Origin of the sequence: Ensifer oleiphilus (assembly GCF_013371465.1) — a bacterium.
GTDB classification, from domain to species: Bacteria; Pseudomonadota; Alphaproteobacteria; order Rhizobiales; family Rhizobiaceae; genus Ensifer; species Ensifer oleiphilus.
Genome location: NZ_JABWDU010000002.1, coordinates 427,898 through 475,570, shown reverse-complemented (window position 1 = coordinate 475,570; position 47,673 = coordinate 427,898). Strand labels below are relative to the sequence as shown.

58 protein-coding genes and 1 pseudogene are annotated in these 47,673 nt (G+C 62.4%); 31 read left to right on the top strand and 28 right to left on the bottom strand.

Going from position 1 to position 47,673, the window contains the following annotated elements:
- Positions 1–328 precede the first annotated feature (328 nt).
- Entirely contained in the window at positions 329–679 is a 351-nt protein-coding gene (locus tag HT585_RS09025) for a hypothetical protein (protein WP_176352591.1), read from the bottom strand.
- 285 nt (positions 680–964) lie between these two features.
- On the opposite strand from HT585_RS09025, the gene HT585_RS09020 reads away from it, so the two are divergent.
- From HT585_RS09020 to HT585_RS09000, 5 genes are all read left to right on the top strand, one after another.
- Complete coding sequence (locus HT585_RS09020) at positions 965–1,285, top strand: hypothetical protein (protein WP_176352590.1); 321 nt, start codon at positions 965–967, stop codon at positions 1,283–1,285.
- Between the two features lie 362 nt (positions 1,286–1,647).
- Positions 1,648–2,127, top strand: a complete 480-nt coding sequence (locus HT585_RS09015) for a BA14K family protein (RefSeq protein WP_176352589.1) — start codon at positions 1,648–1,650, stop codon at positions 2,125–2,127.
- 531 nt (positions 2,128–2,658) lie between these two features.
- Positions 2,659–3,051, top strand: a complete 393-nt coding sequence (locus tag HT585_RS09010; protein ID WP_176352588.1) for an MAPEG family protein — start codon at positions 2,659–2,661, stop codon at positions 3,049–3,051.
- Between the two features lie 51 nt (positions 3,052–3,102).
- Positions 3,103–3,606, top strand: coding sequence for a YciI family protein (locus HT585_RS09005; protein ID WP_246707609.1), 504 nt, complete (start codon positions 3,103–3,105; stop codon positions 3,604–3,606).
- A 25-nt stretch (positions 3,607–3,631) separates the two neighbouring features.
- Positions 3,632–4,864, top strand: a complete 1,233-nt coding sequence (locus tag HT585_RS09000) for an RNA polymerase sigma factor (RefSeq protein ID WP_176352587.1) — start codon at positions 3,632–3,634, stop codon at positions 4,862–4,864.
- 79 nt (positions 4,865–4,943) lie between these two features.
- On the opposite strand, the gene HT585_RS08995 is transcribed toward HT585_RS09000, so the two are convergent.
- The 3 genes from HT585_RS08995 to HT585_RS08985 all read right to left on the bottom strand — a co-directional run bounded on the left by HT585_RS08995 (position 4,944) and on the right by HT585_RS08985 (position 6,289).
- Positions 4,944–5,225: a hypothetical protein gene (locus HT585_RS08995; protein WP_176352586.1), complete on the bottom strand. Its 282-nt coding sequence runs from the start codon at positions 5,223–5,225 to the stop codon at positions 4,944–4,946.
- Positions 5,226–5,239: 14 nt separating this feature from the next.
- On the bottom strand, positions 5,240–5,470 hold the full coding sequence (locus HT585_RS08990) for a hypothetical protein (protein ID WP_176352585.1): 231 nt from the start codon (positions 5,468–5,470) through the stop codon (positions 5,240–5,242).
- Between the two features lie 156 nt (positions 5,471–5,626).
- A complete protein-coding gene (locus tag HT585_RS08985; RefSeq protein ID WP_176352584.1) occupies positions 5,627–6,289 on the bottom strand; it encodes a hypothetical protein in 663 nt (220 codons plus the stop codon).
- Positions 6,290–6,491: 202 nt separating this feature from the next.
- Here HT585_RS08985 and HT585_RS08980 point away from each other — a divergent pair, with 202 nt between their 5' ends.
- Together HT585_RS08980 and HT585_RS08975 are read left to right on the top strand one after the other, a co-directional pair.
- Complete coding sequence (locus HT585_RS08980) at positions 6,492–6,665, top strand: DUF1328 domain-containing protein (protein WP_173420391.1); 174 nt, start codon at positions 6,492–6,494, stop codon at positions 6,663–6,665.
- Positions 6,666–6,809: 144 nt separating this feature from the next.
- On the top strand, positions 6,810–7,211 hold the full coding sequence (locus HT585_RS08975) for a hypothetical protein (RefSeq protein WP_176352583.1): 402 nt from the start codon (positions 6,810–6,812) through the stop codon (positions 7,209–7,211).
- 297 nt (positions 7,212–7,508) lie between these two features.
- Here the strand turns inward: HT585_RS08975 and HT585_RS08970 are convergent, their stop codons facing one another.
- The 7 genes from HT585_RS08970 to HT585_RS08940 form a co-directional block, all read right to left on the bottom strand.
- Positions 7,509–8,162 (bottom strand): hypothetical protein, encoded by a 654-nt coding sequence (locus tag HT585_RS08970; RefSeq protein ID WP_176352582.1) that lies wholly within the window; start codon positions 8,160–8,162, stop codon positions 7,509–7,511.
- Between the two features lie 185 nt (positions 8,163–8,347).
- Entirely contained in the window at positions 8,348–8,752 is a 405-nt protein-coding gene (locus HT585_RS08965; RefSeq protein ID WP_176352581.1) for a heme-copper oxidase family protein, read from the bottom strand.
- 202 nt (positions 8,753–8,954) lie between these two features.
- Positions 8,955–9,575, bottom strand: coding sequence for a C39 family peptidase (locus tag HT585_RS08960; RefSeq protein WP_176352580.1), 621 nt, complete (start codon positions 9,573–9,575; stop codon positions 8,955–8,957).
- A gap of 35 nt (positions 9,576–9,610) precedes the next feature.
- The gene (locus HT585_RS08955; protein WP_176352579.1) at positions 9,611–10,144 is read right to left on the bottom strand and encodes a putative immunity protein; all 534 of its coding nucleotides are present in this window, start codon (positions 10,142–10,144) and stop codon (positions 9,611–9,613) included.
- Positions 10,145–10,313: 169 nt separating this feature from the next.
- Positions 10,314–10,745 carry a GNAT family N-acetyltransferase gene (locus tag HT585_RS08950; RefSeq protein WP_176352578.1) on the bottom strand — a complete coding sequence of 144 codons (432 nt, stop codon included), beginning with the start codon at positions 10,743–10,745 and terminating at the stop codon, positions 10,314–10,316.
- A gap of 286 nt (positions 10,746–11,031) precedes the next feature.
- Entirely contained in the window at positions 11,032–11,268 is a 237-nt protein-coding gene (locus HT585_RS08945) for a hypothetical protein (protein ID WP_176352577.1), read from the bottom strand.
- A gap of 6 nt (positions 11,269–11,274) precedes the next feature.
- Entirely contained in the window at positions 11,275–11,706 is a 432-nt protein-coding gene (locus HT585_RS08940) for a hypothetical protein (RefSeq protein ID WP_176352576.1), read from the bottom strand.
- Positions 11,707–11,942: 236 nt separating this feature from the next.
- Between HT585_RS08940 and HT585_RS08935 the strand changes: the two genes are divergently transcribed.
- The gene (locus HT585_RS08935; protein ID WP_077504998.1) at positions 11,943–12,191 is read left to right on the top strand and encodes a hypothetical protein; all 249 of its coding nucleotides are present in this window, start codon (positions 11,943–11,945) and stop codon (positions 12,189–12,191) included.
- 431 nt (positions 12,192–12,622) lie between these two features.
- On the opposite strand, the gene HT585_RS08930 is transcribed toward HT585_RS08935, so the two are convergent.
- Positions 12,623–13,276 carry a S24 family peptidase gene (locus HT585_RS08930; RefSeq protein WP_176352575.1) on the bottom strand — a complete coding sequence of 218 codons (654 nt, stop codon included), beginning with the start codon at positions 13,274–13,276 and terminating at the stop codon, positions 12,623–12,625.
- Positions 13,277–13,526: 250 nt separating this feature from the next.
- Between HT585_RS08930 and HT585_RS08925 the strand changes: the two genes are divergently transcribed.
- From HT585_RS08925 to HT585_RS08910, 4 genes are all read left to right on the top strand, one after another.
- Positions 13,527–13,667, top strand: coding sequence for a hypothetical protein (locus tag HT585_RS08925; protein WP_176352574.1), 141 nt, complete (start codon positions 13,527–13,529; stop codon positions 13,665–13,667).
- Positions 13,657–14,268: a helix-turn-helix domain-containing protein gene (locus HT585_RS08920; RefSeq protein WP_246707608.1), complete on the top strand. Its 612-nt coding sequence runs from the start codon at positions 13,657–13,659 to the stop codon at positions 14,266–14,268. Before HT585_RS08925 ends, HT585_RS08920 begins: the two co-directional genes overlap by 11 nt.
- Positions 14,269–14,578: 310 nt before the next feature.
- Positions 14,579–15,184, top strand: coding sequence for a hypothetical protein (locus tag HT585_RS08915; protein WP_176352573.1), 606 nt, complete (start codon positions 14,579–14,581; stop codon positions 15,182–15,184).
- Between the two features lie 347 nt (positions 15,185–15,531).
- A complete protein-coding gene (locus tag HT585_RS08910; protein WP_176353243.1) occupies positions 15,532–16,935 on the top strand; it encodes a metal-dependent hydrolase family protein in 1,404 nt (467 codons plus the stop codon).
- Positions 16,936–17,176: 241 nt separating this feature from the next.
- Here the strand turns inward: HT585_RS08910 and HT585_RS08905 are convergent, their stop codons facing one another.
- Positions 17,177–17,599, bottom strand: coding sequence for a YciI family protein (locus HT585_RS08905; RefSeq protein WP_176352572.1), 423 nt, complete (start codon positions 17,597–17,599; stop codon positions 17,177–17,179).
- Between the two features lie 412 nt (positions 17,600–18,011).
- On the opposite strand from HT585_RS08905, the gene HT585_RS08900 reads away from it, so the two are divergent.
- Positions 18,012–18,593: a BA14K family protein gene (locus HT585_RS08900; protein WP_176352571.1), complete on the top strand. Its 582-nt coding sequence runs from the start codon at positions 18,012–18,014 to the stop codon at positions 18,591–18,593.
- 238 nt (positions 18,594–18,831) lie between these two features.
- Here the strand turns inward: HT585_RS08900 and HT585_RS08895 are convergent, their stop codons facing one another.
- Positions 18,832–19,032, bottom strand: coding sequence for a hypothetical protein (locus tag HT585_RS08895; RefSeq protein WP_176352570.1), 201 nt, complete (start codon positions 19,030–19,032; stop codon positions 18,832–18,834).
- Positions 19,033–19,408: 376 nt separating this feature from the next.
- Between HT585_RS08895 and HT585_RS08890 the strand changes: the two genes are divergently transcribed.
- Positions 19,409–19,813, top strand: coding sequence for a nuclear transport factor 2 family protein (locus tag HT585_RS08890; protein WP_176352569.1), 405 nt, complete (start codon positions 19,409–19,411; stop codon positions 19,811–19,813).
- Positions 19,814–19,926: 113 nt separating this feature from the next.
- Here HT585_RS08890 and HT585_RS08885 read toward each other — a convergent pair whose 3' ends face one another.
- The 4 genes from HT585_RS08885 to HT585_RS08875 form a co-directional block, all read right to left on the bottom strand.
- Positions 19,927–20,187 carry a hypothetical protein gene (locus tag HT585_RS08885; RefSeq protein ID WP_176352568.1) on the bottom strand — a complete coding sequence of 87 codons (261 nt, stop codon included), beginning with the start codon at positions 20,185–20,187 and terminating at the stop codon, positions 19,927–19,929.
- Between the two features lie 198 nt (positions 20,188–20,385).
- Positions 20,386–20,520 (bottom strand): hypothetical protein, encoded by a 135-nt coding sequence (locus HT585_RS32070; RefSeq protein WP_281410671.1) that lies wholly within the window; start codon positions 20,518–20,520, stop codon positions 20,386–20,388.
- A gap of 735 nt (positions 20,521–21,255) precedes the next feature.
- Entirely contained in the window at positions 21,256–21,840 is a 585-nt protein-coding gene (locus tag HT585_RS08880; RefSeq protein ID WP_176352567.1) for a tetratricopeptide repeat protein, read from the bottom strand.
- A 129-nt stretch (positions 21,841–21,969) separates the two neighbouring features.
- Complete coding sequence (locus tag HT585_RS08875) at positions 21,970–22,485, bottom strand: tetratricopeptide repeat protein (RefSeq protein ID WP_176352566.1); 516 nt, start codon at positions 22,483–22,485, stop codon at positions 21,970–21,972.
- 323 nt (positions 22,486–22,808) lie between these two features.
- Between HT585_RS08875 and HT585_RS08870 the strand changes: the two genes are divergently transcribed.
- The 9 genes and pseudogenes from HT585_RS08870 to HT585_RS08830 all read left to right on the top strand — a co-directional run bounded on the left by HT585_RS08870 (position 22,809) and on the right by HT585_RS08830 (position 30,566).
- A complete protein-coding gene (locus tag HT585_RS08870) occupies positions 22,809–23,219 on the top strand; it encodes a hypothetical protein (RefSeq protein WP_176352565.1) in 411 nt (136 codons plus the stop codon).
- Positions 23,104–23,862, top strand: a pseudogene (locus tag HT585_RS08865) (terminase large subunit domain-containing protein); the annotation flags it as partial. The gene HT585_RS08870 and the pseudogene HT585_RS08865, both read left to right, overlap by 116 nt.
- A 90-nt stretch (positions 23,863–23,952) precedes the next feature.
- The gene (locus tag HT585_RS08860) at positions 23,953–25,560 is read left to right on the top strand and encodes a tail fiber domain-containing protein (protein ID WP_176352563.1); all 1,608 of its coding nucleotides are present in this window, start codon (positions 23,953–23,955) and stop codon (positions 25,558–25,560) included.
- Between the two features lie 492 nt (positions 25,561–26,052).
- Positions 26,053–27,567 (top strand): hypothetical protein, encoded by a 1,515-nt coding sequence (locus tag HT585_RS31680; RefSeq protein ID WP_246707607.1) that lies wholly within the window; start codon positions 26,053–26,055, stop codon positions 27,565–27,567.
- A 4-nt stretch (positions 27,568–27,571) separates the two neighbouring features.
- A complete protein-coding gene (locus HT585_RS08850; RefSeq protein WP_176352562.1) occupies positions 27,572–28,006 on the top strand; it encodes a hypothetical protein in 435 nt (144 codons plus the stop codon).
- Between the two features lie 226 nt (positions 28,007–28,232).
- Positions 28,233–28,808, top strand: a complete 576-nt coding sequence (locus HT585_RS08845) for a hypothetical protein (RefSeq protein ID WP_176352561.1) — start codon at positions 28,233–28,235, stop codon at positions 28,806–28,808.
- Positions 28,809–29,176: 368 nt separating this feature from the next.
- Positions 29,177–29,830: a lysozyme gene (locus tag HT585_RS08840; RefSeq protein WP_176353242.1), complete on the top strand. Its 654-nt coding sequence runs from the start codon at positions 29,177–29,179 to the stop codon at positions 29,828–29,830.
- Positions 29,831–29,947: 117 nt separating this feature from the next.
- Positions 29,948–30,205 (top strand): hypothetical protein, encoded by a 258-nt coding sequence (locus tag HT585_RS08835; protein WP_176352560.1) that lies wholly within the window; start codon positions 29,948–29,950, stop codon positions 30,203–30,205.
- The gene (locus HT585_RS08830) at positions 30,192–30,566 is read left to right on the top strand and encodes a DUF1515 family protein (protein WP_176352559.1); all 375 of its coding nucleotides are present in this window, start codon (positions 30,192–30,194) and stop codon (positions 30,564–30,566) included. Before HT585_RS08835 ends, HT585_RS08830 begins: the two co-directional genes overlap by 14 nt.
- Positions 30,567–30,783: 217 nt before the next feature.
- Here the strand turns inward: HT585_RS08830 and HT585_RS08825 are convergent, their stop codons facing one another.
- The 3 genes from HT585_RS08825 to HT585_RS08815 form a co-directional block, all read right to left on the bottom strand.
- Positions 30,784–31,047, bottom strand: coding sequence for a hypothetical protein (locus tag HT585_RS08825; protein WP_077504443.1), 264 nt, complete (start codon positions 31,045–31,047; stop codon positions 30,784–30,786).
- Between the two features lie 271 nt (positions 31,048–31,318).
- Positions 31,319–31,576 (bottom strand): hypothetical protein, encoded by a 258-nt coding sequence (locus HT585_RS08820; RefSeq protein ID WP_176352558.1) that lies wholly within the window; start codon positions 31,574–31,576, stop codon positions 31,319–31,321.
- 885 nt (positions 31,577–32,461) lie between these two features.
- On the bottom strand, positions 32,462–32,758 hold the full coding sequence (locus tag HT585_RS08815) for a hypothetical protein (protein WP_176352557.1): 297 nt from the start codon (positions 32,756–32,758) through the stop codon (positions 32,462–32,464).
- A gap of 333 nt (positions 32,759–33,091) precedes the next feature.
- On the opposite strand from HT585_RS08815, the gene HT585_RS08810 reads away from it, so the two are divergent.
- Both HT585_RS08810 and olsE read left to right on the top strand, forming a co-directional pair.
- Positions 33,092–33,475 carry a cupin domain-containing protein gene (locus HT585_RS08810; protein ID WP_176352556.1) on the top strand — a complete coding sequence of 128 codons (384 nt, stop codon included), beginning with the start codon at positions 33,092–33,094 and terminating at the stop codon, positions 33,473–33,475.
- Between the two features lie 495 nt (positions 33,476–33,970).
- Complete coding sequence (gene olsE, locus HT585_RS08805; protein WP_176352555.1) at positions 33,971–34,900, top strand: ornithine lipid hydroxylase OlsE; 930 nt, start codon at positions 33,971–33,973, stop codon at positions 34,898–34,900.
- A gap of 38 nt (positions 34,901–34,938) precedes the next feature.
- On the opposite strand, the gene HT585_RS08800 is transcribed toward olsE, so the two are convergent.
- Positions 34,939–35,970: a GlxA family transcriptional regulator gene (locus HT585_RS08800; RefSeq protein WP_343213948.1), complete on the bottom strand. Its 1,032-nt coding sequence runs from the start codon at positions 35,968–35,970 to the stop codon at positions 34,939–34,941.
- 118 nt (positions 35,971–36,088) lie between these two features.
- On the opposite strand from HT585_RS08800, the gene HT585_RS08795 reads away from it, so the two are divergent.
- Positions 36,089–37,096 carry an alpha/beta fold hydrolase gene (locus HT585_RS08795; protein ID WP_176352553.1) on the top strand — a complete coding sequence of 336 codons (1,008 nt, stop codon included), beginning with the start codon at positions 36,089–36,091 and terminating at the stop codon, positions 37,094–37,096.
- Between the two features lie 76 nt (positions 37,097–37,172).
- The gene (locus tag HT585_RS08790) at positions 37,173–38,117 is read left to right on the top strand and encodes an MBL fold metallo-hydrolase (protein WP_176352552.1); all 945 of its coding nucleotides are present in this window, start codon (positions 37,173–37,175) and stop codon (positions 38,115–38,117) included.
- Positions 38,118–38,304: 187 nt separating this feature from the next.
- Here the strand turns inward: HT585_RS08790 and HT585_RS08785 are convergent, their stop codons facing one another.
- Positions 38,305–39,417, bottom strand: a complete 1,113-nt coding sequence (locus tag HT585_RS08785; protein WP_176352551.1) for an NADH:flavin oxidoreductase — start codon at positions 39,415–39,417, stop codon at positions 38,305–38,307.
- A gap of 1 nt (position 39,418) precedes the next feature.
- Entirely contained in the window at positions 39,419–39,811 is a 393-nt protein-coding gene (locus HT585_RS08780; protein WP_176352550.1) for a RidA family protein, read from the bottom strand.
- 127 nt (positions 39,812–39,938) lie between these two features.
- Between HT585_RS08780 and HT585_RS08775 the strand changes: the two genes are divergently transcribed.
- Entirely contained in the window at positions 39,939–40,850 is a 912-nt protein-coding gene (locus HT585_RS08775) for a LysR substrate-binding domain-containing protein (RefSeq protein ID WP_176352549.1), read from the top strand.
- A gap of 98 nt (positions 40,851–40,948) precedes the next feature.
- Here the strand turns inward: HT585_RS08775 and HT585_RS08770 are convergent, their stop codons facing one another.
- Positions 40,949–41,245, bottom strand: a complete 297-nt coding sequence (locus tag HT585_RS08770) for a hypothetical protein (protein WP_173420348.1) — start codon at positions 41,243–41,245, stop codon at positions 40,949–40,951.
- 202 nt (positions 41,246–41,447) lie between these two features.
- Entirely contained in the window at positions 41,448–41,906 is a 459-nt protein-coding gene (locus tag HT585_RS08765) for a MarR family winged helix-turn-helix transcriptional regulator (protein ID WP_176352548.1), read from the bottom strand.
- A 152-nt stretch (positions 41,907–42,058) separates the two neighbouring features.
- Here HT585_RS08765 and HT585_RS08760 point away from each other — a divergent pair, with 152 nt between their 5' ends.
- The 3 genes from HT585_RS08760 to HT585_RS08750 all read left to right on the top strand — a co-directional run bounded on the left by HT585_RS08760 (position 42,059) and on the right by HT585_RS08750 (position 45,616).
- On the top strand, positions 42,059–42,823 hold the full coding sequence (locus HT585_RS08760) for an alpha/beta fold hydrolase (RefSeq protein WP_176352547.1): 765 nt from the start codon (positions 42,059–42,061) through the stop codon (positions 42,821–42,823).
- A gap of 390 nt (positions 42,824–43,213) precedes the next feature.
- On the top strand, positions 43,214–44,989 hold the full coding sequence (locus HT585_RS08755; RefSeq protein WP_176352546.1) for an SLC13 family permease: 1,776 nt from the start codon (positions 43,214–43,216) through the stop codon (positions 44,987–44,989).
- A 147-nt stretch (positions 44,990–45,136) separates the two neighbouring features.
- Positions 45,137–45,616 (top strand): SRPBCC family protein, encoded by a 480-nt coding sequence (locus HT585_RS08750; protein WP_176352545.1) that lies wholly within the window; start codon positions 45,137–45,139, stop codon positions 45,614–45,616.
- 169 nt (positions 45,617–45,785) lie between these two features.
- Here HT585_RS08750 and HT585_RS08745 read toward each other — a convergent pair whose 3' ends face one another.
- Complete coding sequence (locus HT585_RS08745; RefSeq protein WP_176352544.1) at positions 45,786–47,465, bottom strand: aspartate-alanine antiporter-like transporter; 1,680 nt, start codon at positions 47,463–47,465, stop codon at positions 45,786–45,788.
- On the bottom strand, positions 47,462–47,673 hold a 212-nt coding region (locus HT585_RS31580; RefSeq protein ID WP_210270359.1), incomplete at its 5' end, for a hypothetical protein. The genes HT585_RS31580 and HT585_RS08745, both read right to left, overlap by 4 nt.

The window sequence follows — 47,673 nt, the reverse complement described above, 5'->3', positions numbered from 1 at the left end:
ATCACCCACCAAAACTTCTTTAAGCCGCTGATTCATTTCCAAAATTACATCTCTGCGGAAATTTGCTCTCTTCAAGAGAGCGCAAGTGTTGGCCTCAGTTCACGTTCTAATCTCGTCCAGAAAATCGCCAGGATAATCTTGCCTGGAAAGCGTGCTCTGCGGACGCCTTTGGGAACCGGTTCCGGATCTTCAGATCAGGGGAAACGGCTGCCTTTTTTCGTTGGCCCAGAAATCGGCGCAACACGATCTTTGCCCCCATTGCCTTGGCCTGCGGAAGGGCCACCGCGTTATCGTTGCGCCGCTGGTGCCGCAGGGATCACCTGCGCATCTACCTCCCGGCAGGCGGCGGGCGGCGCTCCGCATCCTCCACGACCTTGAATGGAAGCGGGCCTTGATGGCTGTTGATTTCGATCATCGTCAGCCGGCCGTCAGCGACCACCTTCGAAAAGCGGCGGCAAACGTCCTCTGCCTCGGCGGTTAGCGTCGAGAGCAGGGCGCCCTCATGTTTGGCTTCCAGCAATTGCGGCATCAGCAGCGGTCGGCAGATCGCCACCCATTCTTCCGCTGCGCCGGGGCGCTTGATGAAGGTTGCGGCGGATTGCTTGAACTCGGCATCCGATGGGGGCGTGCGTGGCGCAAACAGGTAGAGGGCAATCATGCACAGCGATCCGATCGCCATGCTTGTCGCCAGTAGGCGGAGGTTCATTGCGGGCTCAGGTCTGTAAGTTGCTGCCCCTGTAGATAAATCAATCCAGGGGTGTGTTCAAGCCTGTGGGCGGCGCTTCACGCTGTTCTTGCCGCCCGGCGTCAATAGGGAGCGGGGGCATGGTGGCACCAAAATCGCGTTTGCCGTGACAAGCGCGCTACAGTCTCAATCGAAGCGTGTGGGTGCGCGCTGCCAGGGGGGCAAATCTAAGCGTCACCCATCTTGAAAGTTCGCGGCTGTCGGATTACCGGATATCTCATGAAGATCTTCACCGGAATCGCCTTTGCCGTTGCTGCCCTTTTGCTCGTTTCGTCTTGCAGCGAAACCGGCCCGACCGGCGATGGCCGGGCTGGAATAGAAAAAGCGCAGCTGACCGAGAAGGCGAAATCGAAGCCAGCCACCGGCAAGAAGGCCAAGGCTGCAGCCGCGGCCGAGCAAAAAGCGCTGGCTGATGCGCGCAGCCCAAGGCAATGCAAGACCCCGAAAAAGCAGTGCAGCTATGGCGCGGGTCCGGCGGGCGAACCCTGTTCGTGCTGGTCGACCGAAGGTTCTCCCACATTGGGCGTGACAATCAAGTAAGCCGATGGCACCGAAGCTGCGGAACTCTCCGCTTTAAGGCCGGCAACGGCTGACGGGCGAACTGTCGCGCGGCATGGCCCGAGCGGCTGCTGGGGGTGTCTGTCATGACGGCGCAGGCGCCCAAAAAACCTTCAGCGTGCTTGCGCATCCTTCTCTGAGATCGAACCCTCTTCGGCGTCCCGCAAAATGGCGGCCGGAGGCCGGCGCGCCGATGGCGGCGCATGGCGTGCTGCCTCGACCGCGTGGATCCGCGGACCCGTCGCTGCGGCCTGCCGCATAGACGATCCTTCAGGAACCAATGGCAAGCGGTGGCGTTTCGTCTTCATGCTTCATGCGAAACGATGGTTTCAGGAGGAATATCAATGAAGAAGATGATGGTCACATTCGTCGCCGCCGTAACGGCGGTTGCCGGTCTTGTGCCTGCGCAGGCCGCGACACTTGTTATCAGCAAGGACCAGGTCATCAGCCAGGCGGACGTCCAGACCGTGCAGTACCGCCGTGACGACCGCCGCTGGGACAGGAACGACAGGCGACGCGGCTGGCACAATGGCTATCGTGGCTACGAGGATCGTCGTCCGGGCTATCGCCGCGGCGATGACGGCTGGTGGTATCCGCTGGCAGCCTTCGGGGCGGGCGCGATCATCGGTGGGGCGATCGGCAGCCAGCAGCCCCAGTACCGTGAACCCCAGTATCGCGAGCCTCAGTATCGTCCGCAGCCGAGCGAATACAGCTCGGCCCATGTCGACTGGTGCCTGTCGCGCTACCGCAGCTACCGGCCCTATGACAATACCTATGTGCCAAGGGCAGGGGTGAGGGCGCAGTGCATGTCGCCCTACTATTGATGCTTCTTGACCGTGCACCATCAAGCGGTCTGTCTGGCCCCATCAACCGTTTCCGGTTGGTGGGGTCTTTTTATGGGACGCGCGGGCGATGGGAACGGAGGCTGGCGCACCAGGCTGCGGCACCCGGCTTTGACCTGTTGGGTACGACAGGGGCCCCGGCGGCGCCCGCCTCGAGCCCTTGACTTCGGTGGTGCGGTCGGCAATTTTGCGCAGATGACCGCATTCCGTGTGTATGTTCTCTTTAAGCCTTTGATTGTAAAATTTATTTTTTGAATGTCGTTTCTTGCAGCGAGGCTTTTGCAACCAAGCCATTCTTCGGTGCTTCCCGCTCGATAGAAGCAATCCAGTGCATGAACATGTCTGGGAGGTGCCGGCCCCGCACGTGGCACCTGCTCGACAGGGTGCTTTCGTGGGCGGCAGCGTCTTGCGAGACTTTTTCCAATTCTTTCAAAAATATTTCGGTGCCATGTCGAAATCCGACGGCGGCTTGCGTTCTTGGGCCGTTAAGCAAATCAAACCGGTGATAACCCCATGACGCTGACGACGACTTCTCTTTATGCGCTTCTGCTCATCGCAATCTGGTTCGTTCTCTGGATCAGGGTGAGTTCCGCCCGGACGGCTCTCAGCTGCTCGATCGGCGATGGCGGCGATCCCAAGCTGCTGCAGAGGATCCGCCAGCATGGCAACTTTATCGAATGGGTGCCGCTCACGCTTGTCCTGATGCTACTCGCGGAGGCCCAGGGCACCGATGCGCTGTGGCTGCATGCCGCCGGCATCCTTCTGCTCGTGGGGTGGCTTGCCCATCCTTTCGGCCTGCCGAACGACAACGCCGGGCACCCGCTGCGTTACCTCGGCAACGGCACCAACATGCTTGCCGTTGCGGTTCTTTCGATCGCGCTGATCCGAATCCTCACCGGGTTCTAGACCCCTCGCATTTCCTCTGGAAATGCTCTTGCCAACAGTATGGAGCCTCTCATGACCCTGATTTTTCGGGGCGCGTCCGTTCGCCTTCATCGGCGCAGCGCTCTTTTGCTGACCACGCTCATCTTCACCATCGCAGCGACGTTGCCGCTGCAGGCACAAACCGCCATAACCGCAACGGCAGGAGACAAAAAGATGCAATACATGCTGTTGATCTACAACGACCCCAAGGTGGAGCCGCCCTACGGCACGCCGGAGTTCGACACGATGATGAGCGGCTTTTTCGCGCTCAACGAGCGGATGAAGGCGGATCAGGTGCTGGTCTCGGGCGAGGGGCTGCAGGGCGTCGAGACGGCAACGTCGGTGCGCATGCGCGGCGGCAAGGTGGAGACGATGGACGGCCCCTTTGCCGAGACGCGGGAGCATCTGGGCGGCTACTACGTGATCGAGGTTGCCGATCTCGACAGCGCTCTGCGTTACGCCGCCATGGTGCCGTCGGTTGCCTGGGGCACGGTCGAGGTCCGCCCGTTGATGACCTACAATCCCGGCGGTGAGTGACAAGCAATCACAGGGGGTGAGTGACATGCACTCCGCCGCTTCCGGTGCCGTTGCAGCGACCAGGGCTCTCGATGGCCTGGTTCGCAATGACCGGGGGCGGCTGCTATCAGCCCTGATCGCGCGCCTCGGCAGTTTCCAGCTCGCCGAGGATGCGCTGCAGGACGCCATGGTGTCGGCCGTCTCCCATTGGGGCCGCAACGGCGTGCCGCACGCGCCGCATGGGTGGCTGCTGCAAGCCGCCTATCGCAAGGCGATCGACCGCATCCGGCAAAACAGGTCCGAAGCGCGCAAGATGAAGGATATGCAGCCGCTGGCACGGGGCGAAGCTGCCGACGAGCCCGACGATATCCCCGATGAACGACTGCGGCTGATCTTCACCTGCTGCCACCCGGCGCTGGAGGCAAAGTCGCAGGTGGTGCTGACGCTTCGAACCATCGGCGGCCTGTCGACCACGGAGATCGCACGGGTCTTTCTCGACGCGGAGCCGACAATGGGACAGCGGCTTTCGCGCGCCAAGGCCAAGATCGCGGCGGCGCGCATACCCTATGCCGTACCGGCGCAGGAGCAATGGGCCGAAAGGCTGCAATCGGTGCTGGCCGTCATCTATCTGATCTTTACCGCCGGATACGCCGCAGGGCCTGGGCAGGGCCGGGATCTGGCTGAGGAGGCGCTGTTTCTGTGTCGGTTGCTGAACCGGCTTCGCCCCGGAGATCCCGAGATCGAGGGATGCCTCGCACTCGTGCTGATCACCCATGCGCGTTGCCTGGCGCGCGTGGATGCGGACGGAATGACCGTGGCGCTCGCGGAACAGGACCGGGCGAAATGGAACCGGGCACAGATCGATGAAGGTCTCGAGCTGATCGAAACGGCCATGCGACGCCGGGCGCCGGGACCATACCAGATCAAGGCGGCCATTGCCGCCTGCCACGTTCAGGGGGAGCGCTCCGACTGGGCGCAGATCGTGCTCCTCTATGACAGCCTGCTGCGGCTGGAGCCGACGGCCGTCATCCGTCTCAACCGGGCAGTGGCGCTTTGCGAAGCGGGATGGCTGGAGCCGGCGCTGCGCTCGCTCGACGCGCTTGCGGGCGAGCTTCGCGACTACCAGCCATATCATGCGGCGCGGGCGGAACTGCTGGCGCGGATGGGGCAGGCGGAAGACGCATCCAAGGCCTATGCGATGGCAATCGCCCTTGCCGGGTCGCCAGCCGATGCCGCCTTCCTGCGGCAGCGCGCCGCGCGCCTCGGCGCGCAGACATAGTGGGCGATGCGGCGCCGGATGACCCGCGCGGCGATAGCGCCATGCGTCAAACATGACGCGCGAGGGACGCGGTAACAATTTAAACTTGCAGGAGAATTTCCTCGTCAAATCGATCCCGATCCAAGGAATTATGCAGCAGTGTTGCTGGAACCAAAGCGACGGGCCGGCGTTTCATTTGCAAGTACGAAGGCCCGCTTGCTTCCTGATCGGCCATCCGGATCGGGTCCTTCCGCGGATGGAAATACAACGCCTCGTCTACCGGGAACGGTAGGCGAGGTTTTTTCCTGCGGTCGTCACCCCTCATGCGCATGCCGCCGGCGAGCCCAAGCTCCTGCGCCAACCGGTAGTCGCCAACCTGCATTCCCCAACCCGCACTCATGGTGAGCGATGCGCAGCCTTCTTGTCCGCCGCGCGCAGCTTGCGCTCGCAATCGTGCTTGAGCATTGCAAGGGTCAGGTTGCGCCGGCCCCTGTCGTCAGTGTCAGCCTTTGCCGCCTCCATCCTGCGGCACCAGCCGGCGTCGAGCATGTCCTCGGAGATGCCGGTAACGCATGAGGCGACGAGGGCAAGGGGCGCAATCAGGAGCAGGCGTGCAAGTCGAATCATATCCGGGCCTCCGGTGCCGGATGGTGATCAGCTTTGCCGGGAATTGGAAGCGGCCTTCGCGTTGCCGGAGGGGCAATCTGGTTGCATGGGAGGAACGACGCTGGCGGCGGGCGGCTCAAGTGTGACCTTGGAACGCCGTGTCAGGGTAACGCGGTGTCAGGGGCAGCTACCGAGGCGTCTGCAGGCGAATGTGTAGATCCTGTCGGAGGGCTGGAAGACTTGCTGCGCAGTCTGCAATGAGGACCAGACAACGCTCCTGACGTTGTCTGCAAACAGGGCAAGGAACGTTCCGATCGGGCCCTCGGCCAGCGGGCCGTGGATGCCGGCATGACCGAGCCCCTCGTCGAGTTCATATGACTGCTCGGCGGTGATCTGCAGGAGGTCGCCCGGGGTGAGGTCTTGCAGGTCGGCAACGCCGACGGTGGCAAGCACGGTGGACACCAGGAGCTTGCAAATCTGCTTGCAGGCGCGGCAGGGCAATTCACTGGAGGCGGCGGCAAAAGCGCTGCCGATGCGGGCGATCATCGCGCGAAACCGGCTGCCGGCCCTGGCGCGGATCTCCAGAAAGGCATCATAGGCCCGGCGGGCGGGAGGCATGACATAGAGCCGCACGCGATCATCGGAGCCCTTGGCCAGGTTTTCGACTTCCGGCCCGCGCAGCGTGAAGGTTACGTCGCCAGCCAGGATCTCCAGGAGGACAACGATATGCGAATCCTTGTCGTCGAAAAGGATGCGCTCGTCGATTTCGACCTTGCCTTCGCCCGCAAACTCCCTGATCTCGATCGTCGGTTCGCGAATTTCGGTTCGTTGCAGAAACATTGCCGCCCCCAAGGTCGCAACCAACGGGCGCATCCTACAATGCAGGGCCGTGCCGGGACATTAGCCTTATCTGAGTATCGGTCCCGATTGCTGACTAATACCAGGTCGAGACGATAGGTTCCTAGCGGCGCTGCCACGCGGGCGGGAACCTTTTGCCCGGATTCGACTTTCCGTAGCGACAACTGAAAACAGGGGTATCGCGATGCTGAAATGGGCACTTATCTTCTTCGTGGTTTCATTGATCGCCGGGTTTCTCGGCTTTTCCGGCGTTTCGGCGGCGACGGCCGGCATCGCCAAGATCCTCTTTTACATCGCCCTGATCGTCTTCCTGATCTTCCTGGTACTGGCGTTCATGGCCGGAAGCGCCATCGTCTGACGTATGCGGCATGGCCAGGAGGGTGGCGAGGCCGACGGTTTTTGCCTTGCGCAGCGTCTGCCCTTGTCCCGCGGGCGCATAGCTGCGCGGGCATAAGATCGAATTTTCTGTCGCGTCCGTGAGCGAGATGGTACGGACGCGCGCATGAATGAGATCTCACTTGCCGATCGCGCCTGCGGCGCCTGCACACTCTGTTGCCGGCTGCCCGATATCGATGCGCTGGCAAAGCCGGCCAATGCGTGGTGTGAGAACTGTATCGAGGGGCATGGCTGCCGGATCTATGATTTCAGGCCGCAGCTTTGCCGCGATTTTTTCTGTCTTTGGATGACGGACGAGCGGCTCGGACCCGAATGGGATCCAGCGCGCTCGCACATGATGATCTATAGACAGGGGCCGCAGATCACGGTGCTGGTCGATCCGGACTTTCCCGATATCTGGAAAAGCGAGCCTTATTCGCAGCAGCTTTCTGAGTGGGCGCGGGAGCCGGTTGCCGATGGTCAATATGTGATCGTCTTCGTCGGCGATGACGTCTTCAAGGTCGATTAGAGCGTTCTCGCCCAAGGGCGAAGTCGCGCAAGCTTTCCCGGAAAGGCTCTGGGCCGAAGGGTCCGGGCCGAGGGCTCTGCCGCGGAAGAAAAAGCCCCGCGCGATGGCGGGGCAAGCAAGCACCCAAAATGGCTCAGGTGCGGGGAAGCGCAGTCCATAAAGGAACGTACTGCGCGGTACGGTAAATACTATGCCGCCCTTGGGCTGGGGAAGGTCCGATTCGGCGATTCCGGTACGCTTGATGAAATAAATAGGGCGGGTGCGGCCGGGGCGCGCTGCGGAAGGTGCCGGGTGCTGCTATTCCAGCGTCGAGAGTTCTTCGTCCCAGGCCTCCAGGCTCCCGAGAATTTCCCGCAGCGTCTCTCTTCCCTGGACCCAGAGACCCTCTTCGGGGATCGGCTGGACATCGCCGCCGGCGGCCGCGATCGCGCTTCTGACCTCTTCCGGGCTTTCGCGGACATATTGGCGCTTGCCGCCGATATCGAGTGACGAGCTGAGGCCGGGCACATGGTGGTTGGGTGCCAGCGGCATCGGCCCCTTGGCCGCATGCACATTGATCCAGACCGGTGCGCCCAGGCGGTGGGTGAAACGATAGAGCGACGGCAGCTCGGCCTTGACGGCGGCGGCGACGGCCGTCGAGTCTTCCTGAACGAAAAAGGTCTGGCCGGCATTGATCAGCGTGTTGCCGAGATCGTCGTCGAGGCGCGGATCCGTCTTGCGGATGCGCAGCACCTGGCTCGCCTCGAGATCCAAAGGGGTTCCACTCTTTCGCGTAAACCTGATCATGAAATCCTCTCGAACATCAACCTTCAGATTGCGCCAAGTTTCGGGAGGTGTCGAGGGGACCTTGTCGGCGTCAAGCACGTGGCGACCTCCCGCAAGCCGTCGGCCGGCAAGACCGGTGGGCACGTCTGCGCGGCGGGCCTTGTCCTTGTTTTTGCTGTCGGACACGGTGAATCTGCCGGCGGGCGCGTCATCTCGTCGGAACGACGGCGCCCAGGTGGAGAGGAGGATGAAGGATGGCACCGAGACCGACCTTGCGGTCGACAATGCGACGCACCGCGACCTGGAAGCGGGCGCTCAACAGAGAACGCCCGGCCTTGCCAAGCCGATGGAGCGATTGCTCGCGTCTGTGGCTAGCGCGACGGCACGGCCGTCGAGCGCGAAACGGTCTCGCTGCTGGCGAAAATGATGGCGGCGAACAGCAAGACGCCGATGAAGACGATGATCGACGCGATGGCGACCAACGGCTCCAACTGCGGGCTTCCGGTGAGCATCAGATAAAGCGAGGGCACCAGCAGTGCGACGCCGCCGGTGTAGACGCAGTACTGGATCATCGCCAGACGCCTTTGCGCCTTGGCTGGGTTCAGCGCGTGATAGCCACCGAAGATCGCCATCGTCACCCATCCCAGAAGGTTTGCGTGCGCATGGGCGCCGATCGCGCTGTGATCCTGGCCGATGGCCATATGAAGGCCCATGGCTATGCCGATGATCAGAAAGATGATCGCGGTCTTGAAGTACAATTGTGCTAGGCGCGGCATCGAACAACTCCCCTCTATTGCTGCCCCGCTTGATTATTAGCATTTCTGCGGATGAATGCTGCCTGCCTTTATTGGGTACTTAAAGCGCGTCGCGATCTTTGAGAATCGCTTGGCGCGCTTTAAGTTCTTGTTTTTGCGCATGTCGTTATCGCAAAACCGCGGCACACTTTTGCGCGACATGCTCTGGGCGCGCATCGCGCCATCAGAAGCTGACGGCGATACCACGATTGGCAAAGAACCGGTCGAAGGTGGAAAGCGGCATGACGACATCGGCCTGATTGGCGCGGTCATGGCCGGAAGGATTGTGAAAGCGAATAGTCTGCCGTGAGGCGGCCGTGACCAGCACGAGATGGCCGCCTTTCGACGGCGGTTCGCGCTCGGGCCAGCGGATTGCGCTGCTGACCGAGGCGATGAAGAAGCTGTGTGCGGAAAGCACCTCGGGAATGTCCGCCGTCGGGATATTCGTCAGCGTTTGGGCGCCAAGCCCGAAGCGCTCGCTGACATAGGTCACGAAGGGAGCATAGATCAGCCCCTTGATCGAGGCGTCGGCCTGGTTGACGAAATAGCCGCCGTAGTCCGTGCAGCCGCGCGCCAGCGACAGAATGGGATGCAACTCGCCGCGCGCGGCCAGGATCATCTTCAGGCAGGCCATGCCGCAGACATTCACCGCCCAGCGCGCATATTCCTCAATGGTCTCGGCGCCCGAATTGCGCCAGAGCGGATCGCGGTGAAGCGCCCGCGCGCCCTCCGACAGAACCGCCAATGTCATCTCAGGGCTTTCCCATTGGCTGAAATAGGGGACGGTGCAATCTACAATTTCCATGCCGCTTTCTCTGTCGGATGCCGATGGAACTGTTGTCATGTGCGCAGGCCGGTATCAAGCCGGTAGAGCAGCGCATGGAACTGACCGTTGCTCGGCGCGCGCGCCGGCATGCGCTGCACGATCTGGCGGACTTCCGGCGACGCCTGCGAGGTTGCCCAGCGGATCTCCGCTTCAAGCATGCCGGACGGGTCGTCGGCGGCGAGCGCTACGGCTCGCGCGGCGTAGGCGGCCGGCCCGAGGATATGATTGACCTGATGAGGGGTTGCGATCGGATGCGTGTAGGCGGATCCGGCGGCAGCCATTGCCGCGCGGGCGGCGGCCGAGGCTGCGGGATCGCCGACCTCACGCGCTGACTGACCGGCCGCCCAGGCAAGCTTGCGCAGTGCTGAGGTTCGCGCGCCGCCCTGCGCAAAGGTGGCGATGGCTAAAAGTGCGGCGCGCGGGCGGGTATCACCACGGGCCTTCGCCTCGAAAAGGGGCAGGGCGCGTTCGGCGCAAGCGGCAGCCCAGCGCGCGATTTGGCGCAAATCTTCCTCGTTCAAAAGCGGCGTGTGCGTTTCGGCGGGCATCTTCTGCTTTCCGCGTGCGAAGGGCTCTCGTTTAAGAATGTCGCCGACCGCCTTGGGGCGATGGTCTTGCGACCGGGTGCAAAAGGTATCCGCAAGATGAAGATGCATTCCGGCACTGTGATGCCAGCGCATCTTATACGTCTTGAGCTATCAACTCACGGATCGGGCATCAGCTGCGCAACTGCGTCGCATGAAAACAGAAGACGATTTCGGGGTCGTTTTCGTCAAGGTTGTCGATGTAGCCGCTGGTGCAAAAGCCGGCGGCGCACAAGAGTTCTTGCATGTGCCGGTTGGACAGGTTTGTCGACGCAAAGAGCTTGGGCGTTGAGCAGACGGCTGTGAAATGTTTGACGAGCGCCATACCAAGGCCCCGGCGACGAAAGCGCTCCGCGACCATGATCATTTCGACGAATCCGTTTCCGAAGAAATGGTAGGCCAAGACGCCATAGGCTCCGACGGAGCCGCTCGTCTCGACGACGTAACAGCACCCAGCCTCGATCCACGACCTGATATGGTGCCGGCGCTCGGGATCGTGAGCAGCAATCGTATCGAGGGCGACCAAAGTGTCGACGTCGGCAAGGGTGGCGCTTCTGATTTTCATCAACGATTCCAAGTACAATTGCGCTGAGGCGCATATCAATCTGCCCCTGTCGCGGGTACAGGGATTTTCAGCTTTAGAGCGCTTCACCTTTGAACGGAAGCATTCTGCCGGAAGGAACTTAGGCCAGGACCAATGCGGTTGGCGAAGAGCGCAGCAGAAGCTACGGTCGAGACGGTCGCCGCCGGGAATGGTGGAAATTCAGCCAACAGAATCGCTTTCGTTCAGAATTGAAGCGCTCTAAGGGTCGATCGTCCGTTTTGCCATGGCTGATTGTTCGGGCATGCGATCAAACAGTTGGCGCGAGCTGGCGACCACGGCCGTGCTGTCCGCTTTCCGGCACCCGGGCGGTGGCTGCGGCAAGGGCTGCGCGCCTGCGGGCGGCCATCTCGTTGAAGGGGGCCAGGCCCATGCGGTCGAGATAGGCTGTGATCGCCGCTTCGACGCCCTTGTCGTTGCCAGCTTCCGTTTGCCAGAAGGCTTCCATGGCGGCGAAGAGGGCGGATTTGTCGAGCGGGATATCCATCAGGGCCTAAGCTCCGAACTGCTGGCGGTGGTTGAGCGTGCCATGGCCCGTTTGGCAGAAGGGGACGGCCTGGCGATGGCCGTCGGGCGTCGCCTCGAAATCCGCGCACCAGCGCTCCCAGGCCTGCGACGTGCGCACGAAGGCGGGCAACAGGTGCTGGTCATCCGGCGTGCGATCGAAATCGTCGAGCCAGGCGTCGGCGATGGTTTCGGAGATGTCCTCGCCGTGCAAGGCGTCGAGATCGAAGCGGATGAGCCTGGTGGCGTGTTCGCCGTCATGGACCTTCAGCCATTCGGCGGCGGTGGCAAAGGTGGTGCCGAAGCAATCGCTTTCCTCGATGAAATGGCCGCGCCCGAGCGTGGTGACCGCAAGAATGATCTCGCGGCTCTGGGTGAGAGGGGCGGCAGGTTTGCTTTCCCGTGTCGATGTCACTTTCATGCCTTCTCCCTGGCGAAGCAGGCGGCACGGGCCCAGGAGGCGTTGCGGATCCGGCTTCCCTTGTTTCGATTGGTAAAGTCATGATAGGAAAAATCCTATATCTTGGTCAATAGGAAATGTACGCGCGGCAGGATTTTTCTGACGGAGCTGTCGATATCCTCCAGTTTGTTCTTGTTTTGTTCGGGGGATTGAGTCAGCTTGGAGCTGCCATTGCAGGTGGCAGAGAGGAACATGACATGGTCACTTACTTCGTCGTTCAGAGCTTCACACGGGGAAATCGGGGCGCCTTGCTCGCCGACATTCCGGTGCAGGCGACCGGGGCAGACCACGCGCTCAGGCTGGCGGAAAGGCTGGCGTCGACCAAGGTGGGCGTTGTCGCATTCAGCCGGGCAGGGGATCTGTCGACCGGTGAATTCGAGGATGCGACCATCCTTTTCATCGGCGGTGACCTGCCGTCGGATATGCAGGAGGTCATGGCCGCATAGGCGCATTGGCGATCGAACGAGGCGGCTTTGCCGGCCGGAGCCGTTTATCGATTCGTGTCGCCGGTGTTCGGTGGCTGGGTGGTGGTGTGTGTCGCGCAAAGGGCGGTGGGCCGGGCGCTGGGGTCAGCCGGCGTCCTTGAGGCTTCCCGGATGTCGTGCTGGCAACCCCGCGCCCCGTGTTTGCCCGCCTTCATGTTCAAGCAAAAGCCCGAGGGCCGCGCCGGTTCTCGGGTTTTTTTGTCGGGCGGCAGCTTTCTGCAGGGAAGATATGGGTCGATTTCGGCCGCCCGTGGCGCCACGTGCATTGTGGTGTTGACGTCTGACGCATCACGCAGCGTCAGGGCTGAGGCCGTCTTCAGGAAGCTGTTATTTTTCAGGTTGTCGCGGCGTGGAGTTGAGGCGTAAACGCCGACCGGCAATGGTGCCCGGCGTCAGCGGGCGCTGTATTTGCCCACGACCCGGTGGCAGAAGGACCACTCCACCCGGCTCTCGGTAAATTCCAGATGGGGATTGTACTGCTTCAGCGTCCATTCCCGGTCGTTGAACGACACCAGGCGCTTGATGATCGCCTCGGCATCGTTGGCGGGCGGCACGTGATAGAGCACGACGTCCTTGTCGCGGGCCGGCGGCAGGTGCGGGTGTACCAGGGCCATGTCGCCGGGCTCATAGGCCGGGATCATCGAGGTGCCGGTAAGGTATATGCCGTAGGCGCCCTTGACGCCCTCGAGCACCGAGGGGCGCTTGACGTATTCGACCGCATCGAACGTGACGATCACGTGGCCGTCGCCGCCCTGGGCGGCAACGAAGATCGGCAGATCGCGATGGCCGACGAGCTGCTCGCCGGGCACGATCTGCGGATTGAAGCCGGTGGTGTTGCGGGGCTGGCCGGCTTCTCCCGCGTTCGGCGTCGTGCCGATCAGGTCGGTGATGGCGCGCACATCACGCTCGCGCAATTCGCGCGGGCTCTCGCGCTCGACGAACTGCTGGATATAGGCGTGGTTCTTCCCGATCGCGATGGACAGATCCTTGTAGGTCGTCCTCTTCGCATCGACTGCTTCCCGGATAAGGCGCCGCAATTGATCCATGGAAATGGCATCCCAGATTCCGCTTCCTGCGTCCAATAGGATTTTTCCTCTTGATAAACGGACGATATCCTATTACTGATAGGATATGAACGGAAACAAACAGTCAATCGCATCTTCCAACGCCGATTTTTCCGGTTGCCGCTTTAAGCAGGAGTGGCCCGATCAGCGCGTTCCTGCGGAGGTCGGGCCTCTGGAGTCGGACGCTTCCGTGCGTCGGGCCCGGTCACGACCGAGGGCGTGCCCTGCCCGGATGATCGACCTTCCCGATACGGCCGAGCCGACCGCGGAGCAGCGCGCTTTTCGCGCGCGGCTTGAAAACGATGTGGCCCAGGCCATGGCCTTGGGCTCGACGATCGATTTTGCCGGGGAGGTGGCAAGCCATGCAGCCTGAAACGAGACATTCGACGGCGGGGCCGGAGACACGGCAGGTCACGACTATGCGGCCGAAGGGCTTGGCCGCCGGGAACGGGGCGACCGACGCGCGAAACAGCGACGGCGAGGCAAACGCCCCACTGGACGGGGTGGCGATGGCGCGCGGCATGGAGGTCGATGCGCCGGTCGCTGCGGCCCGACCGCCGGAGAACGACGCGACGCTCGCGCCGGAGGACTTGCTCGGCGCACTGAGCGCGCATGTAAAGGCGCAGCGCCTGCGAGTGCTGCAGCTGGAACTGGCGCTCGCCGACGCCGAAGCGCGCATCCTGTCGCAGGCGCAACTGCTTTGTGGCGCGGGCGCAGACGGCGAGGGCGGCCTCTTCAGCCGCCGGCCGGTGCGCGAGATCGTCGACGAGGTGTTGCTGGCCTATCCGGGCATCGGCTGGGCCGATGTGATCGGGGTTCGCCGGGAGCGCCGCCTTGTCGAGCCGCGCCATCGCTGCATGGCGGCCGTTTATGACGAGCGCGAGGACCTGTCGCTGCCGGCGCTCGGCCGGATCTTCCGGCGCGACCACACGTCCGTGCTGCACGCGGTCAACAAGGGAAGGGCGAAGCGATGAGGCGGGTTGGCCGGGCTGGTTGCGAGCATCGGGCCCGATGCACGGATGAGCATGACGGCCGGGAGGGGATCCTCCGCCCCGGAGCGGCGGTTCAACGCCCGTCCGGGACGGCGGCTCACCAACCGTCGCCCGGGGTGGAATGCCCCGCATCAGCGGGATGCGCTGGCCAGAGCCGCAACCACCGGGCGCGCATGACGAGGTGACAGGCCGGCATTTACACAACGAGCACTCGCATCGCCGCAGCCGGGCTCCGACTCTCGGGCGAACGCGCACGGGCAATGGAACGCAGACGAGCAGAAGGAAGAACACAATGACATCCAAGGCAGAACGCTTTCGCATCAAGCGGTCAAGCAGGGCGGGCCGGCCGCGCAAGGCGGACGTCGCGCGCTATCCAGGCGGGCAGATCAAGCACGGGGAAACGGAAAGAGAAGTGCGCTCGGTCGCCATCGCGGCGCGGCAGCGTCAACACTTTTCGGGAATGAAGGGCGTGGACGCGGGCAGTTCCTTCGCCGGCTACACGCTTGGGCGGATGTTCCTCGACGGTAAGCTGACCGCACACGAGCGCGAGGCGGGCGACGAATATGCCCGGCAGATGGCGCGCTACTACAGCCTGACCGGCATTCCCTTTCCAAGCGTCAGGGCGCAATCGCTGTTCAGCGTCAAAGGGTTTGAAGGCGAGACGACCGCCGAGCGGACGCGGGCAGCAAGGGCTGCGACCAACCGGATGATGGAACTCGAGGGCGTGCTCCTTAAGCTGCCGGACGGGCCGCGGGTGAAAACCACGGTCTTCAACGTCTGCGTCATGGACTACGAGGTGTTGCGCACCATGCCGGAACCGCAGCTGGCCTGGCTGAAGCGCGGCCTGACCGAACTGCACTGGCACCTCGGGCTTTCCAGGGAAAAGGCAGCGGTTTGAACTTCTGGTACAAAGCCGTAGGCGGCCGCTTCTGGATGCAGCGACCGCCTGAGGTGGGGGCCGGACGATGCTCGAGAAGAGGTCTCGCTCGGTTCCCCGAGCGAGGCGAGTTGCGGCTTGCGTCGTCAACGTCTGCTTGTTCCCGAAAGCAGAGGTTGATATTGTTTCTCACCGCATTGTGACCGGCCTGGCTGCGGGCATGGCCTTGCAATGACATGGACGAGCGACGGCTCGCGCCTCGGCCCTATCGCAATGAATACTGCAACTTTCTCTCGTGCCACGACCTATCCCTTCGTCCAGGTTGGAGAATTGCCGTGCGTATCAAGTCTTTCGCATCCCATGAGCCGATGAAAGCCACGTTTGTGGCGCGTGCCTTGTCCCACGCCGTAGCCGCGTACGCTTGCGTCCGCACAGCGTTCACGGTGCCGTTGTCCAGCAGACGATGGCTTGCGGCAGTTTTCGCGCTCGGCGCTTGCCCGGCAGCCTGGGCGGACGATGTGCTTTTCGAAAATGTCCGCATCTTCGATGGGAAGGGAGCGACCTCCCTTTCGGCTCCGTCGAATGTGCTGGTCAAGGGCAATGTGATCGCTCGGATCTCGACAGACCCTGTCGAGGCTGAAGGCGCCCAGCGCATTGCCGGGAACGGCCGCACGCTGATGCCGGGTCTTATCGATGCGCACTGGCATGCAATGCTGGCGCGGTCCACTCCGGCAGAGTCGTTTGGCGACGTCGGCTTCAGCAATCTTGTCGCCGGCGACGAGGCGACGGACACGCTGATGCGCGGTTTTACCACCGTGCGCGACGTGGGGGGGCCGGTGTTCGGCCTCAAGCGCGCGATCGACACCGGCATCGTCGAGGGACCGCGCATCTATCCTTCCGGCGCCATGCTCACTGTGACCAGCGGACATGGCGATTTCCGCCAGATGACCGAGCTGCCGCGGGTGATCGGTGGCCCGTTCGCCCGGATGGAGCAGGTCGGCGGGGCCATCGTGGTCGACAGCCCCGACGAGGTGCGCTTGCGGGTCCGTGAGCAGCTCATGCAAGGGGCAGCGCTGATCAAGGTGACGGCGGGAGGCGGGGTGTCGTCACCCCACAGCCCGCTCGATGTGACCACCTTTACCGAGCCCGAGCTGCGGGCCGCGGTGGAAATCGCCGACAATTGGGGGACCTATGTCGCCGCGCACGCCTTCACGTCGCATGCGATCAGAATAGCGATTGCAGCCGGCGTGAAGTGTATCGAACATGGTTTTCTGATGGATGAGGAAACCGCCAAGCTCATTGCCGACAAGGGCATCTGGCTCAGCCTTCAGCCGCTTCCCGAGCTGCTGCGGCAAGGCTTTGCGAAAGGTTCGGTCGAGCGGGCCAAGGCCGATGAGGTATGGCCCGGCATCGGCAGAAGCTACGAACTGGCGAAGAAATACAAGATCAAGACGGCGTGGGGCACCGATGTGCTGTTCTCCCGCGCATTGGCGCAGCAGCAGGGGGCGATCCTGGCCTCGCTCAAGCGCTGGTACACGCCTGCCGAAGCGCTCTCCATGGCAACCGGGACGAATGCGCAGTTGCTGGCGCTTTCCGGCCCACGCAATCCCTATCCGGGAAAGCTCGGAGTCGTTGAGGAAGGCGCGCTTGCAGACCTGTTGCTCGTCGACGGCAACCCGTTGGAGAATCTCGACCTGGTGGCCGATGCCGACAGCAACTTCAAGATCATCATGAAGGACGGGGTCATCTACAAGAACACGCTGGCGAAGTGAGGCGCAGGCGCATCCGAATGTCGGTTGGCGCTTGCCCTGTCGTCGTGCGGGACGGGATTGCGAGACAGGTGCGACAGGCTCACTGCGCACGGCCGGACGCCTGCGGATTTGCCGCCGGGTAATCGCCCGATAGAAATAGCAACGGTGCAACCGGAAGGATGGCGTGGCTGCTGCCGGTGCAGACAGCCGGGGTTCACTGGGAACCCCGGCTGTCCGAAATGCATTGGGCCGAAAGGCGGCCTCAGTTGCCGCCGATGCGTTCGCGCAGGCGGTCGTCGCGCTCGATGATTTCAGGGGTGAGCGCGTCGCCGAAGTCGGCGGCCTCGAAGACCGGGCGGATTTCGATTTCGCTCGGGCCGGGCATCGGATTGGGGCAGCGCTTTACCCAGGCGATGGCCTCGTCCATGTCCTTGACCTGCCAGATCCAGAAGCCGGCGACCAGTTCCTTGGTCTCGGTGAAGGGGCCGTCGATGACGATGCGGCTTGCGCCGTCGAAGGCGACGCGCTTGCCCCTGGACGACGGGTGCAGGCCTTCGCCGGCCTGCATGATGCCGGCATTGACCAGCTCTTCGTTGAACTTGCCCATGGCTTCCAGCAGCTCGGTCGAGGGCATCTTGCCCGCTTCGCTGACCTCGGTCGCCTTCACCATTACTATCACGCGCATGGTCTTTTCTCCTCTGATCGACAAGGCCGAAGTGGCCCCTCATGCCTAAATGACGAACGGGCCACGTAGGGACCGACAATCCGTCCAAACTTTTTTCTGCAGGCCGTAGCGGTATCGACGGCTACCCCGCGCAAGGCGGCGGCCTACACCTTGCGCACCGCCTCTGCGCGCGCTGAGGTGGTGTCGCCGACGGTGTCTGGGAAGGCCTCTCGGCAAAGATATATCGACCACCGCGGCTCGCAAGGCTTTCGGACGGCAAGAGCCACCGGCGTGGCCTCGTGGCTCGTCAATGAGACGAGCTGTCGTCGGCATCGTCATGTTTCTACATGCTAATATGATGATGAGCGCATTCACCATGGGTTCACGTCGAAGGGGGATAGCTTGCGCCTATTCGAAACGGATAGGTGTCGAGATGAAGAAGATAGGCATTGTGATCCTTGCGGCGGTGACGGCTCTGACGAGCTTCGTGCCTGCGAATGCCATGCCGGTTGCGGCCGTTCAGCTGCGGCAGCAGAGCGACGTTACGAGCGTGCAGTATCGCGAATGGGGCGGCGACCGACATCGCCCTCGGCCGGGCTGGAACCATGGTGGATATCGACCGCGTCCCGGCTGGGACGGCGGGTACCGGCCGCGCCCGGGTTGGGACGGGGGCCACCGTCCACGGCCACACTGGGAGGGCGGCTATCGCCCGCGGCCGGGCTGGCAGGGCAGCGGCGGATATCGCTATGGCTGGTACAATGGCCACCGGGGTTATCGCGGCTACCGCGACGGGTATCGCCGCCACAATGACGGCTGGTGGTATCCGCTGGCAGCCTTCGGCGCCGGCGCCATCATCGGCGGCGCGATCGCCGCTCCGCCGCGGCGCGTCGAGTCCGGCGTGAACCCGCGGCACACCAGCTGGTGCTATGACCGCTACCGCTCCTACCGCGCCTGGGACAATTCGTTCCAGCCCTATGGCGGGCCGCGGCAGCAGTGCTACTCGCCTTACTATTGAAGCAAGACGAAACCCGCCGATCGGTTGCGATCGGCGGGGTCTTTGTCGGGGCATGCGCGGGGTGCTTCCCGTACTCGCCGTCAAAGTTGGCCTTCGAGCGGCGCCTGCGGCCGGAGGAGTTCCGGTGTCCGTCGGCGAAATTGCCAAGCCGACAAAGCAGCGGTCATGAGCGCGACGACGCGCCGCGGATTGAGGCTTTGCCATGCGGCATTAACGCGAACGTTCCCCGCGCGACGGCTCACAACGAGTAGCCCTTGCCGTGGCTTGGCGGCGACGGTCTGCTCGTCCGGTTGGGGCCCTTCGCCAGTTCGATTGCGGTAGCGCGTGCCCGCTCGGCTTTGGAAGACTTGGTGTCCAGGGTCGAGCCTGGGGGCGTTGCTGCCATGGCGCTCGCCATCAGGGCGAACGATGCGGCAGCGGCTAGGATGATTGTCTTCATCGCTGTTTCCTTGGTTTCTACACATGGTTTCGGCCCAGGCGGGGTTTCGGCCGCGGCGACCCGCCGGAGCGTTGACGCGACGCGGGTCGTTGGACGTACGGCGCGGATGAGCCGCCGGGAATACGGCAGATGCCGTATTTCGACGTGAGGACGGCAGGACGCGGTGCATGTTGGTTAGCGAAGGTTTACCGCTCTGGTCTCGCCGCGTCCCGTGTTCGGGTTCGGACATTTGCCTGGCGTTTGCGCGCCGGCGTGCGCTATCGCAGAGAGCTTGGCGCGGATTGCCCGGCCTGGCTCTTGTGTCGATGCCTGGCCGCATCGCAGACATGGGCACGCGCACGCGCGCGCGCGGCCCTCAAAAGAAGGCGTGAGGAATATGGCTGATCTTCCTGTCCAACTTGATGACATCCGGGCGCTCGAGGAGGCGCTGCATCGGCCCGAGGTGCGCCGCTCGAGAGCGGCCGTCGAGGCGCTGCTTGCCGAAGGTTTCATGGAATTCGGCGCATCGGGAACGACGTACCATCGCGCAGAGACGATCGAGCTTCTCTGTGAAGAGGATGATGAGCCTGATGAAGGTGAACTTGAGGCGACGGATTTTGCGCTGACGCCGGTCTGTTCCGACGCAGTGTTGCTGACCTACAGGACCATTCGACGGGCGGGTGACGGGTCGCAACGGCAGGCGCTGCGATCCTCCATCTGGAAGCGGACGGCAGGCCGGTGGCAGATGCTGTTCCACCAGGGAACGCTGACATCGGCCACCATTTCGACGGCCGAGAGCTGAACTTGCAGGCAATGTGAAGGGCGGGCGCGCGATGGCGGAGCCGGGGGGCCGGCTTTGCCACGCTGTGGTTCGGGCGTGTCAGATCGGGGTGTCACGCAGAAGGCGGCGTTGCCTCAGTCCGGGTCGGGCAGGGTTTCATCGAAGCGGGTGGCCTGGCGCGACGGATCGCGGCCAAGGGCTTCTTCTTCCGCGTCATCCGGCAGCGCCTCGTCGTTGTCGAGATTTGCCTCGTCGCGGCTCGGCACCGGGGGCACGCGACCCCGGTCTGCCGGCGGCAGGTCGGCGCCATCGGGGATCTGATCCGCAGGGACGTCCGGCAAGTCGTTGGCTTCGTTATCCGGAATGAGGCGTGGCTTCAGCGTTGTTCGGGGCATGGTCGCATCTCCTTGATCGTAGCCAAGGAGTAAGCGGCAAACGGCCGAATGGTTCCGTATCATGGCCGTGAAAGGTTCGTGCTGGGCGCAGATCGGAGGGTTGGTGGCAGGCTCAGAAGTGACTTGGCGGCGAAGACATGGCTTCGCCGAAGCGGCGGCGGGTGCGCAAGCTGGAGGGTACAGGCACGGCGTGAGCGTCTAGAATTTCAGCGTGGCATCGTCGTGTTTGGGTGGCTGGTGGCTGTCTCTCTGGCGGCGCATGCCGTAGGCGAGGGCAAGGCCCAGCACGGCGGAACCGATGACAACGGCGAATAGTGCGAAGAAATTCTCCATGACATTCTCCTCCCGGAAGCGATGATAGCACAATCGGACGCGCGCAACCAAATTCCTGCAAGTTATCCCTAACCGATACGCAGGGCCGGCGAAGGCTCATCCGAAAGGGCAACGAAGGTGGCGCTTCAGTTGTTCCGGGCAGGTTGGACATGTCCGGCGAGATTTGAGGATGGCTTGCCGCTGATGCGTGGTCGCACAACCCCGGCATGGGGCGAACGGCAGCGTCTGCGAGCGTCGCCGGTGCATGAGGTGACGTGCCAGTTCTCGTGGACAGCACAATCTCAAGGATCAGCGCGATGCGCCCCGGCATTCAACGCCTGATGTCGGCAAGCCAAAATCGCGAGAAAGCGGCGCACGTCACGCGCCTTTGATTGCCCAGTGCCTGGCCAGGCGGGCGCCATTCAAAAAAAGAACGAAACTAGAACAAATTTTGTTCGAAGGGGTTGCCATTCTGCCGGAAGCGGGCTAAGGATATTTCAGGATGGTCGTTTCGTAATCGAAGCGGCCTTTTTTATTTTTGGAGGCACGAGCCGGTCGATCGCGCTCCTGCCAGTTGCAGCCCGCGGCTGTCCATCCAGATGTCTCTCTCTCTCTCTCTCTCTCTCTCTCGAATTGGCCGGCGCGCCTGAAGTGCTTCTCGGCTTCTTGGAAGGGCGTGCCCTCTTCGCGTGTCGTTGTTGCTTGAAGGACAGCGCTGCGCGTTTGCGCGACGTTGATAAGGTCGTTCGGCGACGCTTATCGTGATGTTGTTTCTGCGAGGTGGCGCAAGCGTTCAGCAACGCGAAGACGTTGCTCCTCGGATAACTTCCGTATGACCGATTCGTAATAGGCACCGACAAATTCGAGGGCCTCTGGACGACCGTCTGCGCCGAAATACGAGCGGGAAACCCAGTAGGCGGCTTCTTCCAGGTCAGCTTCCACGACGACGCCAAGTTCGTAGGCGGCCGCGATCATCATCTGCGCACCGTAATGGTCCTGGAGGGCCGCGCTATGCCACCAGCGGAACGCCTCCTTGGGGTTGCGCTCGACGCCTAGCCCCTCGTGGTAAATCGTGGCCAGCCGCCCTTGAGCGCCGATGTGGCCGCCGCGCGCAGCCAGCCCATTCCAGTAGTAGGCGGCAGCCAGGTTTTCCTCGCAATCGCCGAAAAAATGTTCTCCGAGCGCCGCTTGCGCGTCGACGTTTCCGCCCTTGGCGAGTTCGATCAGTCTCGGTGCTATGGTCGTGGCGCCTGGCGGCGGCGACGGATCGGCCAATACAGGCGGTCGACGGGCCTTTCCGGCGAAAATTGCACGCAGCCACGTCCATAAATGCTGGATCATTCGTCGTCGCTGCTCCTATCGGGGGAGTTGATCGATGAAGCGTGCGTCAAAGCCGTGTTGCTCACCTTCAGGGAGCTGAGACCGCGGGACAACGTCGATAGCTGTGCCGACGCGGCGTTGCTCGTCTGCTCAGCTGCGGCCGCCATCAATCTGTTCCTCTTCCGATATCTCCAGCGCCTGCGGCGACAGGCTGTCTGCGGGTGTCCCCTTGGCTGCCCCCCGGTGTCTGCCGCGAGCATCGAGTGCCGCGCAGAAGCCGGCCGGTGCCGTGTTCAGGTCGACACCGCCGTCATCCCGGTTGTGCCTGTCGATTGCCTGGCGGGCACCATCATGACCCTTGCGCGCGGCGCTACGCCACCAGCGAAGCGCCTCCTGCGGGTCAGGCTCGATGCCGAGGCCCTGGTGATAGATCGTTGCGAGGCGGGCTTGAGAGGCGGCGTGGCCCTGGCGGGCTGCCTGTCCGTTCCAGTGGTAGGATGCGGCGTAGTTTTCCTCGCGGCCATCGTTGAAATAGATTTCGCCGAGGACTGCCTGGGCGTCGAGATTTCCTGAGGTGGCGAGTTCGAGCAACCTGGGCGAGACATTTGCGGCGGACAGCCGCGGCGTGAAAATGGTCTTCAACCTTCTGACTGCGTTTTGGATCATCAGACACCCGTCTTATTCATCGGCATAATTCCTCACAACCGGGACGATCAAATGGATAAATTATGCTGCAATTTGATAGCTTTATCTCCCAAACGTACCCGTCTCATCCGGTGTGAGGCGCCTTGGTCCGCACCGGGTGCCGCGAATGCGCGGCCTGTAAATTAGTATTGGTGACAGAATGCAACCTAAGGTCAAGTGGGTCCGCGCAATTTCCCGTGGATATCGGAAGGCTGTTGCCCGTTTGCCGCTTGCTGCGCGCGCGGATGCCTGAGCGATTGTAAAGAGCTTTGCGGCGCCATCGGCGCTGCATGGGAGTCCTCATCATGAGTATCGGAAAACCAGCCAAGGACCCGAAGACGGGGCGTTTCCTGCCGCGCGAGCCGCGGGTCGGAGCCCCAATCGGCGCGGGTGCACCTGCACGAACGCGCGCCCGCAAGGCGGTGCGCTCCAAGCTCGGCGAGCTCTTTCTCGACGACATGCTTTCCGCCTGGGAGAGCCGAGGGGCGGCGGCGATCCAGGCGCTGATCGAAAAGAACCCGCATGACTTCCTCAAGGCCGTGGCTTCGCTGATGCCGAAGGACGTGACCGTCAATGTCAACCAGATCGGGGAGATGACGGATGAGCAACTCCTCGAGCGGATCCGCAAGCTCGACGCCAAGATCAAGCCTTTCCTCGCTGCTCAGGGAGCGGATGGAGCTGGCGATCGAGATCGGGCGGCGGCAGAACACGAATAGGCTGCGCTATTACCGGCCCTATGCCAGGCAGACTGCGTTTCATGAGGCGGGCGCCACCTTTCGCGAACGGCTGTTCATGGCCGGAAACCAGCTCGGCAAGACCTTGGCTGGTGCCGCCGAAGCGGCGATGCACCTGACCGGAGACTATCCTCATTGGTGGGCGGGCCGACGGTTCGACCGGCCGATCACAATGATCGGCGGTTCGGAGTCGCACGAGCTGACGCGCGATGGCGTGCAGCGGCTGCTCGTCGGCCGGCCGATGAGCGAGGAGGACTGGGGCACCGGCTATATCACGAAATCGGCGATCTCGGGCTGGACCCGTAGGTCGAGCGCATCGGGCGCGCTCGACAGCGTGACGGTGCGCCACGCTTCGGGCGGCACCTCGACGTTGCTGCTGAAAGCCTATGAGCAGGGCCGCGCCAAATGGCAGGCCAACACGGTCGATTATGTCTGGTTCGACGAGGAACCGCCGGAAGATGTCTATTTCGAGGGCATCACCCGCACCAATGCGACAGGTGGTTCGGTCGCCGTGACCTTTACGCCGCTGAAAGGCATGAGCTCGGTGGTCAGCCGCTACCTGCTGGAACCTTCCGACGACAGGACGGTGGTGACGATGACGATCGACGATGCCGAGCACTATACGGGCTAACCGACAACGACTGGCGGGCACATGCCGTCAATCGAAGGTAATCAACATGGGCGAAGGTAATCAACATGGGCAAAGGTAGGTAACATGGGCAAGTCCAAAGCACCCAAGCCGCCGGATCCGCGCGAAACCGCGGCGGCGCAAACCTCGACGAACATCGGTACGGCTGTGGCGAACGGCACGTTGAGCAATATCAACCAGGTAACCCCTGATGGCAGCCTGACCTATTCACAGACCGGCACCCGCAAATGGACCGATCCGATGAATGGGGCGAACTACGACCTGCCGATCTGGACGGCGACGCAGACGCTCTCGCCGGCGCAGCAGGCGATCAAGGACCAGACGGACGCTGCCGAAAAGAACCTGGCGACGCTTGCCAACAACCAGTCGGGCCGGCTGAACGACCTGCTCGGCAAACCGATCGATCTTTCCGGAGCGCCGGCGGCCGGCAACCCGGCCTCGATCAACCTGCCGAGTTATAGCCAATATGGCGGTGGCCCAAACCTGCAGACGCACCTCGGCAATACCGGCACCGTCCAGAACGCCATTGCCGGGGCGGGCGACATCCAGAAGGGCGTCGGCAATGCCGGTACCATTCAAACGTCACTCGGCAATGCCGGCGACGTCACCCGCTCCTACGAGACGAACTTCGACACCAAGCGCTACGAGGACGCGCTGATGTCGCGCATGAACCCGCAACTCGAGCGGGATCGCGCGGCACTGGAAACGCAACTGGCCAACCAGGGCCTGCAGCCGGGATCGGAGGCCTATAACCGGGCGATCGACCAGGCCGGCCGACAGGCAAACGATGCGCGCTTCGGCGCCATTCTCAATGCGGGCCAGGAGCAATCGCGGCTCGCAGGGTTGGCGAGGGATGCGGCGGGCTTCCAGAACAGCGCCCAGCAGCAGGCCTATAACCAGGCCTTGGCGAGCGGCCAGTTCGCCAACCAGGCGCAGAACCAGCAATACACCCAGAACGCCAACAACATGCAGCAGGCAAACGCCGCGCAACAGCAGCTCTTTGCCCAGAACCAGGCGCAGCAGCAAGCGATGAACGCCGCCCAGCAGCAGACCTTCAACCAGGCGCTCGCGGCCGCCGGCTTCAGCAACGACGCGCAGCAGCAGATGCACCAGAACGGCCAATCGGCAACGGCTGCCAACAACGCGCTGAAGGACCAGACCTACAACGCCCAGCAAGCGCAGCTCGCAGCCCAGAACGCCGCGAGGGCGCAGTATCTCAACGAGATGTATGCCCAACGCAACCAGCCGATCAACGAAATCTCCAGCCTGCTCTCCGGCGCCCAGGTGAGCAACCCGAACTTCGTGCCGACGCAAGGGCAGCGGATCGAGCCGGCGGACTATGCCGGGCTGGTGCAGAACAACTACAGGGGGCAGCTCGAGGCGTACAAGGCGCGAATGGATGCCGGCAACGGGATACTGAAAAATTTCTTGGACTTCTTGCCGAAGCCTTCCGACCGTCGGCTCAAGAAGGACATCAAGAAGGTCGGCAAGTTCGAGGGGCATTCGCTCTACGAATATCGCTACAAGGGCGAGCCCCAGCGCGGCGCCAAACACGTTGGCGTGATGGCGCAGGAGGTTGAAAAGACGCGCCCCGACGTCGTCAGCCGAGACCCGGATGGCATGCGCCGCGTCGATTACGGCCGGCTGTTTTCAGCGGGGCGGAAGAAGCGATAGGAGGCCGGTGATCCCACGCCGGTTTCGTGACTATGTGGTCGCTGCCGCCAAAGGTATCCTTGCTCGAGCTTACGGAGACGGTCCGCACCGCGGCGGCCGCGGGCCGCACGTGACATTTTCATCGTCAACTCCGTTGGGGCAGGGCGTGCCGTTTGCAGCTCGCCTATGCGGTGGCTCAAACCTGGGTGTACAGCCGCAACCACCGGTCGCCGATCAATTCTGTCACAGGATGCCATCCATCGCGACTTGCCAGTCAAGTAACGCTGGATCTTAGCGCGCTCCGCGATTTCGTGGGTTCGCTTTCCGTGCCTAAGCTCTTGTTTTTACGCAAGTCGCCATCGCGAGATTGCAGACCACTTTTGCGCGACATGCACTAGCATTCCGGCGGCCTTCGGACGCCAGGCAGAGGCGCCCCCGCCGCAACACAACCATCTCATCAATACTCGACGACTTGGAAGCCCCAAACACGGGGTATTTCTATGGAGAAAAGCCATGCCAAGAACAGGTGGCGTCTATTCGCCCCCCGCCGGCACCAAAGGCGTGCCGAACACGACCATTCAGAGCGTGCCTTATAACACGTTGATCGACGACCTGGCGGCCGACGCCAACGCGCCAAGACCGGTGACCGCCGGAGGAACAGGAGCGACATCGGCGAGCGGAGCTCGAGTTGCGCTCGGCGTCGAAGTTGGAGCGAACGTACAGGCCTACGATCTAGGCTTGCAGTCGATCGCTGGTCTCACCACTGTTGCGAACCAGATGCTCTACACCACGGCGACGGATGCTTACGCGACCACAGCGTTGACTCCGTTCGCTCGGACGATTCTCGATGATCCTGACGCTGCCGGCATTAAGGCGACACTTGGGTTTGCCGCTGTTGCGTCTTCGGCGTCTGCCAGCGACCTGACGACTGGTACATTGGCAGACGCACGTCTGCCTGCGACTATGGCCGGGAAGACATTTTCGGGTCAAATAACCGCGCCCTCGCTGTTGTTTGGAGGCGCATCGGGCACGAACTTCATCGGCGCGGGCAATGGTGACGACGCGACTTGGACAGCCCACAATATCAAGTTCAAAGGCTGGTACGGCTTGGGGATGTGCGACCACGCCGACAACGTTAATGGCGTTTACAATTTCCGTACCGGTACCTGGGAAGTCAAAGGCGGATTCGTCGTCAACGGTCGCAACGTGTGGTCGCCGTGGAACTTCGATCCCAACACGAAGGCGAATCTTAATGGTGCCGGTTTCTCCGGTTCGATCACAGTCCCGGAAATGGCAGTTGACAACAACAACAACCGTCAAATTCAATTCCGCACATCGACTGGCTCTGTGCGGGGCATGGTTCGCCACGACCAAGCCAACGACTCTATGATCATCAGCATGTTCAATTCATCTGGTGGTTGGTATCGAGACCTCGTCCTCGGCGGTCCAAACGGCTACTTGTCATGGGGCGGAGTGGAATTCCGGATGGGGGCCGCCCGCTATTTAGATAACGGTAACATCTACATGCCGTGGGCCGGTGCCTACCTTAGTGACGCGCTCAATAGCAAGATTACCGCCGAAGGTAGGTCCTATCCACGTCGTGTTGGCGGGGTGGATCTTAACTTCCATTGGTCAGGTCAAGGCGGCCAACCGTCCTGGCTTTGGGGTGGCAACGACGGCTCGAACATGTATGTGTACAATCCTTCCAACTTTAACGTGAACTACGCGAATTCGGCTGGTAGCGCGGGGAACCTGTCGAACTGGTCTGGCTGGGCAGGGACGTGGATTGGGGTTTCTAGGATTGGTGGCACGGTATATCAGAACACGACCGGCCGTTGGCTGCCAATATCTGCCAACGCTGGAAACAATGGCATCGCCATATACTACGGGCCATCGGCCATCACAGCAGTATACAACAATTATGCTGGCTACAGTGGTGGAAATGATTTTTCGACGTTCGGCCTTGTTCCCCCTGGTTGGTATTACTCATTCAATGCAACGTTAAATGTATTTGAGGCGAGGAGCTGATGCGATGAGTGAGGAAAATGGCTTCTACAACCCGTTTGACGGTTATTGGCAGACGAACACAAAACCAACGGACGAAATTTTGGCGTCGTATCGAGAAGGTACAATTGAAGTACCTTTGAAGCCATCTGCGGACCATCAGTATATCCTCGATGGTTGGGTGCACGTGCCACCGACCACCGAGGAGATTCGGGCGAGAATGCCCCCACTGACGGCAAGGCAGTTTCGTCTAGGCCTTCTCTCGGGTGGGTACACGACAGCCCAAGTAACACAGGCGATCGAGGCTATGCCCGATGGTGAGCAGAAAGAAACAGCCAAGATCGAGTGGGAATACGCGACTATACTAAAACGATTGCATCCTCTGGTTGCGGTCATCGGCGCGGCCGTAAATCTGACTGATACCCAGATCGACTCGATGTGGGTCGCGGCGGCTAATGTCTGATCGCAATCAAACACCCGTGGACGCGGCCGAAATGAGCCTTGCTTCGCATGCCGGGTTCGCCTGCCCCTTGTCGTTCAGCGTCGTGATCAGCTGACTTTCATCTCGCGACGCGAAAGATCGAAGTTTCCGTTTAACGATTACGAAAGCATTGTCGCAAAAATTACCATCCTGCATGCCGGATACTGTTAGTCTCGCGTCACGAGGCCATATGAGGCGGAGGTGGCTTATGCCGGATGCTTCGATCGACCTGGCGCTGTATTCGGCCGCGCTGAATGTCACGGCGCCGCCAGCGCTGATTCGGCCCCTGCTTGACCACTTGGTGGAGGGGCAATTCTCGATCGATGACATTATGAGGCGCTGCGCCGAGAATGGCGTGCGCCTCAAGGCGCACTTGCGTAAAGGCGAACGCACCCGCAAAGAGCTGCGGGCGGCTTTCGATCTGCAATCAGTGGAGCGTCGACATCTCGATATTCTTGACATGCTGATTGCAAGCCTGGAGGCCAAGGCCGCACGCGACGCGCGTGAGTTCGAAGGTCTGCTGGATGATCTCAAGGCAAGGGTTTCCGCGCTTTCCGGCTCCGCCAGCGCTGATGAAGCCCTGAAGCTGGAGGAGATCTACAGGACGATCCAGGCGCAGGTGCGGGTCGAGGTTGGCGAACTCTCTGATGTCGCTATCTTTCTGCGCAGCCTGCGCGAGAGATGCGGTGACAATCGCGGTGAGAAGGCACACCTCGCCGACAGCGAGAGCCTCAAGAGCTTGTTGCGGTCTCTGTCGCCGCCAAAGCCGCCATCTGTCTCCTAGCCCATCCGTCTCCTGGTCAGAGACCAGCCATGGACGAGCCTGCAGGTTTCTGTCGTCGAGACCTGGCATAACGAGACCTGGTTTAGGATTCATCCGCGTCCAGATTTGTCAGTAGGGCTGCACCATAACGACACAGCTGACAAGGACGATGGCCAGTGTGGTCATCTTCACGAATGCGGCGTCTATCATGGCGAAATCCCCTTTTTTGTGCCTGCAGCACCACGCGTCTTATCGGATGCGCAAAGGTCGTTGCAGGACGTTGATTTGCTGCATGTCCCTCAAGTCGGCTGCGACTTACGACGACATGCCCTAGCAACGCATCATCGTTGCTTCCGGTTCCCAATCTAAACAGGACAAACGACATGAACATGAACCGACGCATCAATGCGGCGGGCCTTTCGCTCGTCAAGCAGTGGGAAGGTCTGAAGACGAAGGCGTATCTCGACGTCGCCGGTGTCTGGACCATCGGCTATGGCCATACCAGCGCCGCGGGCGAGCCCGTTGTGAAACCGAACATGGTGATCACCGAGGCAGAGGCCGAACAGATCCTTCTGGTGGATCTCGCGAAATTCGAGGAGCGTGTCTCGCGCCTTGTCACTGTGCCGGTCACCGACAACCAGTTCGCCGTGCTTGTCTCTTTCGATTTCAACACCGGCAGGCTCGGCAAGTCGACATTGCTGAAAAAGCTGAACGCCGGCGACTACGACGCCGTGCCGATGGAGTTGATGAAGTGGGTCTATGCGGGCGGCAGCCGCGTGAAGGGATTGGTCAACCGCCGGTCTGCAGAAGTCGGGCTTTGGGCAAAGGGTGAGTTCGTCGCCTCCAACACCGTTACCGCCGCGCCGAAGCCGCCAGACGTGATCAGCAAGGAGAACATCTCCTGGCTTGCGGGCATTCTTTCCTCGCTGGGCTTTGCGTTCACCGGCAATGGACCGCTGCAATGGGCATTTGCCGGCATTATCGCAGTTGCCTTCGTGATTGGCGCCTTCCTCTTCCTGCGCAAGCGGCTCGATCCGGCATGATCGCCTGGCTGAGGATCCTGTGCGGTGGGCTCGGTCTCGCCGCAATCATCTGGGCGGTGCACGAAATTCGGGCGGATGGCGCCCGGTCCGTCATTCAAGCGATCGAAAGGCAGAACGATGACGCTACGAACCGCGCTCAGGAAAAGCGCCTGGATTACGATACCTGCATTGATGCTGGCCGGCTGTGGGACTTCGGGACCGAAAAATGTCGAGGGCCTTAAAAGCGTCGTCGGCGTCGACCTGGTCGGCGCCCCTGGCGCCACACCGGCCGATCAGCGCAAGATCGACCGCACCGTCGTCGGTCTGTGTGCCGCTGCAGTCTGGTCAAAGGCCGATTGCGTAGGGCATGGGAGACGGCACAATGTATCCGGCTGAAACCGATGTGAGCGTCCATCGCCAGCTTGGCGAACTGGTCGCAGGCATGCGCAGTCTGCAGGAATCGATCCGCCGGATCGAGGAGGGCGCGCAACGCGCCGAGGACAAGGCGACGAGCAGCCGGGCTGGTGTGCATCAGCGCATGGACCAACTCGTTGACCGTGTCGGCGATATCGAGGCTTCGGTCTCGACGCTCGGTGGTGACGTTGCTGAGATGAAGCCGGTGACCGACGACGTCAAGCGCTGGAAGCTGATGGGCATCGGCGCGCTCGGCGTCACCGGTATTGCCGCCATGGCGCTTGGCGTCAGCTTTGCCGAGGCGATCCGGCGGCTCGTTTTCGTCATTGTCGGGAAGGGATGATCGTGTCGTTCACCCTACCGGTTTGCTTTGGCCGGGCGGCGCTGAAGAGAGGACAGGGAAAAGCAGAGCGCCTGCCGCTTCTTTTGCTGCGCCAGTCCGATCAGAAGGCAGGACACGCGGCGTTTCGGTGATCTTCTCAGGGCTGGTCGGACTTTCCGAAGCCCAAGGCGGTCGCCGCCAAAAAAACGCTGCAAGCGAACGCCAGTCGCGATGCGCTTCAGTGAAGCGTTTGCACGGGATGTTCCGTAAACGTCTGGATGCCATCGCGCTCGATCGTGGCGAGGAACTCTTCATAGGCTTCGCGGTCGGTGGGGAAGGAATCTTCCCAAACGGTGGAGTAACCTTCCTCGTCGATCACCTCGAGGGTCCAGTCGAGATTGGAGCCCGTCGGGCGCGAGATACGGATATGGACGACGACATCGTCGTCGGCAAACTCGCCGGACAATTCCGAAAGCTCGAGATCTTCTTCTGTTTGGGTCATGAGCGTTTATAACATGTCCTGAGTGCGCGAACCAATCTTGTGACGGTTCCCGGCCCTTGCTCGTGTGTAGAGGCTGCATCTGCGCGGCGGCGCGGGCGGGATCGTTTGACATCTTGATAGGCCGAAAGGCGGTTACCATACAATAGGATAGGTGTGGCCGGGGTTGCTTAGCAACCCCGGCCACTTTCGCGCGTCGTCAGATGGCATCAGCGAGGCGGATGGCCGATCGCCGGGAATGCCCGGCGTCGACGACCCTTTCGTGTCGGCGGCGTTACTGCGTGGGCGTCGGTGACCATGGTGCGCTTCTGCGCTCGAACCACATTGCCCGCTCGCACAGGGCTGCCTCGCTACGTGTGCCGGACCGAAATTCGCCGATGATGAACTTTGCCAGGCGATCGGCGCGATAGTCGCTGCGCGGCATTCCTGCGGCAAGACAGGCTGTGTCGAGGACCCGTTGGAGCATGGCGATTTCCGCTGGGCTGAACGCACAATCCAGGTTCTTGGCACGATGCTCGGAATGATGATGCATTTGAACCTCCGATATGCGCGCCGCCTACTTTGCCTTGCCGGCATCTGTCGGCGCACGCGCACGTATCAATCGGTCGAGGTCCGCCTTGTAGGGTCCGTATTTCGCGAAAATCTCGCGGGCTTCCAACGGCGGTAGGCCGGATGCGGTGATAAACTCCTACAGATCGTATCGCGTGTTCCAGTTTTTGACGACCCGGCTGAACTGTCCTTTCGTGTCCGATGCAAACATGATGAATCTCCCATACTGCAGGCTAAAATTCGCGAGGCGAACGGTGGTTCCACCGGGGCGAAAATTCCGCTCTCGGGCGTATGGCGCTCCTGGTCTTCTTGCTTCCGACCGCCCGGATGGCGGGCACAACAGGTTCGAGTGGGGGAGTGCGAACTGCTGCAGATGAGGACCGTATCTTGTGCTCGAAGAGGCGACATAAAGCGATGGCTTCAAGTACCCCACCAGTTGTGCCTATTTGGCGCGCGGCTTGCAGCCGCCGGATCGATGTTGCCCATTGATCGGTTCAATTCCGGGAGAATGCCTTTGATTTTGGTTGCCATCCTCGAGATCTCACCGGCTGCGGCGCTTGAGTGTCCAATCGTCCCGGACAGCTTCTCGTCCGGCACATTCGGAGAAATTTCGATGGCAGGCCAGAAATAGCCACACACGGCCCGTTGCAGTTGTGGTCCTGTCGGCAAGAGTGGCATAGAATATGCTCATTACACATCTTGAATGCGGTCTCGTTTATCCACGGAGAGGCCGCATTTTTTTGTGGGTCTTCACGTGGGCACGCACGAGCGGTTTCAAGAGACCCGCATTGAGCCCTTGTTTCCACTCCGATCATTGCGCAAAAACGGTGCTCACTTGTGCCGATGTGCGTTATTGGCCCGACGTGTTTCAGTGGTAACGCGGATTACGTCGACCGGGTCTGGCGACCCAGATCTCGACCGTTTCCAACTCTTCCGTATTTACCGCTATCCGGCGCCGTTCGCGCCACAATGCGCATTCCAGCAGCGTCCGTTCGTCGATGTTGCCGATGCGAAACTCATCCATGATGAACTTGGCCAGCCGCTCGGCCCGCTCGCCGCGGCGTGGCACGCGCGCCGCAAAGCAGGTAGCGTCAAAAACCCGCTGCAGCATTTCGATATCATCCGGACTTAACTGTCTGCCCGACGCTTGCGGGATATCATGCATTCGAACCTCCTTCATGGACGTCCATAGCCAATGCCGAAGGCAGACAAGATACATCAGCTGGAATTGCAGGCAATATGGGAATATTCGCCTGCGGCTGCCGCACCGAGGGCGTTAAAGCGTGTCGCGATTTCTTGGATTCGCTTGGCGCGCTTTAAGTTCATGTTCTCACGCATGTCGCTATCGCAAAACCGCGGCACACGCTTGCGCGACATATTCTAGGCGATGACCGCGGGTGCGCTTGCCGAGGTGGCGACCGGATGCGCGCACGATCGTTCAAGATCGGTGTTGGGGTCCGGCGCATGTTAGCGCATCAATCGAACGAGGAACATGACGATGGATGGGATCGACAAGACCGACCGTAAGGCGATCAATTTTTCCGAAAAGCTCGAAAGGATAAGCGATCTCTGGCAGCCACGGGTGATCGCCGAGATGAACGACTATCAGTTCAAGCTCGTTCGCATCGAGGGCGACTTCGTCTGGCACGACCACCCGGAGACGGACGAAACGTTCATCGTGCTTGAGGGCGTCCTGCGCATCGATTTTCGCGATGGCGCCGTCCAGATCGGCCCAGGCGAGATGTTCGTGGTTCCCAAAGGGGTCGAGCACAAGCCGTTTGCCGAAAACGAGGTGCGGCTGCTGCTGATCGAGCCGCGGGGCGTGCTCAACACCGGCCATGCCGGTGGCAACCGCACCGCGCAAAACGATCGCTGGGTCTGAATGCGGGGCATCGTCAACCGGATCCGTGTCGCTGTGGCGCGACAGGTGATCGCGCGGACCTGGCGGAAACCCCGATGTTTCAGGGGCCGGTTGGGGGGCGGGGAGGTCTGCGCCGACGATAGCCCGCGGCTGCGCCCAACTGCAATGCTGGTGTAATGAAATCAGTCGAGTTTGCCGCCAATGCTCCAACGATGAGGATTGGCGTTATCCCATGTGTCTTCTCAAGATCGGTCTACTGGCATGTCACCTGCTCGGGGTGTCATCGCAGATGGAACACAGCCGCTTGGAAGAGAGCGACGGTGATCGCTATGCGCTCGAGCGGCAGTTCGTCCAGTACCGTTCGGCGCCCTGCCGTGAAGGGCGCAACGGCGATCGTCACGACCATAGCTGCGATGACCTGGCGGAACGGTACTCTCGCCGAGATGAGGAATAGGCGTGGCGTGAACAGCGCGCGATGCCGCGCCTTTCGATTTCCAGCACAAATGGTCAAACGATATGACTTTGCATCACGTTAGCTTTTCATCGCCGCTGCGATACACAGCCTCCATCCTGCTGTGGCCTGCGCTCTACGTCGGTGGCCTGGCCGCGACCGGGTTGGCTTTTGCCACGTCGTCGCCGGTGCTCTGGTTCAATGTCGTCTACCTCTCGGTGGTGGCGATCATCGCGCTTTTCGAACGCCTGATGCCTTACGAGCCGGCCTGGCTCGCACCCGACGGCGAGACGCTCAACAATCTCGGCCATACGCTGCTGACCAAGGGGATCGTGCAGATTGCCGCGGCGTTCGGTGCGTCGTTCCCGTTGCTGGTCGCCATCTTCGCGCAGCCGTTCTTCGGCTCGCAACCGCATATCTGGCCGGCGCACTGGTCGATGATCTCCCAGGTGGTGCTCGGGCTGGTGATTGCCGAGTTCGGGCTCTATGCCGCGCACCGCCTGGCGCATGAGCGGCTTGGCCTCTGGCGTTTCCACGCGTTGCATCACAGCGTGACGCGGCTTTGGGTGCTCAACACCGGGCGGTTCCACGTCATCGATTCCCTGATCAAGGTGAGCCTTGGCCAGTTGCCGCTCTACCTGCTCGGGGCGCCGCTGCCGGTGTTTCTGTGGATCGGTGCCGTCACCGCCTTCACCGGCCTTCTGACCCACTGCAATGTCGAGATGCGCACCGGCCCGCTCGACTGGATCTTCTCGACGCCGAGGCTTCATCGCTGGCACCATTCCAAGGATCTGGCTGAGGGCAACAGCAACTACGGCGAAAACATCGTGCTTTGGGACCAGCTGTTCGGCACCTACTTCAATCCCGATCGGCCGTCCTCCACTGATATCGGCATTACCGGCAAGGTTTCGCGTAGCTTTGTCGGTCAACTGGTACAGCCCTTTTCCAAGGGCGGCGCGCGGCGGATCCTGGGGCGAAAGCCGAGCGCTGACTGAAGGCGCTCGGACGTCGATCGGTAGAACCGAGACGATGGTCAGGCGGGCAGGGCACCGGCAAGGCCTGCCATGGCCGGGCGGCGTCCGCCATCCGACACCGAGAAGCGCAAGCGGTACTCCCTGGGCGACAGACCGAGGATCTTGCGGAAGATCTTGCGGTAGGCGTTGGTATCGTCATAGCCGCTCTGCCACGCCACCTGTTCGATCGACAGCTGCGAGCGCTCCAGTAGGTCGCGCGATTTGGCGATCCTCAGCCGCTGGCAATATTCCGTCGGGTTGAAGCCGGTTGCCTTCTGGAAGCGCCTGAGGAAGGTGCGGTCGCCGAGCCCGGCGCGCTCGGCCATCATCTGCAACGTCACGCCCTTGGTGCTGGCGCCGTGCAGCCAGTGCTGGATTTTCAAGATGACGCTGTCGCCATGGTCGAGCTTCGGGGCAAAGACGCTGTAGTAGCTCTGCTCGCGGGCGCCGGGATCGATGATCATGAAGCGGGCGGTAGCGAGCATCACATTGGTTCCGAGGAACCGGTCGACGAGTTTCAGCCCGAGATCGATCCACGCCATCATGCCGCCGGCGGTGATGATATCGCCTTCGTCGATCAGCAGCTTATCGGTGTCGATGCGCACGTCGCGGTAACGATCGGCGATCAGGTCCTGGTGTGACCAATGGGTGGTGATCGTGCGACCGGCGGCGAGCCCGGATTCCGCCAGCAGATAGGCACCGCCGCAGACCGAACAGATGGTGGTGCCGGCGGCATGCTTTTCGCGCACGAAGGCGGGCAGTTGCCCCATGCGCCCGCCGACCGGCAGCTCGGCCAGCGTCGGCGGCAGGATCAGCGCCACGAGGCCGAAGGAGGGGCCGGGGTGGGTGTCGAGGGTCTTTTCGACCGAGCCATCCTCCTGCAGCTGCCAGTGGGAGATGCGGATCAGCGGTGCGCCTGCACCGCCCTGTTCGATCGCCTGCATGCCGGCCACCTGGAACATGTCGGTGAACCCATGGACGGCGGACTTCAGCGCGCGGGGATAAACGACGATGCCGATCTCCGCCGGTTCGCTTTCGAGTGGTTTTGTCACTTCTGCCCCCATCGTTGTCAGCTTTGCCGGTCGAGAGGTTAGGCCGCTCGTTCTATCAATTCAACCAGCGCTCCGGAACGGAGAGAGCAGATCAACCGAGATGGAAGAGGGCAGGACAATGATTGAAGCAAAAGCAGTTTCCACCGCAGTCTCCACCGGCCTTTCGCGCCGCACAGTTCTTTCGGCCGCCTTTGGCGCCGCAGCGACCGCCGCTGCGGTCCCGGCCGTCATTCGTCCGGCGAAAGCCGCAACCACATCCGCCGCCACAACCACGACACTGGGAGCAACCGTTATGGGCAGCCGCATCATCACCCGCGATGGCGTCGAGATCTACTACAAGGACTGGGGGTCGAAGGATGGCCCCGTGGTCGTGCTCAGCCACGGCTGGCCGCTGTCGTCGGACAGTTGGGAGGCGCAGGCCTTCCACCTCGCCAACAACGGTTTTCGTGTCATCACCCATGATCGTCGCGGCCACGGCCGCTCCTCCCAGCCTTGGGACGGCAACGACATGGATCACTATGCCGACGATCTGGCCGACCTGATCAATGCGCTGGATCTGAAGGATATTTTCCTGGCCGGGTTCTCAACCGGCGGCGGCGAGATCACCCGCTATATCGGCCGTCATGGCACGAGCCGCGTCGCCAAGGCCGGACTGATCTCTGCGGTGCCGCCGCTGATGGTCAAGACGGACAGCAACCCCGGCGGTTTGCCGAAAGAAGTGTTCGACGGTCTGCAGGCGGCGAGCCTGAAGGATCGCTCCAAGCTCTATCGCGATATTGCCTCCGGTCCGTTCTTCGGGTTCAATCGGCCGGGTGCCGTGGCCTCGCAGGGCATGATCGACAGCTTCTGGCTGCAGGGCATGATGGGCGGGCACAAGAACACCTATGACTCCATCGTCGCCTTCTCGCAGACCGATTTTACCGAAGACCTGAAGAAGTTCGACGTGCCGACGCTGATCATCCATGGTGACGACGACCAGATCGTGCCGATCGATGCGGCCGCCCGCGCTTCGAAGACACTGGTTCCGAGCGCCACGCTGAAGGTCTACCCCGGCGCGCCGCACGGCATCACCGACACCCACAAGGATCAGCTCAACGCCGACCTGCTCGACTTCGCCCGGTCCTGACCCCTGACGCCGGCCGGTGCCGCCAAACAGTGCCACCGGCCGGTTGCTCTACCTCGAAAACAGAAGGAACCGATCCATGACCCGCATTGACGAGAAGACCTCCGGCCTCGACCGCCGTTCCTTTCTCGCCGGCTCTGTCGCTGGCGTCGCCTTGCCGCTGCTGCCGAAGGGTGTCTACGCCGCCGACACCCACCGCTTCACCCACGGGGCTTTCGATATCGCCGTCGTCAGCGACGGCTTCCTGACCCTGCCAGTCAGCATCGTGTTGCCGGACGCAGCGCCCGAGGAGCGAGACGGCATCATGCGCCGGCTCGGCGGCACGCCGGAGGGCGCACCGTTCCACACCAACATCCCGTTCATCCGCACCGGCAGCGACCTGATCGTTGTCGACAACGGGTCGGGCGGCAATTTCCAGGCGAGCGCCGGCAAGCTTTCGGCCAATCTGGCAACGGCGGGCATCGATGCGGCCGCTGTGACCAAGGTGGTCTTCACCCACGTTCACCCCGATCATTCCGGCGGCACGGTCGGAACGGATGGCAAGCTCACCTTTCCGAACGCGCAATATTTCGTCTCGGAACGGGAATGGGCATTCTGGACGAACCCCGAGTACGAAAAGGCCATGCCGAAGGCGCTGCATGGCTTTGCCCGCGGCGCGCAGCGCGATCTCTTCGCGGTCAAGGAGCGGCTGACGCTGGTGAAGCCCGGTGACGAGATCGTCAGTGGCATGCAGGTGCTTGATACGCGCGGCCACACGCCCGGCCATATCTCGCTGGAGCTTGAAGGCGGTGACGGGCTGGTGATCTCGGGCGATGCGGCAACCAGCAACATCGTCTTCTTCGAACACCCGGACTGGCACTTCGGCTTCGATACCGACCCGGATCTGGCGCTGAAGACGCGCAAGATGCTGATCGACCGGGCGGCCACGGAAAAGCTGACACTGCTCGGCTACCACTGGAGCTATCCCGGAATCGGGCGGGCTGAACGGAACGGTAGCGCGTATCGTTTCGTTTCGGGATCGTAAGGGGAGGCCTACAACCGCGGACCAACCCAATTCTACCGGCTGAAAGATCGTTTGCCCCTGATGACGCCGGGTCGCTGAATTCCGGCACAGGGCCGGAATGAGGGAGTGTGGGTGCCTCACCCTGCATGCAGCCTTTGCAGGACTGTGTCCAAGGGCGGCGTCACTCGCTGGCGCCGCCCTCGCTGTCTCAATACCGAAGCTCTGCGTCCTTGATGTCACTGACGGGCGACAGCATTTCCAGCGCCAGCGGGCGAGCCTCGCGCTTCTCGGCGGCGATGCGCGGCCAGTCGGGGTTGGTGAGCGCACCACGTCCGAGCGCGATCATGTCGGCGCCGGCCTCCAGTACCTGCTCGGCCCGGGCGAGTTCGTGCAGGCTGCCATTGGCGATGACGAACAGTTCCGGTGCATGCTGGCGGGCAAGCGCCACCAGCGACTTGCCTCCGGCCGAGAAGGCCGGCTGCCAGGCCTCGAACTCGGTCACGTGGACGAAATCGGCAGGGCTTTTTGCCAATGCCCGGAAGACGACCGCCGCGCCTTCGTCACCCTCCGCCCATTTATGCTTGAGGTCGTTGACCTTGCCCTGGGAAAGCCGGATGCCGACAGGCACCGCATCGCCGACGGCGTCGCGAACGGCGTCGAGCACTGCGAGGCTCAGACCCAGCCGCTTGCCGATGTCGCCGCCCCAGCAGTCCTGCCGCCGGTTGGTGTAGTCGGTGAAGAACTGGTCGAGCAGATAGCCGTTGGCGCCATGGATTTCGATGCCGTCGAACCCGGCGACATCGATGGCGAGCGTGGCGGCTTGCGCAAAGCCTGAGATCGCCTCGGCAATATCCGCCTCGTCCATCTCCCGCGGTACGGCGTAGAGACCTTCGCCGTGGTAGGAGACCATCTGCTGGCCTCTCGGCTGCAGTGGCGAAGGGCCGACTGTGTCGCTGCGGAAGGGGTTGCCCTGGGCGAGCGCGCCGCCATGCATCAACTGGGCGAAGATGCGCCCGCCGGCGGCATGCACGGCATCGACGACCGTCTTCCAGCCTTCCGCCTGTTCCCGGTCGGTCAGCCCCGGCTGGCCCCTATAGGTCTGCGCATAGGCCTTGTCGGTGTAGATGCCTTCGGTTGTCAGCAAACTGAAGCCACCCTTGGCGAAGCGCTCGTAGTAGCGAACCATCCGCTCGGTCGGCACGCCCCCGGCAGTGGCGCTGATGCGGGTCATCGGCGCGACGGAAAGCCTGTTGGCAAAGGCCAGGCCTTTGAGGGGCGTTCCGAGCAGAACCGGCGAGTCGATTGTGCTGTGCACGTTCATCTCAGCGATCCTCTGTCAGTGCGATCGCCTCGATCTCGATCATCGCCTTCGGTGAATAGAGCGAGGAGACCTCGATGATGCTGTCGGCGGGATAGGGCGCCGTGAACCACTTGCGGCGCAGCTCGACGATCTTGCTGAAATTTTCCATCGAGCGCAGGAAGATCGTCACCTTCACCACCCTGGAAAGGCTGGAGCCGGCGGCGGTCAGCACGCGATCGAGATTGCGGAAGGCCTGCTCGGCCTGACGGTCGAAATCATCCTCGCCGACGATCTCGCCATCGTCGCCGATGGCCGCCTGGCCGGAGACGAAAACGAAGCCGTTGGCCTTGATGGCCTGCGACAAGAGGAAGGGGGCGTAGGGATCCGGCTTGGTGATGACCTGTTCGAGAAACATGGGTTTAGCTCTCTATGCTTGAGTTTTCCTCAGCCTGGCGTCGTTGCCTTGGCTGTTGAACTCAATATGATGAGGCTCCACTCGGCTGACAAAAGACGATTTTTCAGGCGACAGATGAACTCAGATCATGCGTTGGGGTGTCATGAGGAAGTTGCCGCCGCTCGGTGCCTTACGGGTCTTCGAGGCCGCCGCCCGTCGCTTGAGCTTCAAGCAGGCGGCCGAAGAACTGAACGTGTCGGCAACAGCCGTCAGCCATCAGATCCGCCAGCTCGAAGACCTGCTGGAGCTGAAGCTGTTCGAGCGCGGCACGCGACAGGTGCGGCTGACGCCGGCGGGGCACACGCTGTTTCCCGTCCTGCGCGACGGGCTCGATCGATTCGAGCAGGCGATCGGCGAAGTCAGGCGCAACCGTGACAGCAAGGTGGCGCGGCTGACCTCCACGGTCGCCTTCGTCGCCAAGCGGTTGGCGCCGCTTGCCGGCAGCTTTCGCGATGCACATCCGGACTGGAACCTGCGTCTCGATGCCTCGAACCGAACGGTGGATCTCGATGCCGACGCCGACGCGGCCATCCGCTATGGCGACGGACAGTATCCCGGCCTGCTTTCCGAGCCGCTGTTTGCCGATCGGTTCGCGCCGGTCTGTGCGCCCCACCTAGTCCCTCAATCCCTCGATGCGCTGAGAGCGGCGACGCTCGTCCATTTCGATTGGGGGCCGGCGCGGCGCGACGACGAGCGGGCGCCGGTCTGGCGGCAATGGCTGAAGCTCGCCGGCCTGGGCGATATCGATGCGGCTGGCGGGCTTTCCTTCACCGACGAGATCCATGCGGTGCAATCTGTCGTGGCCGGGCAGGGCATTGGCCTGTTGAGCCTGACCCTGGTTGCGCAGGAGCTTGCCTCCGGCATTCTCGTCCAGCCGTTCGCGCTGTCGCTCGAAAGCTACCGCTACGACCTCGTCTATAGCCCGCGGGCGGCCGAGCGGCCGGCAACGCAGGTGCTGAGGGATTGGGTGCTGGAGCAGTTCGAAGGCGGGAAGCATTGAAGCCCGCCCGGGCCGCGGTCAAAGAGTGCGCGCGGCTGCGACAGCGCTCAGTCTCGCCGGATGGGTCGTCCGGCTGGTCGTCGCGCGAATGGTGAAGCTCAGTCGTCGAAGCCACCGAAGGCGTCGATGTTCCTCCAGCGGCGGCTGACGAGGCGCAGCGAGCGATCCGGTTCGATCACATAGGTCTCGAACACCTGACGGCCGAACTGGTCGAAGAACTGGTGCGGGACGATGCTGCCGACCGGGGCTTTCTGCAGCTTGGTGCGCGGCTGGCCGCCATAGGTGATGCTGCCGGGGATGGGCTCGAGGTTCGGCGAGTAGCCATAGGTTTGGCCGCTTGCGGTGCAGCCACCGAGAAGCAAGGCAACGGTCAGGGCGGCAAGAGCGTGTTTCATGTCGACGATCCTCTGTCGTGCAGAAGGCGGAATGGATTTCTGCCCGCTGCCATACGCGACTCCCAGCAGGCGCGATCTATTCCGGCTTTCGCAGGCAATTGTCCAACACCTTTCTCTAAAGTGTAGTGCTCCAACGGGAATTTCCAAGTTCCGGGCATGCGATTGCCGGTGGTCGCAGCCATTTGATTGCGCGGAGATATACCTAGCTGCGGGCTTCCGGCTCTTCTTCTCGCGTGAGGCCATCGCGCAGCATCTGGACCTTCTTGTTGAGATCGACCATCTCCGGGACGCTAAAGCCTGAGCGACGCAGCAGCGTGTCGGTAAGGCATGCGGTCTTGGGGTGCAGTTCCTTGCCCTTGTCCGTCAGGAAGACCTCGACCAGCCGTTCGTCCGCCGTGCTTCTGCGTCTTGAAAGGAAACCTGCCGCCTCGAGCCGCTTTACGGCCGGCGTAATGGTGCTCGGCTCCAGGCCAAGCCGGTCGGCAATGGCCGAAATGCTCAGGCCGTCCTGTTCCCACAGCGCGCTGACGGCGAGATACTGCGTATAGGTCACGCCGAGCGCGTCGAGCATCGGCTTATAGGCGCGGTTGATGGCAATCGCCGCCGCGTAGATCGAGAAGCACAGCTGGCTGTCGAGTGGCAATGGCGCCGGGGTGGTCATCGGTCATCTCCAATTTTGTCCGTGGCTTTTCATGACCTTACCACGGAAATCATTATCGCGATAATAAAATGCTGGACAGCCGGTTAGGGGAGGCGTATTTAATGCTTATCGCGATAACGATTGTCGCGATAATAAATTAAGGAGTTGCGCAAATGTTGAAGAAGTCTCTGCTTGCCGCTGCCGCCTCGCTCGCACTGGTCGCCGCCGGCACCACCGCATTCGCCGCCGATAAGGGGGCAAAGACTGTCGTTCTGGTTCACGGTGCCTTCGCCGATGGCACCGGGTGGAGAGGGGTTTACGACATCCTGAAAAAGGACGGCTACAACGTAAGCATCGTTCAAAACACGACGACTTCGCTTGCTGCCGACGTTGCTGCCACCAGGCAGGCGATCGCCAAGAGCGAGGGACCGGTCGTGCTGGTCGGCCATTCCTATGGCGGCGTGGTCATCAGCGAGGCGGGCACGGATGAGAAGGTTCAATCCGTCGTCTACATCGCCGCCTTCGCGCCGGATAAGGGCGAGTCCGTCTCAACGCTGATCGCCAACCCGCCGGCTGGCGCGCCGGTGCCGCCGATCCTGCCGCCGGTCGATGGCTTCCTGTTCCTCGACAAGGCAAAGTTCGCCGCATCCTTCGCTGCCGACGTCGATGCCGAGACGGCCGCATTCATGGCAGACTCCCAGGTTCCATGGGGTGTCGAGGCGCTCACCGGTGCCGTGACCGAGCCGGCGTGGAAGACCAAGCCGAGCTACTATCTGGTTGCGGCTCAGGACCTCATGATCCCGCCGGCCGCTCAAGCGATGATGGCAAAGCGCGCAGGCGCCACCGTCGTCGAGGTGCCCGGCAGCCATGCAATCTATGTCTCCAACCCCAAGGCTGTTGCCGATCTCATCGAGAAGGCTGCGCAACCCGCCAACTGAGTGTCGGCGAAGGGCCGTGATCCAAATCCTCTACAAAGAGCCGGGCCGGGAGAGGGATCTCCCGGCCATGTTTTCATGGGAGGTCGACGGGTCGTTTTTGCTGACCCGGCGGCATCTGGCGGATTCGGTGCTGTCCCTGTGGCGGCGGTGCGCTTTCACCGATCTTTGCAGCGCCGTCTCGGTTCTTCGGGCGTGGGGGCACGCTTCGCTTACCCCTCTGCGATGGCGAGTTTCGGCCTCATACCCAGATTTGTTGCCGGGACGATTTCCGATCTGGGGAAACATGCGGTAGTCCTTGGGCGAACTTCTGCGCGGATCGCGCGTTTCGGCCCTGCGCCATTCGCGTCGTCCGTCCCGCCGCCCAGCCCTTATGCCAAGTCCAGGTATTGCATGACCGCCGAACAGTCTCTCGCGTTTCTCGTCATCGGCGCCATGATGGCATTCTTCATCTGGGGGCGGTTTCGTTATGATGTGATCGCCTGTTCCGCCCTGATGCTTGCCGTTGCCGTCGGCATTGTGCCGTTTGATCACGCCTTCGACGGCTTCAGCGACGATATCGTCATCATCGTCGGCAGCGCGCTCATCGTCAGCGCCGGCGTGGCGCGCTCGGGGATCGTCGATGCGGCGATCCAGCGGTTTCTGCCCAATATCTCCTCGGTCAGGGCGCAGCTGGCGCTGCTGGTAATCACCGTCACCATACTGTCCGCCTTCATCAAGAATATCGGCGCGCTGGCGATCATGATCCCGGTCGCCTTCCAGTTCGCCCGCCGCTCCGGCGTCACGCCCTCAGTGTTCCTGATGCCGATGGCCTTCGGCTCGCTGATTGGCGGGCTGATGACCCAGGTCGGCACGTCGCCCAATATCGTCGTGTCGCGCGTGCGCCAGGAACTGACGGGCGAGAGCTTCACCATGTTCGACTTCACGCCTGTTGGCGCAACCCTTGCAGCCGTCGGCGTCGTCTTCCTGCTGTTTGCCTATAGGCTGGTGCCGCAGCGCACGAGCCAGCACGTCTCGGTGCAGGCGGCAATCGAGATCACCGATTACACCTCGGAAGCAGTGGTCGCGGCCGGCTCCCCCGTCATCGGCAAGTCGCTCAGCCACCTCGTCAAGATCGGCGACGGTGGCGCTGTCGTCATCGCCGTGTTCCGACGCGGCCTGCATGTGGCGCCGCTGCCCGACATCAAGCTCGAGGCCGAAGACGTGCTTTTGCTCGAGGGCGGGCCGGATGCGCTCGATCGCATCGTCTCGCAGGCGAAGTTGAAGATCGCCGGCGACCGCTCGCCATCATCGACCGAAAAGACCGGCGCGGAGGTCGAGGCCGTCGAGGCGGTGATCGGCAGCGGCTCGCCGCTCGAAGGCATGTCGGCGCAGCGCCTGGCGCTGTTCAACAATCACAACATCAACCTGCTTGCCGTCAGCCGCCAGGGCGAGCGACTGAAGCAGCGGCTCGGCAGCATCCGTCTGCGGGCCGGCGATATCGTCGTGTTGCAGGGGGCGCGCCGCGAACTGCCGTCGTTCCTGCAGGATTTCGGCTGCCTGCCGCTGGCGCAGCGCGAGATCCTGCTCGGCACCATCCGCAAGGCGACGTTGCCGCTCTTGGTTCTCGCCGCCGCCATGGGCTCGACCGCCGTCGGCCTGGTGCCGATTCCGATCGCCTTCTTTGCTGCCGCGCTTGCGATGGTCATCTTCCGCATCATCCCGCTGCGCGACGTCTATCGGTCGGTCGACGGGCCGATCCTGGTGATGCTGGCAGCGCTGATCCCGGTCAGTGACTCCTTGCGCACGACGGGCGGAACAGACGTTATTGCCAGCTGGCTCGGCACGGTTGCGACCGGCCTGCCGCCGGCAGGCGCGCTGACGCTGATCCTGCTGGCCGCGATGGCGGTGACGCCGTTCCTCAACAATGCCGCGACCGTGCTCGTCATGGCGCCGATCGCGGCAAGCTTTGCGACCGCGCTCGGCTATCGGCCCGAAGCCTTCTTGATGGCCGTCGCGATCGGCGCGGGCTGCGATTTCCTCACGCCGATCGGCCACCAGTGCAACACCCTTGTCATGGGGCCGGGTGGTTATCGTTTCAGCGACTATCCGCGGCTCGGTCTGCCGCTCTCACTCGTCATTGTTATCGTCAGCATACCGGCGCTGATGCTCGTCTGGCCGCTGCGTTAAGGCCTGAGCGGCCAGAACCGGCAAGCGGTTGCGTGCATACGGGTGAAAATGCTCTCGCAGAGTGTGTGTTTGCGGTGTACAAGTAGGGTGCGGCTGCAGCCTGCTACAAGCTTGCGGGCCGGCAACGACAAGAGACAAGGAGACGGTATGAGCCCCAAGCCCACCGGCCGCATCAGTGGCAACGACCTGATCCTCACGCGCAGCTTCCACGCACCCATCGCTGATGTCTGGCTCAGTGTGACGAAATCCGAAAACACCGCGCTCTGGTTTGGTCGCTGGGAAGGCGAAGCCGCTCCTGGAAAAACCGTGCGGCTGCAACTGCTCCATGATAAGGGCCAGCCGTGGGCGAACGTGGCGATTGAAGAATGCGAGGCGCCGCGTCGCCTGGTCGTGGCGATGAAGGATGACTACGGCGACTGGCGCATGGAGCTGACGTTTACGCAGACGGACGACACGACCGAGCTGCGTCTGGTGCAGCGCTTGAGCGACGTCAAACTCGCAGGTGATGTCGGACCCGGTTGGGAGTACTACCTCGACATGCTGGTCGCCGCGCGCGAAGGCAAGCCGTTACCGTCATTCGATGATTATTACCCCTCGCAGAAGGCGTACTACCTGGACGGGGCTTAGACGATCGACCTTGCCGCAGGCAGGACAAAAGCGTGCGGGCGTGGGCGGCTGGCCTGGCTGGCGGTGAGCGGGTTGGATCGGTATTGGTGCCGTCGGGAGGCTGTTGCAGCCTTGAGGCAATGGCCTTCCATATCGCCATTGCCGGGAGCCGTTGCCGGCGAAAATCAGCCTACCCGAGAACCGTGACCAACACGGCGCCCCAGAGCGCCAAGAGCACGTTGCCGATGGCGTAGCCGAGGCCATACCCCAATGTCGGGACCTTACTGCCGGCAGCCTCCTGCACGGCGGCCAGCGCCGGTGCCGACGTGCCGGCGCCGCAGCAGGTGCCGGCGAGCAGGCCTTCGTTCATGCGGAAGACCCAGCGGCCGAGCGCGAGTGCGGCCAAGTGCGAAATCACGCAGATCAGCGCGCTCGCGATGACGAGCGCCGGGCCAGACTGGACGAGGCCCGTGACGAAGCTCGGGCCGGCCGAGATGCCGACGCAGGCGATGAAGGCGCAAAGCCCGACGCTGTCGAAGAACCAGAGTGTCGCCTCCGGCACGAAGCCGAAGGTGCGGCGCACCGAGCGCAGCCAACCGGCGACGAGGCCGGCTACCAGCACCCCGACCGCTACGCCGAGGCCGATTTCGAGCGCTCCGAGCTTCAGGGCGGGAATGCCGATCAGGCCACCGAGGAAGATGAAGACGCCGACAAAGACCATGTCGGTCGCAGTCGTCTCGCGGTCGGCATAACCAAGGAGTGTTGCCGCACCCTCGACATGGCGCCTGGCGCCGGCAATCGACATCACGTCGCCGCGGCGGACCGTCAACCCGGGGAAGGTCGGGATCGGCTGACCGGCGCGCAGGATGCCGCGCAGGAAGACCGAGCGCGCCTCCGGCCGCTGCTTGAGTTGCCACAGGCGCTTGCCGGCGACTTCCTTGTTCGTCACCACCACATCGAGTACCTCGACCGGAATATCGAGAAGCTCGCGGTCGTCGATCTCGGTGCCGATCCGGCTGGAGTATTCGACCAGGAAACCGCGAAGGCCGGCAACGGCAATGATGTCTCCGACTTGCAGCCGCTCTTTCGGGGCCGGGGAGATGATCTCGCTACCCCTGCGAATCTGCTCGATATAGGCCTTCTGGTTTTCGGGGACCCGTGCTTCCGCCTCCTGGACGGTGAGGCCGACCAGTGTGTCGGCGACCACGAACGCCCGCGCCTCGATCTCGCGGCGGGCGCTGTTGCTATTGTCGTGCGGGGTGATGTTGAGCTCGGCTTCGAGCTCGGCGCAGGCGTCCTTCAGGCTGCGGCCGAACAGTCTTGGCGCCAGTTGCGACTGCACGAGAATGGCGCTGACAACGCCGACGAGATAGGCGACGGCAAAGCCGGTCGCCACGGCGGATTCGAACTGACTGGCAGCCTCTGGCGTCGGCGCCGTCTTGCGGAAGGTATCGATGGCGACGCCGACGGTCGCCGATTCCGTCGTCCCGCCCGCCAGCACCCCGGCTGCCGTTCCAAGATCGAAGCCGAAGAAGATCGAGAGAACGATCGCGACACCGAGGGCTACGACACAGAGCGTGACCGTGACGGCAATCTGCGGCAGGGCATCGGCATTGAGGCTCTGGAAGAATTGCGGGCCGGTGCGGTAGCCGATGGCGAAGAGGAAGAGCAGGAAGAACGCCTGCTTCACATCGTTCGAGAGCACGGCGCCGGTCTGGCCGATCAGGACACCGGCCAGCAGGCAGCCCGTGACCGCGCCGATCGTCACGCCGGCGATAGTGATCTTGCCGATCGCATAGCCGATGCCGAGCGCCAGGAACAGTGCCAGTTCCGGATGGGCCCGCAAAATGCTGAACAGCTGCTCGATCACGTGACGATCCCTCCAGATTGCGCGCTGAACGCGGGTTGATTTTCAGCGGCACACGGCGCCTGTTGTTTGTCGGAAAAGACGTCTTCATTCCCTGTTCGGGTGGAAATGCTGCCGGAGAAAGCGGACCGCCCGATGATGCGGGTGGCCAGCCATCGCGGGGGCGCGTTTGGCGGGGCGCGGGGGTTGGCCGGCCAGGTGGGCGGAAAAC

Coding starts and splice junctions, on each gene's coding strand:
- HT585_RS09025 (WP_176352591.1), bottom strand. CDS start 679: ATGGCGATCGGATCGCTGTGCATGATTGCCCTCTACCTGTTTGCGCCA.
- HT585_RS09020 (WP_176352590.1), top strand. CDS start 965: ATGAAGATCTTCACCGGAATCGCCTTTGCCGTTGCTGCCCTTTTGCTC.
- HT585_RS09015 (WP_176352589.1), top strand. CDS start 1,648: ATGAAGAAGATGATGGTCACATTCGTCGCCGCCGTAACGGCGGTTGCC.
- HT585_RS09010 (WP_176352588.1), top strand. CDS start 2,659: ATGACGCTGACGACGACTTCTCTTTATGCGCTTCTGCTCATCGCAATC.
- HT585_RS09005 (WP_246707609.1), top strand. CDS start 3,103: ATGACCCTGATTTTTCGGGGCGCGTCCGTTCGCCTTCATCGGCGCAGC.
- HT585_RS09000 (WP_176352587.1), top strand. CDS start 3,632: ATGCACTCCGCCGCTTCCGGTGCCGTTGCAGCGACCAGGGCTCTCGAT.
- HT585_RS08995 (WP_176352586.1), bottom strand. CDS start 5,225: ATGCAGGTTGGCGACTACCGGTTGGCGCAGGAGCTTGGGCTCGCCGGC.
- HT585_RS08990 (WP_176352585.1), bottom strand. CDS start 5,470: ATGATTCGACTTGCACGCCTGCTCCTGATTGCGCCCCTTGCCCTCGTC.
- HT585_RS08985 (WP_176352584.1), bottom strand. CDS start 6,289: ATGTTTCTGCAACGAACCGAAATTCGCGAACCGACGATCGAGATCAGG.
- HT585_RS08980 (WP_173420391.1), top strand. CDS start 6,492: ATGCTGAAATGGGCACTTATCTTCTTCGTGGTTTCATTGATCGCCGGG.
- HT585_RS08975 (WP_176352583.1), top strand. CDS start 6,810: ATGAATGAGATCTCACTTGCCGATCGCGCCTGCGGCGCCTGCACACTC.
- HT585_RS08965 (WP_176352581.1), bottom strand. CDS start 8,752: ATGCCGCGCCTAGCACAATTGTACTTCAAGACCGCGATCATCTTTCTG.
- HT585_RS08960 (WP_176352580.1), bottom strand. CDS start 9,575: ATGGAAATTGTAGATTGCACCGTCCCCTATTTCAGCCAATGGGAAAGC.
- HT585_RS08955 (WP_176352579.1), bottom strand. CDS start 10,144: ATGCCCGCCGAAACGCACACGCCGCTTTTGAACGAGGAAGATTTGCGC.
- HT585_RS08950 (WP_176352578.1), bottom strand. CDS start 10,745: ATGAAAATCAGAAGCGCCACCCTTGCCGACGTCGACACTTTGGTCGCC.
- HT585_RS08945 (WP_176352577.1), bottom strand. CDS start 11,268: ATGGATATCCCGCTCGACAAATCCGCCCTCTTCGCCGCCATGGAAGCC.
- HT585_RS08940 (WP_176352576.1), bottom strand. CDS start 11,706: ATGAAAGTGACATCGACACGGGAAAGCAAACCTGCCGCCCCTCTCACC.
- HT585_RS08935 (WP_077504998.1), top strand. CDS start 11,943: ATGGTCACTTACTTCGTCGTTCAGAGCTTCACACGGGGAAATCGGGGC.
- HT585_RS08930 (WP_176352575.1), bottom strand. CDS start 13,276: ATGGATCAATTGCGGCGCCTTATCCGGGAAGCAGTCGATGCGAAGAGG.
- HT585_RS08925 (WP_176352574.1), top strand. CDS start 13,527: ATGATCGACCTTCCCGATACGGCCGAGCCGACCGCGGAGCAGCGCGCT.
- HT585_RS08920 (WP_246707608.1), top strand. CDS start 13,657: ATGCAGCCTGAAACGAGACATTCGACGGCGGGGCCGGAGACACGGCAG.
- HT585_RS08915 (WP_176352573.1), top strand. CDS start 14,579: ATGACATCCAAGGCAGAACGCTTTCGCATCAAGCGGTCAAGCAGGGCG.
- HT585_RS08910 (WP_176353243.1), top strand. CDS start 15,532: ATGAAAGCCACGTTTGTGGCGCGTGCCTTGTCCCACGCCGTAGCCGCG.
- HT585_RS08905 (WP_176352572.1), bottom strand. CDS start 17,599: ATGCGCGTGATAGTAATGGTGAAGGCGACCGAGGTCAGCGAAGCGGGC.
- HT585_RS08900 (WP_176352571.1), top strand. CDS start 18,012: ATGAAGAAGATAGGCATTGTGATCCTTGCGGCGGTGACGGCTCTGACG.
- HT585_RS08895 (WP_176352570.1), bottom strand. CDS start 19,032: ATGAAGACAATCATCCTAGCCGCTGCCGCATCGTTCGCCCTGATGGCG.
- HT585_RS08890 (WP_176352569.1), top strand. CDS start 19,409: ATGGCTGATCTTCCTGTCCAACTTGATGACATCCGGGCGCTCGAGGAG.
- HT585_RS08885 (WP_176352568.1), bottom strand. CDS start 20,187: ATGCCCCGAACAACGCTGAAGCCACGCCTCATTCCGGATAACGAAGCC.
- HT585_RS32070 (WP_281410671.1), bottom strand. CDS start 20,520: ATGGAGAATTTCTTCGCACTATTCGCCGTTGTCATCGGTTCCGCCGTG.
- HT585_RS08880 (WP_176352567.1), bottom strand. CDS start 21,840: ATGATCCAGCATTTATGGACGTGGCTGCGTGCAATTTTCGCCGGAAAG.
- HT585_RS08875 (WP_176352566.1), bottom strand. CDS start 22,485: ATGATCCAAAACGCAGTCAGAAGGTTGAAGACCATTTTCACGCCGCGG.
- HT585_RS08870 (WP_176352565.1), top strand. CDS start 22,809: ATGAGTATCGGAAAACCAGCCAAGGACCCGAAGACGGGGCGTTTCCTG.
- HT585_RS08860 (WP_176352563.1), top strand. CDS start 23,953: ATGGGCAAGTCCAAAGCACCCAAGCCGCCGGATCCGCGCGAAACCGCG.
- HT585_RS31680 (WP_246707607.1), top strand. CDS start 26,053: ATGCCAAGAACAGGTGGCGTCTATTCGCCCCCCGCCGGCACCAAAGGC.
- HT585_RS08850 (WP_176352562.1), top strand. CDS start 27,572: ATGAGTGAGGAAAATGGCTTCTACAACCCGTTTGACGGTTATTGGCAG.
- HT585_RS08845 (WP_176352561.1), top strand. CDS start 28,233: ATGCCGGATGCTTCGATCGACCTGGCGCTGTATTCGGCCGCGCTGAAT.
- HT585_RS08840 (WP_176353242.1), top strand. CDS start 29,177: ATGAACCGACGCATCAATGCGGCGGGCCTTTCGCTCGTCAAGCAGTGG.
- HT585_RS08835 (WP_176352560.1), top strand. CDS start 29,948: ATGACGCTACGAACCGCGCTCAGGAAAAGCGCCTGGATTACGATACCT.
- HT585_RS08830 (WP_176352559.1), top strand. CDS start 30,192: ATGTATCCGGCTGAAACCGATGTGAGCGTCCATCGCCAGCTTGGCGAA.
- HT585_RS08825 (WP_077504443.1), bottom strand. CDS start 31,047: ATGACCCAAACAGAAGAAGATCTCGAGCTTTCGGAATTGTCCGGCGAG.
- HT585_RS08820 (WP_176352558.1), bottom strand. CDS start 31,576: ATGCATCATCATTCCGAGCATCGTGCCAAGAACCTGGATTGTGCGTTC.
- HT585_RS08815 (WP_176352557.1), bottom strand. CDS start 32,758: ATGCATGATATCCCGCAAGCGTCGGGCAGACAGTTAAGTCCGGATGAT.
- HT585_RS08810 (WP_176352556.1), top strand. CDS start 33,092: ATGGATGGGATCGACAAGACCGACCGTAAGGCGATCAATTTTTCCGAA.
- olsE (WP_176352555.1), top strand. CDS start 33,971: ATGACTTTGCATCACGTTAGCTTTTCATCGCCGCTGCGATACACAGCC.
- HT585_RS08795 (WP_176352553.1), top strand. CDS start 36,089: ATGATTGAAGCAAAAGCAGTTTCCACCGCAGTCTCCACCGGCCTTTCG.
- HT585_RS08790 (WP_176352552.1), top strand. CDS start 37,173: ATGACCCGCATTGACGAGAAGACCTCCGGCCTCGACCGCCGTTCCTTT.
- HT585_RS08785 (WP_176352551.1), bottom strand. CDS start 39,417: ATGAACGTGCACAGCACAATCGACTCGCCGGTTCTGCTCGGAACGCCC.
- HT585_RS08780 (WP_176352550.1), bottom strand. CDS start 39,811: ATGTTTCTCGAACAGGTCATCACCAAGCCGGATCCCTACGCCCCCTTC.
- HT585_RS08775 (WP_176352549.1), top strand. CDS start 39,939: ATGCGTTGGGGTGTCATGAGGAAGTTGCCGCCGCTCGGTGCCTTACGG.
- HT585_RS08770 (WP_173420348.1), bottom strand. CDS start 41,245: ATGAAACACGCTCTTGCCGCCCTGACCGTTGCCTTGCTTCTCGGTGGC.
- HT585_RS08765 (WP_176352548.1), bottom strand. CDS start 41,906: ATGACCACCCCGGCGCCATTGCCACTCGACAGCCAGCTGTGCTTCTCG.
- HT585_RS08760 (WP_176352547.1), top strand. CDS start 42,059: ATGTTGAAGAAGTCTCTGCTTGCCGCTGCCGCCTCGCTCGCACTGGTC.
- HT585_RS08755 (WP_176352546.1), top strand. CDS start 43,214: ATGACCGCCGAACAGTCTCTCGCGTTTCTCGTCATCGGCGCCATGATG.
- HT585_RS08750 (WP_176352545.1), top strand. CDS start 45,137: ATGAGCCCCAAGCCCACCGGCCGCATCAGTGGCAACGACCTGATCCTC.